Source organism: Maribacter arcticus, from assembly GCF_900167935.1.
GTDB lineage: Bacteria > Bacteroidota > Bacteroidia > Flavobacteriales > Flavobacteriaceae > Maribacter > Maribacter arcticus.
The window spans coordinates 288,356-346,026 of the sequence record NZ_FUYL01000002.1 but is presented as its reverse complement, the minus strand read 5'-3'; the positions used below and the strand labels follow the sequence as shown (position 1 = coordinate 346,026).

At 34.8% G+C, this 57,671-nt stretch carries 55 protein-coding genes (2 of these 55 running past the window's edge); 18 read left to right on the top strand and 37 right to left on the bottom strand.

The features are described 5' to 3' along the window. The 3 genes from B5X55_RS04365 to dinB form a co-directional block, all read right to left on the bottom strand. Nucleotides 1–909, bottom strand: partial view of an efflux RND transporter periplasmic adaptor subunit gene (locus tag B5X55_RS04365; protein WP_079511384.1) — the 5' portion only. 177 nt of this gene lie to the left of the window's left edge; the window shows 909 of its 1,086 coding nt (coding positions 1–909); it begins with the start codon at nt 907–909; its stop codon lies beyond the left edge, outside the window. A gap of 147 nt (nt 910–1,056) precedes the next feature. Further along, nucleotides 1,057–1,482, bottom strand: a complete 426-nt coding sequence (locus B5X55_RS04360; RefSeq protein WP_079511383.1) for a hypothetical protein — start codon at nt 1,480–1,482, stop codon at nt 1,057–1,059. A 109-nt stretch (nt 1,483–1,591) separates the two neighbouring features. Next, entirely contained in the window at nt 1,592–2,695 is a 1,104-nt protein-coding gene (gene dinB, locus B5X55_RS04355) for a DNA polymerase IV (protein ID WP_079511382.1), read from the bottom strand. A gap of 52 nt (nt 2,696–2,747) precedes the next feature. Here dinB and B5X55_RS04350 point away from each other — a divergent pair, with 52 nt between their 5' ends. Continuing rightward, nucleotides 2,748–3,215: a CYTH domain-containing protein gene (locus B5X55_RS04350; protein ID WP_079511381.1), complete on the top strand. Its 468-nt coding sequence runs from the start codon at nt 2,748–2,750 to the stop codon at nt 3,213–3,215. A 172-nt stretch (nt 3,216–3,387) separates the two neighbouring features. On the opposite strand, the gene B5X55_RS04345 is transcribed toward B5X55_RS04350, so the two are convergent. The 20 genes from B5X55_RS04345 to B5X55_RS04250 form a co-directional block, all read right to left on the bottom strand. After that, complete coding sequence (locus tag B5X55_RS04345) at nt 3,388–4,791, bottom strand: TolC family protein (RefSeq protein WP_143814399.1); 1,404 nt, start codon at nt 4,789–4,791, stop codon at nt 3,388–3,390. A 7-nt stretch (nt 4,792–4,798) separates the two neighbouring features. Further along, on the bottom strand, nt 4,799–7,945 hold the full coding sequence (locus B5X55_RS04340; RefSeq protein WP_079511380.1) for an efflux RND transporter permease subunit: 3,147 nt from the start codon (nt 7,943–7,945) through the stop codon (nt 4,799–4,801). Between the two features lie 35 nt (nt 7,946–7,980). Then, nucleotides 7,981–9,066, bottom strand: a complete 1,086-nt coding sequence (locus tag B5X55_RS04335) for an efflux RND transporter periplasmic adaptor subunit (RefSeq protein ID WP_079511379.1) — start codon at nt 9,064–9,066, stop codon at nt 7,981–7,983. Nucleotides 9,067–9,165: 99 nt separating this feature from the next. Continuing rightward, nucleotides 9,166–9,648 (bottom strand): GbsR/MarR family transcriptional regulator, encoded by a 483-nt coding sequence (locus tag B5X55_RS04330; protein ID WP_079511378.1) that lies wholly within the window; start codon nt 9,646–9,648, stop codon nt 9,166–9,168. A 242-nt stretch (nt 9,649–9,890) separates the two neighbouring features. Next, nucleotides 9,891–10,286, bottom strand: a complete 396-nt coding sequence (locus B5X55_RS04325) for a hypothetical protein (protein ID WP_079511377.1) — start codon at nt 10,284–10,286, stop codon at nt 9,891–9,893. A gap of 9 nt (nt 10,287–10,295) precedes the next feature. Next, nucleotides 10,296–11,315 carry a phenylalanine--tRNA ligase subunit alpha gene (pheS, locus tag B5X55_RS04320; protein ID WP_079511376.1) on the bottom strand — a complete coding sequence of 340 codons (1,020 nt, stop codon included), beginning with the start codon at nt 11,313–11,315 and terminating at the stop codon, nt 10,296–10,298. 71 nt (nt 11,316–11,386) lie between these two features. Beyond that, complete coding sequence (locus B5X55_RS04315; RefSeq protein WP_079511375.1) at nt 11,387–13,261, bottom strand: SulP family inorganic anion transporter; 1,875 nt, start codon at nt 13,259–13,261, stop codon at nt 11,387–11,389. Nucleotides 13,262–13,315: 54 nt separating this feature from the next. Next, nucleotides 13,316–13,942, bottom strand: a complete 627-nt coding sequence (locus tag B5X55_RS04310) for a carbonic anhydrase (RefSeq protein ID WP_079511374.1) — start codon at nt 13,940–13,942, stop codon at nt 13,316–13,318. 99 nt (nt 13,943–14,041) lie between these two features. Then, a complete protein-coding gene (locus tag B5X55_RS04305) occupies nt 14,042–14,668 on the bottom strand; it encodes a carbonic anhydrase family protein (protein WP_079511373.1) in 627 nt (208 codons plus the stop codon). A 24-nt stretch (nt 14,669–14,692) separates the two neighbouring features. Then, a complete protein-coding gene (locus B5X55_RS04300) occupies nt 14,693–15,511 on the bottom strand; it encodes a universal stress protein (RefSeq protein WP_079511372.1) in 819 nt (272 codons plus the stop codon). Nucleotides 15,512–15,541: 30 nt separating this feature from the next. Then, a complete protein-coding gene (locus B5X55_RS04295) occupies nt 15,542–17,134 on the bottom strand; it encodes a SulP family inorganic anion transporter (RefSeq protein WP_079511371.1) in 1,593 nt (530 codons plus the stop codon). A gap of 72 nt (nt 17,135–17,206) precedes the next feature. Continuing rightward, nucleotides 17,207–17,503: a hypothetical protein gene (locus B5X55_RS04290; RefSeq protein ID WP_079511370.1), complete on the bottom strand. Its 297-nt coding sequence runs from the start codon at nt 17,501–17,503 to the stop codon at nt 17,207–17,209. Nucleotides 17,504–17,560: 57 nt separating this feature from the next. Next, nucleotides 17,561–18,322: a tetratricopeptide repeat protein gene (locus B5X55_RS04285; protein WP_079511369.1), complete on the bottom strand. Its 762-nt coding sequence runs from the start codon at nt 18,320–18,322 to the stop codon at nt 17,561–17,563. Between the two features lie 2 nt (nt 18,323–18,324). Then, nucleotides 18,325–20,049, bottom strand: a complete 1,725-nt coding sequence (locus B5X55_RS04280) for a BatD family protein (protein WP_079511368.1) — start codon at nt 20,047–20,049, stop codon at nt 18,325–18,327. Between the two features lie 59 nt (nt 20,050–20,108). After that, nucleotides 20,109–20,963: a tetratricopeptide repeat protein gene (locus B5X55_RS04275; RefSeq protein ID WP_143814398.1), complete on the bottom strand. Its 855-nt coding sequence runs from the start codon at nt 20,961–20,963 to the stop codon at nt 20,109–20,111. Further along, nucleotides 20,944–21,990, bottom strand: coding sequence for a VWA domain-containing protein (locus tag B5X55_RS04270; protein ID WP_079511367.1), 1,047 nt, complete (start codon nt 21,988–21,990; stop codon nt 20,944–20,946). The genes B5X55_RS04275 and B5X55_RS04270 overlap by 20 nt, the downstream gene beginning before the upstream one ends. Before the next feature lies 1 nt (nt 21,991). After that, nucleotides 21,992–22,990, bottom strand: coding sequence for a vWA domain-containing protein (locus tag B5X55_RS04265; RefSeq protein ID WP_079511366.1), 999 nt, complete (start codon nt 22,988–22,990; stop codon nt 21,992–21,994). After that, nucleotides 22,991–24,649 (bottom strand): hypothetical protein, encoded by a 1,659-nt coding sequence (locus B5X55_RS04260; RefSeq protein WP_394332830.1) that lies wholly within the window; start codon nt 24,647–24,649, stop codon nt 22,991–22,993. Nucleotides 24,650–24,657: 8 nt separating this feature from the next. After that, the gene (locus B5X55_RS04255; RefSeq protein ID WP_079511364.1) at nt 24,658–25,524 is read right to left on the bottom strand and encodes a DUF58 domain-containing protein; all 867 of its coding nucleotides are present in this window, start codon (nt 25,522–25,524) and stop codon (nt 24,658–24,660) included. Nucleotides 25,525–25,624: 100 nt separating this feature from the next. Next, on the bottom strand, nt 25,625–26,626 hold the full coding sequence (locus tag B5X55_RS04250) for an AAA family ATPase (protein ID WP_079511363.1): 1,002 nt from the start codon (nt 26,624–26,626) through the stop codon (nt 25,625–25,627). Nucleotides 26,627–26,785: 159 nt separating this feature from the next. On the opposite strand from B5X55_RS04250, the gene B5X55_RS04245 reads away from it, so the two are divergent. Genes B5X55_RS04245 through B5X55_RS04235 form a run of 3 tightly spaced genes read left to right on the top strand, consistent with a single transcriptional unit; the run spans nt 26,786 to nt 29,606 of the window. Further along, a complete protein-coding gene (locus tag B5X55_RS04245) occupies nt 26,786–27,661 on the top strand; it encodes an aldo/keto reductase (RefSeq protein ID WP_079511362.1) in 876 nt (291 codons plus the stop codon). A 12-nt stretch (nt 27,662–27,673) separates the two neighbouring features. Beyond that, the gene (locus B5X55_RS04240) at nt 27,674–28,426 is read left to right on the top strand and encodes an SDR family NAD(P)-dependent oxidoreductase (protein WP_079511361.1); all 753 of its coding nucleotides are present in this window, start codon (nt 27,674–27,676) and stop codon (nt 28,424–28,426) included. A gap of 43 nt (nt 28,427–28,469) precedes the next feature. After that, on the top strand, nt 28,470–29,606 hold the full coding sequence (locus B5X55_RS04235; RefSeq protein WP_079511360.1) for an ATP-binding protein: 1,137 nt from the start codon (nt 28,470–28,472) through the stop codon (nt 29,604–29,606). Here the strand turns inward: B5X55_RS04235 and B5X55_RS04230 are convergent. Both B5X55_RS04230 and B5X55_RS04225 read right to left on the bottom strand, forming a co-directional pair. Further along, nucleotides 29,603–31,543 carry an alpha-amylase family protein gene (locus tag B5X55_RS04230; protein WP_079511359.1) on the bottom strand — a complete coding sequence of 647 codons (1,941 nt, stop codon included), beginning with the start codon at nt 31,541–31,543 and terminating at the stop codon, nt 29,603–29,605. The genes B5X55_RS04235 and B5X55_RS04230 overlap by 4 nt on opposite strands. Before the next feature lies 1 nt (nt 31,544). Further along, the gene (locus B5X55_RS04225; protein ID WP_079511358.1) at nt 31,545–32,489 is read right to left on the bottom strand and encodes a carbohydrate kinase family protein; all 945 of its coding nucleotides are present in this window, start codon (nt 32,487–32,489) and stop codon (nt 31,545–31,547) included. Nucleotides 32,490–32,673: 184 nt separating this feature from the next. Here B5X55_RS04225 and B5X55_RS04220 point away from each other — a divergent pair, with 184 nt between their 5' ends. From B5X55_RS04220 to B5X55_RS04205, 4 genes are all read left to right on the top strand, one after another. After that, nucleotides 32,674–33,807 carry an SPFH domain-containing protein gene (locus B5X55_RS04220; protein ID WP_079511357.1) on the top strand — a complete coding sequence of 378 codons (1,134 nt, stop codon included), beginning with the start codon at nt 32,674–32,676 and terminating at the stop codon, nt 33,805–33,807. 52 nt (nt 33,808–33,859) lie between these two features. Beyond that, complete coding sequence (locus B5X55_RS04215; RefSeq protein ID WP_079511356.1) at nt 33,860–34,942, top strand: TFIIB-type zinc ribbon-containing protein; 1,083 nt, start codon at nt 33,860–33,862, stop codon at nt 34,940–34,942. Then, on the top strand, nt 34,939–35,673 hold the full coding sequence (locus B5X55_RS04210; protein ID WP_079511355.1) for a metallophosphoesterase family protein: 735 nt from the start codon (nt 34,939–34,941) through the stop codon (nt 35,671–35,673). The genes B5X55_RS04215 and B5X55_RS04210 overlap by 4 nt, the downstream gene beginning before the upstream one ends. Before the next feature lie 64 nt (nt 35,674–35,737). Further along, nucleotides 35,738–36,736: an acyl-ACP desaturase gene (locus B5X55_RS04205; protein ID WP_079511354.1), complete on the top strand. Its 999-nt coding sequence runs from the start codon at nt 35,738–35,740 to the stop codon at nt 36,734–36,736. Nucleotides 36,737–36,788: 52 nt separating this feature from the next. Here the strand turns inward: B5X55_RS04205 and B5X55_RS04200 are convergent, their stop codons facing one another. From B5X55_RS04200 to B5X55_RS04165, 8 genes are all read right to left on the bottom strand, one after another. Further along, the gene (locus tag B5X55_RS04200; RefSeq protein WP_079511353.1) at nt 36,789–37,382 is read right to left on the bottom strand and encodes a hypothetical protein; all 594 of its coding nucleotides are present in this window, start codon (nt 37,380–37,382) and stop codon (nt 36,789–36,791) included. Nucleotides 37,383–37,413: 31 nt separating this feature from the next. Further along, the gene (locus B5X55_RS04195) at nt 37,414–37,716 is read right to left on the bottom strand and encodes an OmpA family protein (protein ID WP_079511352.1); all 303 of its coding nucleotides are present in this window, start codon (nt 37,714–37,716) and stop codon (nt 37,414–37,416) included. Nucleotides 37,717–38,297: 581 nt separating this feature from the next. After that, nucleotides 38,298–39,851, bottom strand: coding sequence for an L-piperidine-6-carboxylate dehydrogenase (gene amaB / locus B5X55_RS04190; RefSeq protein ID WP_079511351.1), 1,554 nt, complete (start codon nt 39,849–39,851; stop codon nt 38,298–38,300). 78 nt (nt 39,852–39,929) lie between these two features. Then, a complete protein-coding gene (locus B5X55_RS04185) occupies nt 39,930–40,304 on the bottom strand; it encodes a DUF1304 domain-containing protein (protein ID WP_079511350.1) in 375 nt (124 codons plus the stop codon). Then, complete coding sequence (locus B5X55_RS04180; protein WP_079511349.1) at nt 40,301–40,843, bottom strand: 3-hydroxyanthranilate 3,4-dioxygenase; 543 nt, start codon at nt 40,841–40,843, stop codon at nt 40,301–40,303. The genes B5X55_RS04185 and B5X55_RS04180 overlap by 4 nt, the downstream gene beginning before the upstream one ends. 108 nt (nt 40,844–40,951) lie before the next feature. Beyond that, on the bottom strand, nt 40,952–41,458 hold the full coding sequence (locus B5X55_RS04175) for a CAP domain-containing protein (protein WP_159447522.1): 507 nt from the start codon (nt 41,456–41,458) through the stop codon (nt 40,952–40,954). 284 nt (nt 41,459–41,742) lie between these two features. Further along, nucleotides 41,743–42,222, bottom strand: a complete 480-nt coding sequence (locus tag B5X55_RS04170; RefSeq protein ID WP_079511347.1) for a CAP domain-containing protein — start codon at nt 42,220–42,222, stop codon at nt 41,743–41,745. Between the two features lie 187 nt (nt 42,223–42,409). After that, on the bottom strand, nt 42,410–42,934 hold the full coding sequence (locus tag B5X55_RS04165) for a CvpA family protein (RefSeq protein WP_079511346.1): 525 nt from the start codon (nt 42,932–42,934) through the stop codon (nt 42,410–42,412). An 81-nt stretch (nt 42,935–43,015) separates the two neighbouring features. On the opposite strand from B5X55_RS04165, the gene B5X55_RS04160 reads away from it, so the two are divergent. The 3 genes from B5X55_RS04160 to B5X55_RS04150 all read left to right on the top strand — a co-directional run bounded on the left by B5X55_RS04160 (nt 43,016) and on the right by B5X55_RS04150 (nt 46,835). Then, nucleotides 43,016–43,372 (top strand): hypothetical protein, encoded by a 357-nt coding sequence (locus B5X55_RS04160; protein WP_079511594.1) that lies wholly within the window; start codon nt 43,016–43,018, stop codon nt 43,370–43,372. Between the two features lie 151 nt (nt 43,373–43,523). Beyond that, complete coding sequence (gene glpK / locus B5X55_RS04155; RefSeq protein ID WP_079511345.1) at nt 43,524–45,011, top strand: glycerol kinase GlpK; 1,488 nt, start codon at nt 43,524–43,526, stop codon at nt 45,009–45,011. A 156-nt stretch (nt 45,012–45,167) separates the two neighbouring features. After that, entirely contained in the window at nt 45,168–46,835 is a 1,668-nt protein-coding gene (locus tag B5X55_RS04150) for a glycerol-3-phosphate dehydrogenase/oxidase (RefSeq protein ID WP_079511344.1), read from the top strand. Here B5X55_RS04150 and B5X55_RS04145 read toward each other — a convergent pair. Then, nucleotides 46,832–47,833, bottom strand: a complete 1,002-nt coding sequence (locus B5X55_RS04145) for an NAD(P)H-dependent glycerol-3-phosphate dehydrogenase (RefSeq protein WP_079511343.1) — start codon at nt 47,831–47,833, stop codon at nt 46,832–46,834. The genes B5X55_RS04150 and B5X55_RS04145 overlap by 4 nt on opposite strands. A gap of 109 nt (nt 47,834–47,942) precedes the next feature. Between B5X55_RS04145 and B5X55_RS04140 the strand changes: the two genes are divergently transcribed. Continuing rightward, nucleotides 47,943–48,857: a nicotinic acid mononucleotide adenyltransferase gene (locus B5X55_RS04140; protein ID WP_079511342.1), complete on the top strand. Its 915-nt coding sequence runs from the start codon at nt 47,943–47,945 to the stop codon at nt 48,855–48,857. Nucleotides 48,858–48,916: 59 nt separating this feature from the next. Here B5X55_RS04140 and B5X55_RS04135 read toward each other — a convergent pair whose 3' ends face one another. Further along, the gene (locus B5X55_RS04135) at nt 48,917–49,606 is read right to left on the bottom strand and encodes a hypothetical protein (protein ID WP_079511341.1); all 690 of its coding nucleotides are present in this window, start codon (nt 49,604–49,606) and stop codon (nt 48,917–48,919) included. Nucleotides 49,607–49,700: 94 nt separating this feature from the next. Between B5X55_RS04135 and B5X55_RS04130 the strand changes: the two genes are divergently transcribed. Then, a complete protein-coding gene (locus B5X55_RS04130; protein ID WP_079511593.1) occupies nt 49,701–50,756 on the top strand; it encodes a hypothetical protein in 1,056 nt (351 codons plus the stop codon). A gap of 14 nt (nt 50,757–50,770) precedes the next feature. On the opposite strand, the gene B5X55_RS04125 is transcribed toward B5X55_RS04130, so the two are convergent. Next, on the bottom strand, nt 50,771–52,465 hold the full coding sequence (locus B5X55_RS04125) for an alkaline phosphatase family protein (protein ID WP_079511340.1): 1,695 nt from the start codon (nt 52,463–52,465) through the stop codon (nt 50,771–50,773). Nucleotides 52,466–52,529: 64 nt separating this feature from the next. Then, nucleotides 52,530–53,384 (bottom strand): helix-turn-helix domain-containing protein, encoded by an 855-nt coding sequence (locus tag B5X55_RS04120; RefSeq protein ID WP_079511339.1) that lies wholly within the window; start codon nt 53,382–53,384, stop codon nt 52,530–52,532. 146 nt (nt 53,385–53,530) lie between these two features. Here B5X55_RS04120 and B5X55_RS04115 point away from each other — a divergent pair, with 146 nt between their 5' ends. From B5X55_RS04115 to B5X55_RS04095, 5 genes are all read left to right on the top strand, one after another. Continuing rightward, nucleotides 53,531–54,505 (top strand): phytanoyl-CoA dioxygenase family protein, encoded by a 975-nt coding sequence (locus tag B5X55_RS04115; protein WP_079511338.1) that lies wholly within the window; start codon nt 53,531–53,533, stop codon nt 54,503–54,505. A 27-nt stretch (nt 54,506–54,532) separates the two neighbouring features. Continuing rightward, nucleotides 54,533–56,212, top strand: coding sequence for a sodium:solute symporter (locus B5X55_RS04110; RefSeq protein WP_079511337.1), 1,680 nt, complete (start codon nt 54,533–54,535; stop codon nt 56,210–56,212). A gap of 16 nt (nt 56,213–56,228) precedes the next feature. Continuing rightward, nucleotides 56,229–57,023: an SDR family NAD(P)-dependent oxidoreductase gene (locus B5X55_RS04105; RefSeq protein WP_079511336.1), complete on the top strand. Its 795-nt coding sequence runs from the start codon at nt 56,229–56,231 to the stop codon at nt 57,021–57,023. 145 nt (nt 57,024–57,168) lie between these two features. Next, nucleotides 57,169–57,492 carry a Dabb family protein gene (locus tag B5X55_RS04100; RefSeq protein WP_079511335.1) on the top strand — a complete coding sequence of 108 codons (324 nt, stop codon included), beginning with the start codon at nt 57,169–57,171 and terminating at the stop codon, nt 57,490–57,492. Nucleotides 57,493–57,595: 103 nt separating this feature from the next. Beyond that, nucleotides 57,596–57,671, top strand: partial view of a SulP family inorganic anion transporter gene (locus tag B5X55_RS04095; RefSeq protein WP_079511334.1) — the 5' end (the start) only. Its footprint extends 1,556 nt past the window's final position; only the first 76 of its 1,632 coding nucleotides appear in the window; it begins with the start codon at nt 57,596–57,598; its stop codon lies off the right edge, out of view.

The following is a 57,671-nucleotide window of genomic DNA, read 5'->3' as shown; positions in this document are numbered from 1 at the left end:
TTGTTTTACTACATTGTCTTTGTCAACAACAAACACGAATTTTTTATCTAAAATCTCGAAAGTTGCCTTTTGCGGAATAATCAATGCGTCTTTTAAAGGAACCGTCATAAGAATACTTCCAGTTTCACCGTGTCTTAGTATTTTATCAGGATTAGGAAAAGTTGCCCTAAAAGCGATGTTACCTGTTGCATTGTTGAATTCACCCTCAATGGTTTCAACAATACCCACTTGATCAAATAGCTTATTATTAGCCATTAACAGACCAACTTCTTTTTTGGTGTCTTTGTCAGTACTGATGATATAATCTAAGTACTCAGCTTCTGGCACATTGAAATAAACCCACATTTTAGAGTTATCGGATAAGGTGGTCAATAATTCGCCCTCATCTAATAGACTTCCTTCTCGTACATGTAAGTGATCCATAATACCATCAAATGGCGCACGAATATTTGTAAACCCTAAATGGGTTTGTGCTAAGGAAACCTCTGCATTAGCTTTGTCAAAACTTGCTTTGGCCATGGCCAACTCATTTTTTGATACAACATTACCATCTAATAATAACTGAGTATTTTGTAGCTCAATTTCTGCAACTTTCGCTTCTGCTCTTGCTTTTTGTAAATCTGCCTCGTAAATGTTAGGCATAATGTTGAACATCTGCTGGCCCTTTTTAACGAATTGGCCTTCATCAACATGAATTTGTTTTAAATAGCCCCTTTCAAGAGCTCTTACTTCAATATGCCGTATAGAGTGTATTTGGCTTACATAATCTTTTGTAATTGATGTATCCTTTTTAATAGGACTTGTAACTAGGAATTTGGCGTGTTCTTCCTTTTTCTCTTTTTTTGATTCGCAACTTGTATACAAAAACAAGGCACACACTGAGGCAAACAGGAGAGTTCTCTTGGTCATAAATTTTAAATTAAAATGATTGGTACTATGAATTTTTAGAAATGCGGAAACGCATTAATTTTTTTGATATTATCAGCGCTTATTAGATTACTGAAGTATATCGAAAGTGGAGTTGTAGGCATTATTAACTAATGGCCCAAAAATTAATTATAAACGAAATACTTGGTATAGGACAAAACGCCTATTGACCAAAGGGTAAATTGTAAACAGCATCAGTAGTTTGGTGCTGTTTTTTAAGTAACTAAATAAAAATAAAATTGATAAAAGGTAAAACGATGCAGAAGTATAGTATACTTTTTCGCCTTTTTTGAAAAATGTATTTTCACTTTCCTCTTCTTCAATCTCAGCGGCATCAATTTCCAATACCTTGTCAACTTTATCTGAAGTGCCACTTATGATAGCATTCTGATTGTGAACGTTTGAGGTAAGATCCGTATTTGTGGATAAGGTGTTTTGGTAAGCAATGGTGTGTAATGAAGTATTCTCTATATTGAAGTTAGCAAATAGAGGACTGCATATACTTGAAAGAAGTATGCAGATAGAAAGAAGAAATTTTAATAAACTCTTTTTCATTTAAGGGGTCAAAATTATTCTAGCCAAACGGGATGCACAAGTAAAGCACGTTAATATTTGTTAACATTTATAATTATTAGATAAAAGTGGTCAATTGAGGGTTGAATACTCAGAAATCGAACTTTAATTGCACTAATATTGATTTATTATCAATCTTTTTAATAGCCTTACTATCAGTATTTAAGTTAGAAAGCGAAATACCCAATAGTCGAACTGAGTTTTGTAACTCTTCTTGATACAATAATTCTTTCGCTGTTTCTAGAATAAGAGTTTTGTCCGCAATGAAGTATGGTATTGTTTTGCTTCTTGTGTTTAGGGTAAAATCACTATATTTTATTTTAAGAGTAATGGTTTTGCCAGCAATAGCAGCTTTTTTAAGTCTTCGTTCAAGCTCTTCCGCAATCCGCTCTAAACGCTCTAACATGAATATTTCACTGCTTAAGTTTTCATTGAACGTTCGTTCTGCACCTACAGATTTTGGAATACGATGAGGTTTAACCTCACTAGTATGAATTCCTCTAACCACATTATAATAGTAGCTGCCACCCTTACCGAATTTTTCTTCTAAGAATTCAATGGGTTTAGTCTTTAGGTCGTTACCTGTAAAAATGCCCAATTGATACATTTTTTCGGCAGTAACCTTACCCACACCATAAAATTTACGAATATCAAGAGCTTCTAAAAATGAAATTACTTCTTCAGGGTTTACTGTTTTTTGCCCGTTGGGCTTATTAATATCACTAGCTACTTTAGCAATGAATTTATTGATAGATATTCCTGCGGATGCATTCAAGCCTGTTTCTTCCAGAATTCGTTGCCGAATTTCAGTTGCTAATAAGGTTGCCGAAGGATTCCCTTTTTTATTTATCGTAACATCTAGGTACGCTTCATCAAGAGATAAAGGTTCGACTAAATCAGTATACTCGAAAAAGATGGACCTAATTTTTTTAGAGATCTCTTTATAACGTTCAAACCTTGGTTTTACAAAGGTAATATGCGGACAGTTTTTTTTAGCAATATAACCGCTCATGGCACTTCGCACACCAAATTTACGAGCTTCGTAGTTTGCAGCAGAAACAACACCTCTCTTTTCGCTGCCTCCAACAGCCAACGGCTTCCCTTTTAAATCAGGATTATCCAATTCTTCAACCGATGCATAAAATGCATCCATGTCGACGTGGATAATTTTCCGTAAAGGCATTTCATTGGGCATAAGCAAATTTAAGACTTATCTTAGTTTAAGGATAGTAGATGTATCGAATCATATGATAGAAATTGAGCGTAAATTTTTGGTAAAATCAGATTCTTATAAGTCTTTAGCAAAGTCTAAAACACGAATAGTTCAAGGGTTTTTAAATACCGATGCCAACAGAACGGTTAGAGTAAGAATAAAAGGGGATGTAGGATTCATTACCGTAAAAGGCAAATCTAACGAAGCGGGTACCTCTAGATTTGAATGGGAAAAGGAAATTTCTGTAGAAGACGCAGATAATTTGCTGGAGTTATGTGAAAAAGGAATTCTTGAGAAATGCAGATATGAAATTGTCTCAGAAAATCATGTGTATGAGGTTGATGAATTTTATGGTGATAATGAAGGATTAACTGTAGCTGAAATAGAATTAAATTCTGAAAATGAAAGGTTTCAAAAACCTGATTGGTTGGGAAAGGAAGTTACAGGTGAGGTTAAATATTACAATTCTCAATTAAGTAAAAAGCCTTTTAAGAAATGGTAGACTTTTATATTATAAGGGTTTAATTGTCGTGTTTGCAAAGTATACTTAAACTTAATTTATTGAACTCAGGTTACCAAATTACTAAAAAAAGGTAAGTCTTAAGTTTTTTGCTTCTTTTAGTATTACCCTTTGTAATTTAAGTCTATTCCCTGCATGAATCATTTACACATCTCTATTGCCATCCACCTCCAAGAGAACGGTATAGTTCTACAGTAGCAGACAATTGTGTAAACTTGTTATTAATCAGGTTAATTTCAGCGTTTAAGGAATTTTCTCTGGCAGTTAACAGGTCTAAATACGTTAGGTACCCGTTATTCAATAATTCTTCAGAATTACTTTCAGCTCTTTTTAAGGCTGCCACTTGTTTGGCTACAAACACTTCTTTTTCAACCGAATTGTTGTAATCATATAATGCTTCAGACACTTCTTTTCCAGCGATTAAAAGCGCTTTTTTAAAGTTTAATAAAGATTGCTCTTGTTGCGCTTTGGCAGCTTCATAGGCCGTTCTTATCTTTCTGCCATTTAAAATAGGTTGCGTAAGTCCGCCTACAAGATTGGCAAAAATAGAGCTCGAATCTAACCAGTTATCAAGTGCCAAACTTTGAAGTCCGCCTTGTGCCGAAAGCTTAATAGACGGGTAAAAATTACTTCTAGCAACATTGGTCAATTCAAAACTACTGACTAAACTGTATTCCGCTTGCATAATATCGGGTCTATTACGAAGTAAGAGGGCCGGCACACCAAGTTTCATTTCATTTGCCAATGACTGCTCGTTTAACGCACTACGTGTATACGACTGCGGTTGCTCACCTAATAAAATACTAAAGGTGTTTTCTGTTTTATACAATGAGTTTTTAAGGTCTAATAATTGACCTTGCGCGCTATAAAGTTGTGCGGCAGTTTGGTCTACACCAACCTGGTTGGCTTGCCCTGCTTCTTTAAGAGCTATAATAGTTTCCAAACTTTTAGAACGGTTTTTTATAGTTTCCTCTGTTACCGAAATCTGTTGGTCTAAAGCTAATATTTGGTAATAAGTAATGGAAATTTGTGCCACTAGACTAGTTTTTACAGCTTTGTGAGCCGCTACAGTTTTAAGGTAGCTTGCATCACTTGCTCGTTTAGAGCTTCTAATTTTGCCCCAAATATCAGCTTCCCAAGAAATAGTACCTGAAGTTTCATATTGGTTAAAAGGCTGTGTGAAGAAACTTCCGAATTGTCCATTTTCACTAGTTCTTGCCGTTCTTGTTGCGGTAACCGCACCATTTAAGGTAGGTAAATATCCTGCCTTACCCTGTTTAACATATGCCTCGGCAGCTGCAATACTTTGTAATGCGATACGAATATCTAGGTTGTTGTCAAGTCCCCTTTGTATATACGTTTTTAAATGTGAATCAGTAAAAAGGTCTTTGTAAGAAACTGATGCAAAAGACACACTGTCTTGTGGCAAATTATCGGTTCTATACAGATTTTCTATTTCTACTTCTGGGCGCTCGTATGTCTTTGCTGTAAAACAAGACGACAGCAAAAGCGGGAGTAAGGCTACCAGTATAAGTTTATTAGTTATGAATTTGTTCATGATTTCTCTAATTCTTTGATTCTTCAATAGTTTCTTGTGGAGCACCAGTAATACGCTCTTGTAGGGTTTGGAAAATGACATATAACGCCGGTATAATAAATACCCCGAAAATGGTACCTATCAACATACCACCAACTGCACTCATACCAATAGACCTATTGCCAATCGCACCAATACCTGTTGATAAAGCCAGTGGCATTAAACCAAAAATAAAGGCAAATGAAGTCATCAAAATAGGTCTAAGACGTGCCTTTGCACCGTCTAAAGCCGATTCTAGAATAGACATACCATGCTTTCTACGTTGAAGAGCAAATTCCACAATTAGAATAGCATTCTTAGATAGTAGACCAATCAGCATGATTAGAGCAATCTGAAAGTATATGTTGTTTTCAAGGCCTGCTAAGTTTATAAACCCGATTGCGCCTGCAATACCCACAGGTAATGAAAGGAGTATAGCAAACGGTAAGATGTACGATTCATACTGAGCACTTAATAAGAAGTATACAAATACCAAACTCAGAATAAATATGATGATAGTTTGACTACCTGCGCTGTTTTCTTCTTTGGTAAGGCCCGAATATTCGTAGGTGTAATTGGTAGGTAAAACCTGAGCGGTAACCTCTTCAATTGCTTTAATGGCATCACCAGTAGAATAACCAGGGTTCATGGCGCCATTAATTTTAACTGAGCTTAAAAGATTAAATCTACTTACGATTTCAGGCCCATAGATCTTCTTTAACGAAACGAACTGAGATACAGCAACCGATTCACCATTTCCGTTGGTCACAAAAATATGATTAAGTGATTGTTCATTAGCTCTGTCTTCAGGTTTTGATTGAATCATAACACGGTATTGCTTACCAAACTTATTAAAGTCAGTAGTATACAAACCTCCATAGTACCCTTGCATTGCGCTGAAAACATCTGTTACGGCTAAGCCAGCAGTTTTAGTTTTCTCGACATCTACTTGCACTTCATATTGTGGGAAGTTTGGGTTAAACTGAGTAATAGCATATTGCACCTCGGGTCTTGCATTTAATGCAGCCAAAAACTCGTTCGTAGTTTGACCCACAGTCTGCCAATCATCGGCATCTTTACTCTGTAAGTTCATCTCAAAACCTGTAGAGTTACCAAAACCTTGAACACTAGGAGGTGTAAAGAAAAAGGCTTTCGCATCCCTTAAACCAGCAGTTTTACCGAAAAGACTACCAACCACGGCATCTACAGATTGTGATGGGTCTGTTCTTTCACTCCAGTTCTTAAGTCTAAGTACAGAGAAGGCATAAGAACCACCATTTACCCTGTTTAACAAGCTAAAACCTGTAATATTCATTCTAGCTTCTATGATGTCCATTGAAGCATAAATAGAATCAAGTTTCTTTACCGTTAATTGTGTTTGTTCTAATGTTGTGCCTGGTGGTAAACTAATATCAGCGAAAACAAGGCCTCTATCTTCATTTGGAATAAAACCAGCAGGTGTTGTATTAAATAATAAAATGGTTATTGCTGTAAAGATTACCAGTGATCCGATGGTAATCCATTTTCTATTAGCAATGAATTTCACTGACCTAACGTACTTATCAGTCATAGCATTAAAACCAGTGTTAAAAGCAGAAAAGAATCGTTTGGTAATGCCTTTTTTATGTTCTTCGGATGGATTATGCGGTTTTAAAAAAAGTGCAGCCAATGCCGGACTCAACGTCAACGCGTTTACTGCTGAAATAAGAATAGCAATTGCTAAAGTGATACCGAATTGTTGGTAGAAAACCCCTGAAGAACCACTAATAAAAGAAACTGGAATAAATACGGCAGACATTACCAATGTAATTGATATGATGGCTCCAGAAATCTCTGACATAGCCGATTTGGTGGCAATTTTTGCGTTCGTAGCACCTTCTTCCATCTTAGCATGAACCGCTTCGACCACTACAATGGCATCATCGACCACAATACCAATAGCCAGTATCATAGCGAAAAGGGTTAACATGTTAATGGAGTAACCAAATAACGAGAGAAAGAAGAATGTACCTATTATCGCTACAGGTACTGCAATGGCTGGTATTAAAGTAGACCTAAAATCTTGAAGAAATAGGAATACTACAATGAACACCAATAAGAATGCTTCAATAAGGGTTTGCACGACATGCCCAATAGAAGCGTCTAAAAAATCTTTAGTGTTAAAAGGAATCACATAATCCATCCCTTTAGGAAAATCTTGCTTACTTTCTTTTAAAATGGTCTGAATGGAATTAATAATATCATTTGCATTTGAACCAGATGTTTGAAATATACCAAGAACGGTACCGGGTTTACCCATACCTTCGTTTTTAGTGCCATAATTGAAGGCACCCAATTCAACTTCCGCAACATCTTTAACACGCAAGAACTGTCCGTTTTCTTGAGCTCTAATAATGATATCTTCATATTCGGCTACTTCTGAAAGACGTCCTTTATATTTCAACACGTATTCAAAAACACCATCGGCATTTTCACCGATTTTACCAGTAGCCGCCTCAAGGTTTTGTTCTCTAAGTGCATTTTGAATATCGGATGGCATAAGGTTGTAAGCTGCCATTTTATGGGGGTTCAACCATATTCTCATGGAGTAATCTTTGGCACCAAAAACTGTAACGTTACCAACCCCTTTTATACGTTGTAATTTGGGTACTAAGTTGATTCTTGCGTAGTTTTCAACAAATGTGGCATCGTAATTTTCATTGTCTGAGAATAATGAAAAGAACATAAGTGCACTAGTTTGCGATTTTTGGGTGATTACACCAGTTTGTACTACAGCTTGTGGCAAAACACTATTGGCACGAGCTACTCTGTTCTGTACGTTTACTGCCGCAATATCTGGATCTGTACCTAGTTCAAAAAATACATTTATGGTAGCAGCACCATCGTTACTCGCAGTAGAAGTCATATATAACATGCCTTCTACACCATTAATTTGTTCCTCAAGTGGTGTAATAACACTATTAAGTACAGTCTCTGCGTTTGCCCCTGTGTATGAAGCTGTAACCTGCACTGTTGGAGGTGCGATTTCAGGATATTGTTCAATAGGTAGTGTAGTTAAACCTAAAATACCTAGAATAACTATGATAATCGATATCACCGTAGATAGGACGGGACGATCTATAAATTTTTGAAACATTTCTCTATTTATGTATTATAATGAATAGCGGACTCTTACTTAACCGGACTAATGGTCATTCCGTCTTTTATTTTAGTTACGCCTTCAAGAACAATAGTAGTTCCTTCTTCAATTCCTTTTTCAACGATAAACCCTTTTTGAGTATTCGCGACTATTTCAATAGGCATAGTGGTAACGGTATTATCATCTTTTAATATGTAAACTAGTTTCTTACCTTGAAGGTCAATTGTTGCTACCTGAGGAATTTCATATGCACTCTTGAATATTGTTGGAATTTTAATTTTTCCAGTATTACCACTACTTAATAAATTATTCTTATTATCAAAATCAGCTCTAGCAGTTACACTACCGGTAGTACTATTTATGATAGTATTTATCATAGCAATCTTACCAGGCTCAGCATATTCTTCGCCATTTATCATAACTAAGGTCACACTCGGAGCCTTTTCAATATCCAAAAAGTTTTTATCATTTTTCGGCATAGACTCTTTAAGTTTTAGAAGCTCTTTCTCATTCATAGAGAAATACGCACGAACCTCACTAACATCAGAAACTGTAGTTAATGGCTTGCCCATAGCAGCACTAACCAAAGCACCTATTTTAAAGGGAATTTCACCGATGTACCCATTAACCGGACTAGTAATTCTAGCGTAACCAATATTTGATGCAATACTCTGGTAGCCTGCTTTTGCTTGCTCAAGTTTTGCCTTTGCGGTCTCAAGTTGTACTTCGCTAATAATATCTTTTTCAACTAGCGGTTTTAGTTTGTTTACTTCAACTTCTGCAACACTAACCAATGCTTTTGCAGCATTAGCATCTTGATTTAAAGTTTGAGTTTCTAATTTAAAAAGTAGTTGACCTTTTTTAATTTTCTGACCTTCTTCTACATAAACTTCCTTTACAAAACCAGATACTTTTGGCCAAATTTCTACATTTTGTTTACCTTCTAGAGTAGTGGAAAATTCGCTAAACACGGTAAGGTCTTGCTTTTTTAATTCTCCTACTTTTAAACTTGGCGGAGGTGATACAGCAGCTCCTTGTGCTGATTTTTCAGATGCTCCAAAGCAGGAACTCAAAAGAAGGGTAGCACTTATTATTCCTATAATTGATAACTTTTTCATTTTGGAGGGATGTTTGTTGTATTAAATTATTGATTGAGCCTTATTAAGGTTTTGTAAATTCAGAATGTTCGGTAAAAAACGAACCTGACGAATAAAAAATTATGACTGTTGTTGTTTTAGTTCAGCAATGGTCGTTTTTAGAGTTGTGGTCATGTCGGCTATACATTTGGTATACGTAATTCTTTTATTTTTGTTTTCTTTATGTTTTTCTGGTCGATATTGTTCATTATATTCTCCAAGTTTATGAAGCATTTCGCTTTCCTTTTCTAATTTTTTCAATGAACGATCTAGCTTTTTAATGAAGAACGTATTCTTTTCAGCTATTTTAAAATAGCGCTTACGATCTCCTGACTTTGTAAAATAGTTTACAAAATCCATTTGTAGTAATAGATTGAGTGATGTTGATATTGAACTTTTACTAGCACCTCTTTTAAGTAGACAATCTTCAAAAGTTAGTCCGTCTTCATCTGTGACAACCAAGTTAGCGAAGATTCTAGCAGCTAATGGCGGTAGGTCATACTCAGATTCAAAATGAACCCCAAGCTCTTCAATTAACTTATTTTTTATTTCTTCTTTACTCATAATAATAAAATTACCACGGCAAAGGTACTGTTAGTTCGGAAAGAAACAAACCAAAAGAACCTAAAATTATTTAAGAAGCGTTAAAATTTTGTTAGAGTACTTATTAGCCTAAGATGGCTTATTGTTAATAAACGATTCGTCTGTTTTCTTATTTAGATAAAATTCCTTGTGATAAGCATGGTTTTACTATTGGAGGTCCTGAGAAAAACCAAGAATCTAAAAAAGTTTACATAAAGAGCAGTTTATTTCGCGTAGATTCCCTCCTTATCTAAAATGGGAATGGTAATAAGATTACTTTCTTTCACACTATTCTGTTCGAAAAGAAATCGTTTTTCAAATAATTTATTATCCGCATAATACGTGACGTAGAATTCATTGTTTAATGCAAGTACATCACCTTGAACTACTTCAATCTTCTTATACGATTTAGCAGCTACTTCACCAATAGAATGCCTCATAATAGAGGTTTTACGATTACCTTCATATCCTTTTGAAACAACCATTATCAATTCTATAGGTGTGACTCGGCTGTTAATGATATAGGCATTCCAGTCTTTGTCCAAAAATTCTTCGTTCCATTCACGAATAATGGCAACATAAACATCTTTGGCAACAGGTATTTTAATATCTTTTTTCACAAGTTGATATTAAAGAGCGCTTCTAAATTGCTCTAGAAAACGCAAATCATTTTCACTTAACAATCGTATGTCTGAAATTTGATGTAACAATAGTGCTATACGGTCAATACCCATACCAAAGGCAAAACCGGAATATACTTCTGGGTCGATACCACAGTTTTTAAGCACATTAGGGTCTACCATACCGCAACCCATAATTTCTAACCAACCAGTACCTTTAGTCATTTTATAATCGGTCTCTGTCTCTAAACCCCAATAAACATCAACTTCTGCACTAGGTTCCGTAAACGGAAAATAAGATGGTCTAAGTCTAATTTTAGATTTTCCGAATAGTTCGGTAGTGAAATATTGTAGTGTTTGTTTTAAATCGGCAAAAGAAACATCCTTATCAATATACAAACCTTCTACTTGATGAAAGAAACAATGTGATCTTGCTGAAATTGCTTCATTTCTATAAACTCTACCTGGAGATATAGTTCGTATAGGAGGTTTGTTGTTCTCCATATATCGTACTTGAACCGATGAGGTATGCGTACGTAACAGAATATCTGGGTCGGTCTGAACAAAGAAAGTATCTTGCATATCACGTGCCGGATGATATTCGGGCAAATTTAATGCGGTAAAATTATGCCAGTCATCTTCAATTTCTGGACCTTCTGATACATTGAAACCAATTCTTGAAAAAATATCAATTATCTGATTTTTCACAATAGAAATAGGGTGGCGTGAACCAAGCTCTATAGGGTTTCCTGGTCGAGATAAATCACCAAACACCTTTTCATCAGAGTTTCTGTTCTCTAGCGTTTCTTTTAAAGCTTCTACTTTTTCGGTAGCAGCCTGCTTTAATTCGTTTATCGTTTGACCGAATTCTTTTTTCTGTTCATTTGGAACATTCTTGAACTCGGCAAAAAAGTCATTTAAAATTCCTTTTTTACTTAAATATTTAATTCTAAACGTTTCTACATCTGCTAAATTATCAGTTGTAAAAGCATTCACTTCAGAAATCTGTTCCTTTATCTTATCAATCATACATGTTGATTAAAGCGGCAAATTTAAAACTTTTAAAACAGGTAGAATATGTTTTTATCGGTTTTGATGGTTTAGTTCGAAGGGTATTTATCTTTTACATTCGCTTTCACCCATGTAAGACATTCATCAAATGACTCAAAGATATGCTCATCGGGTATCAAATCAGGAATAAGTCCAACACGCTCCATCATATACCTAGGTTGTTTTAAAACTTCTACAAACAATACGTTAATGCCAGATTTTCTAAGGCTGATCAACACATCTTCTAGCGTATAAAGGCCAGATTGGTCCATGTATTGCATACGACCCATTCTAATGATTACGGTAGAGGCAGTTCTAGGAATTTGGTCTGCCATTTGTTGAAATTCACTTGTAGATCCGAAAAACAGAGGTCCTTTCAAATGTTTAATAAATACTTCTTCTTGCAAACTCTTAGGAAAAGCAGCCTCATCTGGCCAATTTACTTCCTTTTCTAGTGTTTTAACATCGGATCGTTCTGCAGTTAAATCACCCATTTTTTTCATGAACATCAATGAAGCTATCACAAGGCCTACACCAACGGCATATACTAAATTCCATATGGAAGAGAGCACAAGAACAACCAACATGATTACCACCTCTGAGCTAAATTTTATAGGACCTAAACTCAAATCTTTCGGCAAACTAGGTATTGCCTTTAGGCCTTTATAGTCCATAACACCGATACCAACTGTAACCAAAATACCAGCAAGTACAGCAGCAGGAATTTGAGATGCAACTGGGCCAAGTGCTAATAATACAATCAACAATAATAAACCGGCAACCATACCGGATAATTTAGTTTTACCCCCTGCATTAATATTTACTACAGTTCTAATTGTAGCTCCGGCTCCTGGGATACCTCCAAAAATCGCTGCAATACTATTACCTATTCCTTGTCCAACTAATTCTTTGTTAGGTCGATGTTTTGTTTTGGTCATGTTATCTGCTACTACCGAAGTTAGAAGAGAATCAATTGCACCTAAAAGTGCCAGTGTAAGAGCGGTAAAAATATAGGGGGTAACCGAACTCAGCTTAAATTGAGTAAAAATACCAAGATTAGGTAATGGAAATCCGCTAGGTATTTGTTCTATTGGTCTGTAGTCTAATCCAAAACCATAAGCCACACCTGAAACGGCTACCAGAGCCACCAATGCACTAGGTATAGTTGTGGTAATGCGTTTAAATCCATAGATAATAATAATCGTAGATAATGCAAGAATTAATTCAAGCCAGTTGATATTTTTTAAAGCCCTTGGAAATATTTTTATAGCTCCAATGACCCCAGAAGCTTCAGATTTTGCGAGTGTTTGTGCTTCTTTAAGCATGTCGGCTTCTGTAATCTGTTCTGCTCTTTTTATGGTCTCTTTAAAATCTTCTAATACCAAAATACCTTCACCAGCCTCCTCTTTTAAGATATTATCTAAAATTATCTCTTCAGCCATAGGCTTATATTTGTTTACATAATCAGCATCTTCTTTTGGGTAATAACCAATTGCAGGTAGAATTTGTGTCACTAAAATAATTACACCAATAGCTGTCATAAAACCAGATACAACCGGGTAAGGAATGTATCGAATGTATTTTCCAACACCAATTAGGCCAAGTCCAATTTGCATTAAACCGGCCAATAGGAATACAATTAAAATAGCGGGTAATGCTTTTTCGATACTTCCATCATTTATTGCTACTATACCTGCAATAACAACCATGCTTACAGCAGTCATTGGAGCTGTAGGTCCTGAAATCTGAGTATTTGTGCCGCCAAAAAGTGCCGCGAAAAAACTAATGAAAATTGCTCCATATAATCCGGCGCTTGGCCCCATTCCTGAGCTTACTCCAAAGGCAAGTGCTAACGGCAATGCAACAATACCTGCTGTTATGCCACCAAATAAATCTCCTTTGAAATTTGAGAAAAGTTTCTTCATAAAATAAAAATTAGTGCTATTCGATTAGTTCAGGGTACACCTGGGGAATTTTGGTTAATCTAAATGATAGATTTCCATTATGTTTTTAAGATAGCCTTCAAAGTCTATTTTAAGGTCTATTAATTTTCCAGTATGTACGTCAAATATCCATCCATGTACTTTTAATCCATGGTCGCGAAATGCTTTTTGTACTGTTGCAGTTTTAATAAGGTTTACGCATTGTTCTTTCACATTCAACTCTACGAGCCTATCATATTTTTTTGTTTCGTTTTCAATGGCGTTTAGTTCCTCTTTATGCAAACGATATACATCACGTATATTTCGCAACCAAGGATTTAACACCCCTAAATCTGCCGATTGCATAGCGGCTTTAACTCCACCACATGCATAATGACCACAAACAATAATATGTTTTACTTTCAAATAATCGACAGCATACTTTACTACAGATAAAACATTTAGGTCGATACTGATTACCATATTGGCAATATTTCTATGAACAAAAACTTCACCTGGTTTTGCACCCATAACTTCTTCTGCAGTTACCCTGCTATCTGAACAACCAATATATAAAAGTTCAGGATTTTGACCTTCGGCAAGTTCTTTAAAATAATCTGGACTTGTTCTTAATTTTTCAGAAATCCACTTTTCGTTGTTTTCAAAAACAGTATCTAAGTTCATGGTGTGAATTTTTTTACAAAGTAGGGCTAATTCTACACTAATACTGTAAAAAAGGACGACACCGTAACCGCCCTTTTTAAAATAAATTATAGCAAGCTATTAATAGAAAACTACTTCCCCAGTAGATATGTCATACATTGCACCAACTATCTTAATTTCGCCATTATCTTCCATTTCTGCTAAAACAGGGCTATGTTGCCGAATATTATTGATTGTTAAAAGCACATTTTTTTCAGCAACTTTATCAACGAACTCAAGATTTTGAGAATTTCTTTGACTTTCATCTTTAGGCTCGGTTACGGCATCGACTGCTGGTTCTATCTTATTGATTAAGGCAGTTAAATTACCCAATCTGGCATGGTCACAGGCTCCTTTTATTGCTCCACAGCTCGTATGACCTAGAACGACAACCAATTTTGTGCCGGCAAGTTTACAGCCAAATTCCATACTGCCTAAAATATCTTCGTTAGAAAAGTTACCTGCAATTCTAATACTGAAAATATCACCTAATCCTTGGTCAAAAACTAATTCAGCTGATACCCTTGAGTCGATACAACTTAAAATGGTAGCGAAAGGAAATTGCCCTTCGCTTGTATCATTAACTTGTTCTAAAAGATTTCGGTTAGCTTTTAAATTATTTTGAAAACGTTGATTACCTTCTTTTAAGAAGTCCAATGCTTTATTAGGAGTCATTGTGGCTTGTGTCTCTTTTGTATGTGCTTTCATAATTTTTTATTTAAAATAATTATTTTATAATGTATTATTAGATTGTCCCATTAAAATAAGCGGAACGTTTAGTGTGTCGATAACATCACTAATTTTTGAGGTAATCGAATCGTTTTTACTTCTTTTATTTGTTCTATTAAGGCAAAGTAAGCTTATGTGGTTTATCGATAAATAATTTGAAAGGTTTTGAATAGAATTATTATTTTCTTCAAACACAAATTCTATTTCACTTCTTTTTTTAGATTCTTGGTTTATTTTAGGAACATTCGGGGTTTTTGAAATTTTGAATGATGTTAATGGTTTTTGAGAGTGTAGAAGCAAGTCTTGAACAAAACCTGTAATTGAAGATTTCTCATCACCATTTAATACACCAAGGCTCAATTCATTATTCAATTCTAGAATATTGTTCTCATCAGTTAAGAATATAGGACCATCATATTGATCTAATACAAACTGAATAAGGTTGTCTCCTACCAAATTGAAAAGTTTGGTTTTTTTCTTGCCAAGCACAATTATATCAGGTTTTTCCTCATTTATATAATGGGCTATTTCATTTTTAAGATTACCTATAGTAAATGAATACGTTATAGGCATGCCAAAATCTTTAGAGAATTCATCCACAATAGATTTAATTCTATTTTCCATTTCAAGATATTCACTGTTGATAGATCTAATTGCAGAAAGTTGATTTTCCTTATTAACTACATCTGATGCTTTTTTTACATGGAAAAGCCCTATTTCACCATTAATCATTTTAGCAAGACTTAGAGTGCTTTTCAAAGTATTACTCAAAGATTCTTTCAAATCGGTGAAGACTACAATTTTATAATTATATTTTTTCATCTTTTAAATTTTAAATAAGCCATAATGGTTTTAGCTTAAGCTTAATTTCGATTTTGGTCTTTCTTCAAAGAAACCGATAAAGCTTGGTGGGTTTTCTACAACACCCCGTTTTGATACTAACTTGATGTCTATGTTTCGTTCTTTAGCTTTAAGGCTAAAGTCATCTAAAATTTCGATAATGTCATGATCTAAATATCTGGTTTTTAAAATATCTATTTCTAAATATGTATCTCTTGGTAGACTATCTAACTCTTTCAAAATTGCACCTTTATTGAAAAAAGTCACTTCTTCTGCTAAAGTCATTTTTATTTTGTGTTTGCCGTTACTTTTATCTTCAATATGAAGAAAGTGTGAGTTTTGATAGCTTTTTAAAAGAATAACCACGATCCCTACTGCCAAACCTAAACTTATACCAATCAATAAATCGGTGAAAACAATACCGAATACAGTAACAAAAAATGGGATAGATTGTTTCCAGCCAAGGCGATACATTTTCACGAAAAGCGCAGGTTTGGCTAATTTAAAACCTACAATGAAAAGTATTGCTGCTAAAACTGATAAAGGAATCATATTCAATAAGGTAGGAATAAGAATTACAGATATAAGTAATAAAAAACCGTGAATAATTGCAGAAAGTTTTGTTCTACCATTAGATTGAATATTTGCAGAACTTCTAACAATTACTTGGGTAATTGGCAAACCACCTATCATACCTGAAATAATGTTACCTGCACCTTGAGCTAAAAGCTCTCGATTAGTTGGCGTAACATTTTTATGTGGGTCTAACTTATCGGTAGCTTCGACACATAATAATGTTTCTAAACTTGCCACTAAAGCAATCGTAAATGCAGTAATCCAAATTTGTGGGTTTGTAATAGCACTGAAGTTCGGGAAGCTAAACTGACCTATGAATGAGTCTATATCTTCAGGTACAGGCACACTTACCAAATGATCCGAAGAAATGGCTAACACTTCACTATTTTGAGTTAGTATAAAGAAAAGAATACCGACAGCTACCGCTACCAATGGGCCTTGAACCAATTGAAAAATTTTTCCTTTTTTGGAGAGGACTTTATCCCATAATAAAAGTATAGATAAACCTATAATTGCTACCAAGGTAGCCCCTGGGCTTATGTTATTTACAGTATCTAGAATTTCAGTAAATGTATTTTTGCCATCTACTTGAAAAAATGCCCAATCACCTTCTGGGTCAGGGTCATAACCAAAAAAGTGTGGTATTTGCTTAAGAATTATTATAATTCCTATTCCTGTAAGCATTCCTTTAATTACAGAAGATGGAAAATAATAACCAATAACTCCTGCTTTTAAGAAACCGAAAATCATTTGAATTATGCCTCCTAAAACCACGGCTACCAAGAAATTTTCATAACCACCTAAGGTGCCAATAGCTGTTAATACAATTGCAGCTAAACCTGCTGCCGGTCCACTTACGCCTATTTTAGAGCCACTCATGGCACCTACGAATATACCTCCAATAATACCTGCAATTAAACCTGAAAATAATGGAGCCCCACTTGCTAGTGCAATACCTAAACAAAGGGGAAGTGCAACGAAAAATACTACGATACTCGCTGGAATATCGCTTTTGATATGTTTGAACATGTAAATTAAATGATTGTGTCCTATTTGTTTTAAATAGGACAGATTAGTCAATTGAATAAAAAACTGTAAAGACTAACTTAAATGTTCAGGAGGAGGAGATAACACTTCTAATGAAAGGTCAAAACAACCAATAATGTGGTGGTTTAGTCTTATTGTATTTTCATAAAGAGCAATCATTGAAAAATCTAGCGAATTTTCTTTGACAAATTTTTCCTCACCCATTGATTTTTTGCCTGACTCTTGTTGTTCCTCCTCATTGAGGTTAGTCACGACAATAGGGTTGTCAATATCGCATAACGTGATTATGCTTGGTGCAGTAACTGCAAAAAGCCATAATAGTAATAAAGTTATGCGTGCTATATATTTCATTGACTTCAATCAATGACGAAGATAATATTCTAACGTTTAAATACTGTTAACAAATTTCTAAAAATCCTTTAACAATTTCAATTCATTTTTTTGAATCCATCCTGTTTTACCATCTGCCAGCTTTATCTTATTCCATTCATCTAATTGGTCTAGAACGTTCACTTTAGTGCCGGCATGTATTACAAAAACCTGTTGACTGCTAGCATTTGGCTCAGATTTTATGGAGCTTTCTTCTGCAAAAATTATGGCAGGTTGTAAATCTTTAAAATCACTTCGCTGTATAAATGCAAATACTATTGCAATGATACATATGAATAAGGCAAGTATACTGCCAATGAATGACCATCGTTTTAGAGTAGATGAGTTAGCATAATAAAAAAGAATGTACAAAAGAACAAATATGATTATTAAGGCAACAGCTAAATAAGCCCATTGGTCGAAAGTTAATTTACCCGTTACACTTTTGTGTAATTTAGATAATCCAGTCTCAGGCATCGTGTCAATAGCATCTATAGTCATATTCTGAGCATAGCTAAGATTGGTTTTTACTTCTTCATCATTTGGCGATAGCAATAAGGCTTTCTCATAAAAATAAATACTCTCAGCTATATTGTTGAGCTTGTAATATGAGTTGCCTAAGTTGTAATAGACAGCAGCTGAGTGCTCACCATCATCTAGAATATCGGTGTAGAAGGCTATAGCTTTTTCATATTCACCAGAATTATATGCAGATGTTGCCTCGTCGAACAATTTATTGCTCTGAGCAGTGCATAATAGAACTGTAAAAAGGCTAAAAAATATAGCTAGCTTTTTGAACATGCTTATAATTGTTTATCCATTTGGGAAATTACCTCGCTTGCCGTTTCATAATCAGCTTGCATTTGCACATCAGAGAAAGGACTATATCTAGCCGCTTCGCAATTTTCTAATAATGCTATAAAACCTTGAATGGTATTTGTTTCTATTTCTTTTTTATTCAATAATTCGACAATTTTATCTTTACTGAAATCAGATGTCTCAATCTTCAATTTTGCCTTCAAATAGTTATGTAAAGCCCTTTCTAAGGCAACATAGAAAGAGTCCTTATTACCTAGTTGTTTTTTAGCTGCAGAAAGGTATTTTCTTGCTAATTTATTTGCTCTTCTTATTTTATTGCCAGCTAAATCGCCAGCAAGTGCATCTCTTTTCTTTCTAAATATAATGGCGAAAGGAATTAATAAAAGCGGACATAATAACCAAAGATAGAATGATGTGGAGCCGAAAAAATAAGAAACAGATTTGCTAGTTAGGTTCGGGGTCAGTTTTATGAAATTAAACTGATTTTTACTTGCTACAACAGATTGTTTTGCGCTATTTGTAGAAGTTGCCGAATTACTATCTGCACTCAGCGGACCCTCTAAAACGTTAATGACAATTTCATCTGAAGTTAATGTTGTATATTTTTCGGTTGTTGGATTGAAAAAGCTAAAACTTAATGGTGCTATTGGGTATTTACCTCTAAATGACGGTACGATAGTGTATTGATTGCTGACCTTACCTTGCATACCTGCCAGTGTAGTTCTAACCCCTTCAGTAAATTCTGGCTCATAGACTTCTAAAGCACTTGGCAATTCAAGTTCAGGAAGTTTAAAAAGTTTAAGGTTTCCTTTTCCGTTTACTTCAACGATTGCCTGTAAAGATTCGGTTGCATTTAAACTTTTCTTACTTGTAGTAACGGCAAAATCAAAATCACCTACAGCTCCATTAAAATCAGAAGGTTGGTTAGCCAATGGTAATGGCTTTACGTTAATAGTTCTATTACCAGCAGATACTGTTTTATTGGTTTGGGCATACATTCTTTGTCCAAAAAAGTCACGTCTTCCTGTCGGCACATCTACTGTAACATCTAGAGAAAGAGGTTCAATATCCAATTCTCCAGATTTTTGAGGGTAGAGAACAACACGTTTTAAAATTACATATCGATAAGGCTTGCCTTTATAAGTTCCGTTTTGGGCACTTAGAGCAGAAACTTTAATATCTTGACTCCAGAAATTATTGTAGGTAGGATTGTCTAAAGGTTGATAATTGGATACGCTAATATTTGGACTCACATATAATTTATAGATGACCGTAATAGCTTCGTTCAAAAACGGGTCGGTCTTAGAAATTTCTGCTACTAAATGTAGATTCTCATCAGCTACATCATCTGCGGTCATTTGATCACTCGGTTTATCTACTGCAGCAGTCACCTCTACTTCGCTTGCAAGCGATTTATAGGTTTCGCCACCAATAACAATTGTGGCCTGCTTAATGGTGAATTTACCTTTTGCGGTTGGTGAAAGTGTGTAAGAGTAAGATTTTGAATAACTTCTAACCCCATTAATCCATGATGAGCTGATTGACTGTGATGGCCCCATGATTACTTTAAACCCTGAAAAATCTGGCGGATTAAAATTATCACCATCACGGTTCATGACAAAGTCTACCCTAAGCCTTTCATTTAAACCAAGCTTAGGTTTGCTCAGTTTCATTTCAAAAGTTACAGCATCATTATCTTGCGCCATCATCAAAAATGATGATAGAAATACCGTTAGTACTAACGTAAGTTTAGTTATGGACTTTGAGTCTACCAATCTTTTTCATTTTTAATCTTAGCACCTTTTACTTTCTTGGCATCAATTTTGTCTTGAACCTTTTTTTCTGCATTTTGCATAGCTCTTAACAAGTTTTCAACCTGTTGTTTTGAAAGTTGATTGGGCCTAGGTTGCTGTTGTTCTTGTTGATTGTCACCTTGCTCAGGGTTTTTCTTTTGATCTTCTTTATTATCGCCTTCACCTTCTTTGTTCTCGTCTTTTTTCTCTTCATTTTGATCGCCTTCATCACCCTTCTCACCTTCGTCTCCTTTATCTTTCTTATCCTCGTTTTCTCCCTTGTCTTTTTTCTCCTGGTCTTTTTTCTCTTTGTCTTTATCCTTATCGTCTTGATTTTGTTTTTTCTCCTCTTCGTCTTTTTTCAAAAGTTCTTTTGCCAAGGCAAGGTTGTATCTTGTTTCTTCATCGGTTGGGCCATTTCTTAAAGCTTCTTTGTACGCTTCTACTGCTTTAGCGTAATCTTTACGCTTCATAAAAACGTTTCCCATATTATGATAGGCCTTATGTTTTTCCTCTTTTGATGTTGATGCCTCGCCAGCCTCTTTAAATCTGCCAAAAGCTTCATTATACGTTTCATTGGCATAATAGGCATTTCCTAAATTATAAGGAGCAACGCTATTATCAGGACTTTTTGCGATTGCCTTTCTATAATCTACTTCAGCGGCGATAAAGTTATCTTCAGACAATGCTTTATTGCCATCCCATGTCAGATTGGTCGAAGATTTTAATGCCTTTTCTTTTTCTTTCACGTCAGCTTCTTGTGCAAAAGTAGACAAGCACACAAAAGCGAATAAAAATACTATGCCTATTTTATTCATGTCTTTTCTCATTGAACAAATTAAGATTCTTTAACCACTTGGTCTTACGGTCCAAGATAAAAATATCTAAAAATAGAAGCAACAATGCTGCTCCAATAAACCATTGAAATTGGTCTTTATATTCTGCGAACTGTTTGGCCTCAAATTCCTTTTTATCCATTTGTAACAATTCATTTTTAATAATTTCTACAGCAGCATCTGTGTTTGAGCCATCAATATACTGACCATTACCTTCACTTGCAATATCAATAAGAACCTCCTTATTTAGTTTGGTAATCACGGTTTCACCTTGATTGTCTTTTTTTAGACTTTCTAATATTCCATTTCTTTTAATTGGAATAGGCGCTCCTTTTTCTTTTCCTACTCCAATAGTATAAATAGTGATGCCTTCATCAACAGCATCTTCTACCGCATCTAATGTAGAGCCTTCAGAATGGTCCTCGCCATCAGAAATAATGAACAATACCCGATTGGTTTGTTCGGCATCATCATAATAGGTCGTTGCAAGTTCAATGGCTTGGTCGATAGCTGTACCTTGTGATGTTAGCATATCGGTATTCATGCCCTGTAAGAACATCTTTGCAGCACTATAATCTGTAGTTATGGGTAATTGAGGATAGGCCTGACCTGCGTAAGCTATTATGCCAATACGGTCGCTTGCCAATTGATTTATAATTTCTGATACTAATCTTTTTGCCTTTTCAATTCTATTTGGAGCAATGTCCTCTGCCAGCATACTTTTAGAAACATCCACTGCAAAAACAATATCTACCCCTTCTCTTTTTACGGTTTCTAATTTTGTACCAATCTTAGGGTTTACCAAGCCAACAATCAATAGGGCCAATCCAAGAATGAATACAATAAGCTTTATGACACCCTTGTTGGAAGAACGATTAGGCGTCAACCTTTTTAATAGCTCGGTGTTTGCAAATTTCTTTCGTGTACTTTTTTTCCATATTAAAACCAATAGAAACAGGATCACTATCACCGGAATGATAATAAGCAAGTAGAAATATATTTTTTCGTCTAACTGTACCATATTATACAAAACTTCTAAAAAGCGTGTTTCTTAAAATCCATTCTACTAATAGGAGCGCACCTGCCAATAAAACCCATGGTCTAAATTTCTCTTCATATCGGTAATATTTGAATTCTTCTATCTCCGTTTTTTCCAATTTATTGATTTCGTCATAGATTTCTTCTAACGACTCATTATCCGTAGCTCTAAAATATCTACCGCCGGTAGCCAGTGCTATATCTTTTAATAATTCTTCATCTATTTCAACTTGGCGCATACCATACCTAAAGGAACCATCTGCATTATAGGAGATAGGTGATAGTGCATTACCATTTGTGCCTAAACCAATAGTGTAGGTTTTTATGCCATATTCAATAGCTAAGTCAGAAGCTGTTTGAGGTTCTATAAAACCAGAATTGTTAACACCATCGGTCAACAAAATGATAATTTTACTTTTTGCGGTACTTTCTTTAAGTCTGTTTACTGAGGTAGCTAACCCCATACCAATGGCAGTACCATCTTCCAATTGACCATAAGTAATCTCAGAAAGGGCGTTTAGTACAATTGATTTGTCAGTGGTAACCGGTGTTTTGGTATAACTTTCAGCTGCATAAACAACAAGTCCAATCCGGTCATTTGGTCTTTTCTTGATAAAATCTGCCGCAACATCTTTAAGGGCAGATAGCCTGTTTGGCTTAAGGTCTCGTGCTAGCATACTAGAAGACACATCAATAGCTATAACGATATCAATACCTTTAGTTGTTTTGGTTCTAGTAGAAATATCTTCTGTTTGCGGTCTTGCCATAGCAATAATAATAGCGCCAAGAGCTAATAGTCTTAGTATAAAAAGACCAGGTTTTAATTTTGGCAAAATGCTTTTATAGCTAAAACCTTTTGCACTAGAAATACGAAGCGAAGCAGTCTCTTCCTTTTGTTTAAAGATATACCACACAATAGCTAATGGCAGTATTAATAACAGCCAAAAGAAATCAGGATTTGCAAATGATATATTCTCGAACATTTATGATTCTGTTTTAACTTCTACCGATGCCAAAATTCGGTCAACTATTTCTTGGGCATATGTGTCATCTTCTAACCAGGTAAGAATAACATATTGTTGAAAACCTTTGCCACCAAAAAGTAATACGGTGTACTTCCCATCAATCAATTCTTTAGAATTAGGTATTAGAAACTCACCGCTGCCATAAACCTTAACCCCTTTTACACCACTAATTGTGGAGAACTCTTCTTGTTTAGTGATAATATTTTTTGCTCCTTGACCTTCAAAATTGGACAATATCTGTTCAATCGTTTTTTCGAAATCAGGTTCAGCATCTTGTTGGTTTAGAGTAATCGAAGTAGTACCTAAGCTAAAAAGACCTATAGGACTGGTATACCCAAATGCTTGTATGTCTGCAATTGCTGCTTTTGCTTCTGGTGGCAGCTTAACTTCTTGTCGCACTAAAACCTGTGGTGTCTCTAATTGAACTGGTGGAAAACCGTAATTACTACGCACCCATTCTCCTTCTAATAATTCTTTAGTTGGATGTCCGAAAACAGAATCTTTTAAATAGCCAAAGCCATATTTTACACCAGCTATAGTGGTGCCTATAAGAATAATGGCTACAACAGAAACAATGGCAACCATTATCTTCTTCTTTTTCGCTTTACGCTCAAGTTCCTCTTGGTATTCAGCTTGCTCTAACAATTCATCTTCGGTAGGTTCTGGGAGGGCGTCATGGGTTTTAACCACAATTTGTTCTACGAGTTTTCTGTCTTGCTCGGCCACTAAAGTCGAAGGCTTATTTTTAGCAAATTTCACTAAATCGGCCGTTTGTAATATTTGTTGAAATTGTTTAATGGTATCATCGTCCAATTTCAACTCACCTGCATCTTTTAAAAGCTCTAATTTTTCAATTAACTGACCTGTAGTACTTTCTAAAGCTGAAACATGTGCGTCTTCCTCTAAATAAGAACGAACAATAGAAGTAAGCTCAGAGTAATATTGTTTATACTCGTCTTGAATTAAATATTTAGAATTTTCTAAACGTTTTAGTTCTAATAACGCTCTATCATAAGGTGGCAGAAGAGCTACTTTCTCCTCTTCTGTTAATGGTTTTTTGCGCAATACTAACCAGTAGAAAAGCGCTCCAAATACAAGTAGAACCAAAATGCCAATGAGTATATATTTCCAAAATTCGATATTGCTTTTCTCAACATTAATCAGCGGTTTAATGTCGTACATTTTTTGATTCAAAGTATCTACAGGAATAGTAGCTACATTAATCAACATAGAATCGGTCATGAAACCCATTCCGTTTATTTCAATTCGTTGAGAGGGTAATTTATATGCCCCAGAATCGAATTGAGTAAGTGCGTATATTTTTTGTAATGTTAAGCGGTCCTTTTTCCTAGTGGTATCGGTCGCAAACGCTTCTACAGTTTCTAACGGAGAAAAAGTTTGTCCTTCAGGAAAAATAACTGTAGATGTGGTGTCAATATCAACGGTCACTGTCCAATGTACTTGTTCACCAATTTTAATATATGTGGTGTCTATTTCAGTACTTACAGTGGGTCTCTCTTGAGCAAAACCTTGAATGATGAAAAGAAGAAATACGAACATAGGCATGCTTCGCCGTAAGTTCGAAATGCCTTTTTTAATTATACACGTATTATACATCATTCGTATCAACCTCTTCTTTTAAAATAACCCAATAATTTTTTCACATAACTTTCGTCAACCCTACAATCTAATGTTCCACAGCCAGATTTAGTAAACGATTCTTTAAAATACGTAACTCGTTCTCTATGAAATTCTGCATAGGCATTTCGTACTTTTTTAGATTGGGTATTTACCAATTGTAATTTTCCGGTTTCAGCATCTTCAACTTGTATCATACCTAGATTAGGTATTGACTCTTCACGTTCATCGAAAACTCGTATTCCTGTTAGGTCATGTTTACTGCCTGTAATTTTCAGTGTTTTTTCATAACCATCATCAATAAAATCAGAAAGCACAAAAACAATAGCTTTCTTTTTCATTACGCTGCTCAAGAATTTCAATGCCTGTGCAATATCTGTTTTATTGCTTTTAGGTTTAAATTCTAACAACTCACGTATTATGCGTAAAGCGTGTGTTTTACCTTTTTTTGGTGGTATAAAAAGTTCAATCTGATCAGAGAATAATATGATGCCGACTTTATCATTATTCTTTAAAGCACTAAATGCTAAAGTTGCCGATATTTCGGTAACAATTTCGTTTTTAAATTGATTGGTAGTTCCAAAAAGTTCTGAACCACTTATATCGACCATGAGCATCATGGTGAGTTCTCGTTCTTCTTCAAAAACCTTTATGAAAGGTTCATTGTAACGAGCGGTAACGTTCCAGTCAATGTTTCTAACATCGTCACCAAATTGATACTGTCGTACTTCACTAAATGTCATACCCCTACCTTTAAAGGTAGAGTGATATTCCCCACCAAATATATGGTCAGATAGACGTCGCGTCTTAATCTCTATTTTCCGTACTTTTTTGAGTAGCTCTTTGGTATCCATTTTGTTTTTAAAACAGGAGTTGATTTTTAAGAAATCAGCATTGAAAATTATGCAATTGAAATAGAATTGTCAATTGCTAACTGATTACTGAAAATTAACTTTATGGTACTTCTATCTCGTTTACGATTTTATTTATAATATCTACAGAGGTGATATTTTCGGCTTCTGCCTCGTAAGTAATTCCAATTCTATGCCTAAGAACATCGTGTACAATAGCACGAACATCTTCTGGTACTACATAACCCCTTCTTTTTATAAAGGCATAACATTTAGCAGCGATACCTAAATTGATACTTCCCCTTGGTGAAGCACCAAAACTAATTAGAGGCTTTAAGCTTTCTAAATTGTATTTTTCAGGATATCTAGTAGCGAAAACAAGATCAAGAATGTATTTTTCAATTTTCTCGTCCATATAAACTTCGCGAACAGCTTTTTGAGCACTTAGTATTTGTTCTATGGATACTACGGCATTTACCGTTTCATAGTTGCCTAATAAATTCTGACGCATAATCAATTGTTCCTCGTTGATTTTCGGATAATCGATAACTGTCTTCAGCATAAAACGGTCGACCTGTGCTTCAGGAAGTGGATATGTTCCTTCTTGTTCAACAGGGTTTTGAGTGGCCATTACTAAAAAGGGCTTGTCTAGAATAAAAGTTTCATCACCAATAGTCACTTGTTTTTCTTGCATCGCCTCTAAAAGAGCAGACTGTACTTTTGCAGGAGCACGGTTTATCTCATCAGCTAAAACAAAATTGGCGAAAATAGGACCTTTCTTTATAGAAAAGTCATTCAACTTCATGTTATAAATCATTGTTCCTACAACATCAGCAGGTAATAAATCTGGAGTGAACTGAATTCTGCTAAAACTTCCTTTAACTGCTTTTGAAAGAGTGTTGATCGCTAGTGTTTTTGCTAAACCCGGAACACCTTCCAATAAAATATGTCCTTGTCCTAAGAGACCAATTAATAATCTTTCGACCATATATTTCTGGCCTACAATTACCTTATTCATTTCAAGCATCAATAAATCGATAAAAGCACTTTCTTGAGCTATTTTCTCATTTACGGCACTAATGTCAATTGAGGTATTTTCTTCCATTTAAAACTATATATTATTGATTGTTAACGCTTCTAATTTTAACAGTCATGCAAATTGAAAATTTATTCAGTCAGTAGCTGTTAATGATAGGTTAAAAAATGCGAAAACCCCTTATTTTTATGAAGCTTTTAAGGGAATTCTTTTTAAATTCATTAACCTATGAACAATACATTGAAATATTCGAGAATTATCGCTGGTACTATGACCTGGGGTAAATGGGGAAAAAAACATTCCACCAAAGAAATGATTGAACTGATGAATCATTGCTTAGAAAATAATATCACGACATTCGATCATGCAGATATTTATGGCGATTATACCACGGAAGAACAATTCGGTAAAGCATTTACGGAAAGCTCTATCAAAAGAAAAAATATTCAAATAATAAGTAAATGTGGCATTCAGTTCGATGCAGAAGAAAGATCAAATAAAGTAAAGCATTACGATTACAATAAAGATTATATCATTTGGTCAGTAGAAAGATCTTTGAAAATGCTACGGACTGAGTATTTAGATATGCTCTTATTGCATAGACCTAGTCCTTTAATGAATCCGTCAGAAATAGCAGCGGCTATAAGTAAATTGAAGAAAGAGGGAAAAATCAAACAATTTGGAGTGTCAAATTTCACGCCTTCACAAATTAAGTTAATAGAAAAGGAAACTAAGGTCGATGCCAATCAAGTAGAATATTCATTATCATCTAATGAGGTAATGAACGATGGTACCTTAGACGATTGTATTATTAATGAACGTTTGGCAATGAGCTGGAGTCCGCTTGGTAATTATTTTAGGGAAGAATCTCAAGCAAACAAGAGGATAAAGAATGTTCTGAGCGATTTAACCAAGAAATATAATGCAACCGAAGACCAATTATTACTAGCTTGGATATTAAAACATCCATCTAAGATTCATCCTGTGGTTGGCACAGCAACGCCGAAAAGATTAAAGTTGGCAATGGATGCCGTTAATATTGAAATGGAATTACAAGATTGGTTTGCGCTTTTAGAGGCAAATGAAGGAAACGAGGTTGCTTAAATTAAAAAGAAAATGAAAAAAACAGCATTTATAACAGGAGCTACAAGCGGTATAGGTAAAGCCACTGCAATTAATTTTGCCTTAAACGGTATAAATTTGGTTTTGTGTGGCAGACGTCAAGAGAGACTAGATGTCCTAAAAGAAGAACTAAGTAAGGAGGTGAATGTTCACACCTTAAATTTTGATATTCGAGATAAAGATTCGGTGCAAAAAGCGATTTCCTCATTACCAAAAGACTTTGCTAAAATTGATATTTTAATAAATAATGCAGGTAACGCGCACGGTTTAGATACCATTCAAGAGGGTAGTATTGATGACTGGGATGCCATGCTAGATATTAATGTGAAAGGTTTGTTATATGTATCGAAAGCTTTAATACCACAAATGGTTGAACGGAAATCGGGCCATATCATAAATATTGGATCTACTGCAGGTAAAGAGGTTTACCCAAAAGGTAATGTGTATTGTGCCAGTAAACATGCCGTAGATGCTATAAACCAAGGAATGCGAATAGACTTAAACCCGTTCGGTATACGCGTGGGTGCCGTAAACCCTGGCCTGGTGGAAACAGAGTTTAGTAATGTTCGATTTAAAGGTGATGAAAACAGGGCAGAAAATGTGTACAAAGGTTTTGAGCCACTAAAACCAGAAGATATAGCAGAAATAATTCACTTTGTAGTTACTAGGCCCTATCATGTAAATATTGCTGATTTAGTAGTTATGCCTACCGCTCAGGCATCTTCAACTATTGTAAACAAATCCTAATCCTTTTGAATTCAGCAAACGATAATAGTCAAACACTTATAAAATGATTAATAAACGCTTATTGGTAAAAAACTTACTCGCACATAACGACGAGAATAGTTTTTACGATAAAAAGCGCTTCATTAATATTGGTGAAAAGGAGGGGAAGGCGAAATTTTTAAAACATGTTTGTGCATTGGCCAATAGTAACCCTTCAAACAATTCATTTATTGTTGTTGGTGTTGAAGATGAGGATAATATAATAGTAGGGGTTGATTTTTTTGATGATAGCAAGATTCAAAATTTAGTCAATGCTTATTTAAATAATCCTCCTCGTATATCTTATGAGAATATTCCATTTCCAAATTTACCAGATGGTAAGGTCGTTGGTCTAGTAACCATAAAGTCTATTGGAAAATTATGTTCATTAAGAAAGAACATTTGGAAATATTATGGTGGTTCAGTTTTCTTTAGAGAAGGCAGCATTAGTTTGCCAAAAGCCTACGATATTGAATTGAAGAGTATTAATGTCGATGCTGTGGCCACTATAGAACAACATGCTAAGAATAATATAGAGCTCACTTTAGATGGTGTTATTGACTTTTTAAACTATCGGCACAAAGATTTAGAAAGTGATTATAAAGTGTTTAAAGAACAATTTGTGGTCTGTTGGGCTGGCAATAGAAAAGTAGTCAATGGTGAAACATATTATTATAGGGTAGATATTGAATTGATCAATGAACAAGTGAAATTGTTTTATTCAAACTTAGACGAAATTAAGATTAGTATTAATGATGATTCTTTCACTATAATAGAGTTTGTAGAACTAGGTTTGGGGGCTAAGCAAAAGTATTATCCTTTAGAAAAAGTGGTTATCAATTTTAGTGAAAACGGCACGTATCAAATTAATAGTGATTTACTATTTAATCCGCCAAAATATAATAGAAAAAAACTAGAAAAAATATACGCAAACAATAATGCTTTGGTAGTAAAAACGGGTAGTAGTACAGCTTTAATACCAGCTGAGGTTAGAAGCTTAAAATATTTGGCAGATTCTTATCTCATTTGTTACTTAAACGGATTTGAGGATGCTAAAGAGGAAATGGAAAGAGCAAGACAAATCTTAAAATCTAAATATCCAGGCATTAATGCTTCGTTGAAAGAGGCGCTTCGAGTTCTTAGAAAGGTGAAGTATAGTTAATTGTTAGTTATCCAAAGCTGTTGAAAAGGTTTCAAAGGCAGTTCATTATGAATAAGTTCAAAGGAATTTCCTGTTAGTAAATCAACCGAATTTTTACCAGTAAAAATTCCGATTGAAAGTAGCCAACCAATATCTATTTTTTCCGTAACCTCATTAAAGTTAGATAATACCCAAATGTTTTCGGTTCCATTGGTTCTTTGAAAAACAAAAATATGTTGATTAGGGCAACCATGTATTTTTACATCGTTTAAATCTTGAAAAATGTCATGCTCTTTTCGTAAGCGAATCATATTTTTTAGACCCTGATAAATAATCGCAGAAGGGCTATCATCTATTTTTTTTAATTCAGAAACAACATTCCAATTGTGCATAGGTCTATTGACCCAGCGATTGTCATTTACATGGTCATCGTTTTGCTCGTAGGTATAGTCATTCAGTGTACCAATTTCATCACCGGCATATATCATAGGTATTCCTCCATAGGTCAAGATGATACCGTGCATCATTAGAATTTTTGCAATGGCATAATCAATAATATTTTTATTCTTCAGTTCCAATGCAGTTTCCAGCCCTAATAATGAGGCTGCACTACCCGTAATTCTACCATCTCCGTTTTTGGGATTGTACATAAACATTAATCCTTTGGCCGGTGACCATTCTAATTTACCAGTATAATAACTTAGTATAAATTGTTTATGGGCAGTAGGGTCTGAACCCATAGCCCGTACAAAATCATCATCATAACCAAGGCCTATATCATCATGGCAACGTATATAATTAATCCAAGTAGCATCGTCAGGCTTATTAGGGATTTCATTCAAGCTCATTAGCATTAAAGAGGCTTTTTTGGTTGCAATTGAATTCCATAACAAAGCCATTAAAGAGGCATTGTAGGCAACTTCACATTCATTACCCTCTATCATATCTTCTCCAAAATATTTAATAATATTTCTAGGAGCTACAATTGCCTCAGCCAATAAAATAACCCCTGGCGCAATAACTTGTAGGCACATTCTGAAGAGAGAAATAAGAGTATGGGCTTCCGGTAGGTTTTGTGAAAGCGTCCCTAATTTTTTCCATAAAAATGCTAGGGCGTCAAAACGGATAACATCTACCCCTAAATTAGCCAAGGCCATTAAATTGCTTAACATTTCAATAAACACTTCAGGATTTCTATAGTTTAAATCCCACTGGTAATTATTGAAACAGGTCATTACCCATTTTTCCATTTCCTCATTATAGGTAAAATTACCTGGTGCCGTCTGAGGGAATATTTCTGGTAATGTTTTCTCGAACTCATCTGGTATAAGGCGGTCAGAATAAGTGTAATAATAATTTTGATGATGCAGGCTTCCACTTTTTGCTTTCTGGGCCCATTCAAATTCATCGGAAGTATGGTTAACGACAAAATCTAGCATTAAAAATATTTTTTTCTCCCTAGCTTTTTTGGTCAAAGTAAGAAAGTCATCCTTAGTGCCATATTGACTATCAATTTCATGATAGCTATTTACCGCATAGCCACCATCATTTTCCCCTAAAGGTCTTGTGGTAATTGGCATTAAGTGCAGAAAATTGATTCCAAGATTTTCAAAGTATGGCAATTTTTCTTTTAGACCATTAATGTCTTTATTAAACCGGTCTACATATAGCTGCATACCCACCATTTTCTCACTTTGATACCAGTTTCCAGAATTTAAACGCTCTATGTCCTGCTTTTTTAATTCTGTAGGGCGTTCTTTAAAAAGATAGTCTAATTGGTCTAAAAGCTTAAAAAAATATGCTTTATGTTCAGTGTCTTTGTATAAAGAAAAAAACTGCGTCTTAATAAGTGAAAGATTGGTAGACAATCTTTGGTCGTATAAAGATTTTAACGGTAACGCGCCTTTTTTCTTTTGACTTTTTGAGGCCAATAAGCGGTGTAGTTCAGCTTGGTTCATTTTAAGAATCTAATTGTTGTAATGTAGGTAACGATTCAATGGCGCCAAAATTAGTTGTGGTTATAGCACCAGCTTTGTTCGCCCTAGCTACCATATTGGTAAGAATGCTTTCATCTGCCAATAATGCATCAATACTAGAATGTTTGGCAATTTGTTGCAATAGACACCCTATAAATGCATCGCCTGCGCCAGTAGTGTCTATAGGAGTGACTTTAATACTTGGTATTGTTTTTTGAAATTTTTTAGTACTTAACCATGTTCCTTCACTACCAAGAGTAATAACGATTATTTCAGTACCTATTTCATGAAGTACTTCACATGCTTCTTTTACATCTTTTTTGCCTGACAGAAGCTGAGCTTCTTCTAAACTAAATTTACACAAATGTGATTTTTCAATGAAAGATTCACATTTACGTTTAAAACTATCAACTTTATTTTTCCACAGGTCTACTCTATAATTTGGGTCAAAACTGATAAAAGCATGTTTGGTCAGTCCATCAAATAAATATCTACTATAGGCTTCCTCTAAAGGGCCCCCTAAAAGAGCGGTAGCAGCACCAAAATGCAGGATATTATTTTCAAAATAAGATTTATAAGAAGAATCATAGGTAAGTTCTCTATCTGCCCCACGGCTAAATACAAAATCGCGTTCACCGTCTTCATCTAAAGAAACAAAGGCTAATGTGGTAAATGTATCAGATTTTTGTGCTAACGAAATATCTACTTTTTCAGTTTCTAAAATCCGTAATAAAAAAGTACCGAAAGGATCGTTGCCTACACAGCCAATAAAGACACTGTCACCGCCTAACTTACTAATGGCACACGATACGTTTGCTGGCGCACCGCCTGCTTTTTTTGAAAATTCCTTTGCTTTTGTTAAATCTTTGCCTTGGTTTTCAGCAACAAAATCAATTAACAATTCGCCAATGCAAAATATTTTTTTCATAAATCTAAATGAAAATTAGAAATTCTAAGTTAATTAGAATTTGTTGCTACTTCCTAAATAATCTTAAGGAATTATTAAATTTTGGTAGTTGAGAGGCTATTTTTTAGAATTAAAACGCTTCTTTTTTTGGGTCTGAGCATGAATTCCATATCTTGAATTGCATATTTAAAAAAACATTCTGACTATGAGCATATTTGACGAAATTAAAAAGAAACTAAGTCATGAGTTTATTGATATAATCGAATGGCTCGATACCAATAACGAAACCATCGTACATCGTTTTGAGCGCTACCAAAACGAGATTAAAAATAACGCACAGTTAATAGTTCGTGAAGGGCAAACTGCAGTTTTTATTAATGAAGGGCAATTGGCAGATGTTTTTAAACCTGGCACCTATACCTTAAACACTAAAAACCTTCCTATTCTAACTACCTTAAAAGGGTGGAAATACGGATTCGACAGTCCGTTTAAGGCTGAGGTTTATTTTGTAAATACCCGCTTGTTTACCGATGAGAAATGGGGGACAAAAAACCCATTTATGTTAAGCGACGATAGGTTTGGGTTGGTTGAAATACGAGCTTTTGGAACCTATAGCTTTAGAATTAGTGATCCAGGTAAATTTATTATAGATGTAGTAGGTACTGACGGTAATTTTACTAATTATGAAATTAACGAACACTTAAAAAGTTTAATTGTTACTCGCTTTACCGATACGGTAGGCGAAGCCAATTTGCCAATTGAGTTGTATGCGGCAAACACTAGTGAGCTTTCAGAAACATGCCAAGTGGTTATGCAACCTGAGTTTAATAGAGTTGGTATTGAATTAGAAAAATTCTACATCGAAAATGTATCGATGCCAGAAGAATTGAAGAAGGAAATTTTTGAATATAGTCGATTAGATAAGTTAGACATGGCAAAGCTAGCACAATTTAAAGCTGCTAAAGCAATGGAGTTAGCTGCTAAAAATGAAGGTGGCACAGCTGGTGCAGGTATGGGTATGGGTATGGGCTTTGTATTGGCACAACAAATGGGAGGTATGATGGGTCAGCCTGGTACACAGCCATTCGGTGCTAAAGCAACACAGTCACAGGCTCCACCACCAATGCCTATTCAAGTAAGCTATTTTTATGCGGTTAATGGTCAACAAACGGGGCCAGTTTCATTTGAGAAATTGAAAGAATTGTTCGCTAGTAGAACAATTAATAGAGACTCATTAATTTGGAAACAAGGTATGGCCAGTTGGACGGAATTAAAGGAAATAGAAGAATTAAAATCCTTCTTAGGAGGAAATACTCCGCCACCATTACCAACGGCATAACCTTAAGCTAAAAGCAGATAAACATGCCCTTTTATTGTAAGGGATACGCGTTATGGACGATATTCAAAAATCGGAATATAAAAAAGCATGTGCCAATTGTGGTGCCGAGTTAAGATTTAAACCGGGCTCACATCAACTTACATGTGAGTATTGCGGATATGAAGAATTCATTGAACAATCTAAAAGTAGTTTTGAGGAACTAGAGCTAGAACATTACTTAAAAATTGTTGGTGAGAATGCCTATACGGAAACTATTGAGCTGTTACATTGTAAAAATTGTGGTGCCAATCAACATGTAGAAGAAAATTACAAATCGCTTAATTGTGTCTATTGTAGCGAACCATTAATTCGAGAAGATATTGAAAAAGAAGGATGGATTTTGCCTGGAGCATTAGTGCCTTTTCAACTCGACTCAAGAAAAGCTCAGTCCATTTTCAAAGATTGGGTTAACAAAATATGGTTTGCACCTGACAATCTTAAAAAAGCTGCCCTTGACGCAGAGGGGCTGCATGGACTTTATTTGCCTTACTGGACCTTTGACTCTAACCTTAGAGCGTCTTATCAAGGGCAACGCGGCGATTATTATTACGAAACACAAACTTATAATAGCGATAAGGGTAAACGCACAAGACAAGTTAGAAAAACAAAATGGACCTATACTTCTGGTAATATTGAAGGTTTTGTAGATGATATTCTTATAAATGCTTCAGAAAGGAAACGAAAAGAAATTCCGACTAAAGTAGCATTCTGGAATCTTAAAGATTTGGTTGTTTTTAATTCAAAATACCTTTCTGGTTTTGTAACCGAAAAATATTCCGTTTCATTAAAAGAAGGGCATCATAAATCTTTTCAAGAGGCTAAAAATATTGCCTATAATTGGATTCGGAGAGATATTGGCGGCGATACCCAAAGAATAGCGAATGCTGATATTAAATTATCAGATGAAAAATTCAAACATATCTTGCTTCCAATCTATCTTAGTTCATATAGATATGATGGTAAAGAATTCAACTTCTATATTAATGGTCAAACAGGTGTTTTAAGTGGAAATAGACCATATTCTTTTTGGAAAATCTTCTTTTTAGTGCTTTTTATTCTTGTGGTCATAGCAGTATTTGCGATTTTTGCTAAATGAGTTTAAAAAGAACGCTGGTCGTAGGTGATATACATTCTGGATTAAAAGCTTTAAAGCAAGTAATTCAAAAAGCGACGATTACTGATAAAGACACTTTAGTTTTTTTAGGAGATTATATTGATGGATGGAGTGAGGCTGTTGAAACTATAAACTATCTACTACAACTTAAGGAAAAATATAATTGTGTATTTCTAAGAGGAAACCACGATGAACTCTGTTATGAATGGTTAACGGGTGCAGCTGACAACCCAACTTGGTTTATGCATGGTGGTGAAGCAACAGTGAATTCTTATGCTAACATCACTGAAGAAGCCAAAAATATGCATCTCAAGTTTTATGAAAACTTAGAGAATTATCATCTAGATTCAGAAAATAGACTGTTTTTACACGCTGGTTTTACTAATTTAAAAGGAATAGAATTCGAATATTTTAAAAAGACCTTTTATTGGGATCGTACTCTTTGGGAGTTGGCTCTTTCATTAAATAAAGAATTAGACAAAGAGCATATACATTACCCTAGAAGGCTTAAAAATTATTCAGAGATTTATATTGGGCATACGCCAGTAACCCGAATAGGAAAGACTACTCCGCAAAATGCGGCAAATGTTTGGAATATTGATACTGGGGCAGCCTTTAAAGGTCCATTAACGGTATTTGATATAAACACTAAAAAATATTGGCAAAGCGAGCCAGTTTATACGTTTTATCCCAATGAAAAGGGCAGAAATTAAGAAAACCATTAACTTTACATAAAAAGGAGTTGTTTTATTAACGAACTTTGATAAAAATCATATTATGCCGATTAAGAATATAAGATTAGAAGTAATGCAGGCATTAGAGCCACAGGTGGAGGGATTTATGGAATCTTTCCTTATAAAGCCTGAAGATATCTGGCAGCCAACAGACTTTTTGCCTAATTCTGAAAAAGATACTTTTTTGCAGGAAGTAAAAGAACTACGAGAAGAATCTAAAGATTTAGGATATGATTTCTGGGTTACCATGGTCGCAGATACAATTACTGAGGAGGCCTTACCAACCTATGAATCTTGGTTGATGGATGTTGTTGGTATTGACCAACATGGGGATCATAAAACTAATGGTTGGGCTAAATGGGTACGTGCTTGGACTGCAGAAGAGAATAGACATGGAGATGTGTTGAACAAATATCTGTATTTATCCGGAAGGGTAAATATGAGAGAAGTAGAATTAACTACACAACATTTAATTTCTGATGGGTTTGATATCGGTACGGATCGTGACCCATATAAGAACTTTATTTATACATCATTTCAAGAATTAGCTACAAACATTTCGCATAAGCGTGTAGGTCAAATGGCTAAGAAAAAAGGAAATGTCCTTTTAGGTAAAATGTGTACTATAATTGCAGGTGATGAAATGAGACATCATTTGGCGTATAGAGAATTTGTGAAGACCATTTTTAGCGAAGATCCATCAGGTATGATGATTGCTTTTGCAGAAATGATGAAGAAAAAAATTGTAATGCCTGCTCACTTTTTGCGAGAATCTGGTGGTACGATAGGTTCAGCATTTGAAAACTTCTCTAATTGTGCACAACGTTTAGGGGTGTATACAGCACAAGATTATGTTGAAATTTTGAGTAAACTAAATGTTTTTTGGGAATTAGAAGGGATGCGTTCATTGAATGAAGAGGCTGAGAAAGCCCGTGACTATTTAATTAAGCTACCGGCAAGACTCGAAAGAATTGCAGAACGCATGAAATTTCCACAAGATCAATACCATTTTAAATGGGTTGAAGCAAACGGAGCATTATAAAACAAAAAATCCCGATCAGTTATGGTCGGGATTTCTTTGATTGAATTCTAAATTATAATTTACCGTGTTTGTGTTCTTCTTGCCACTTGGCTAATTCTTCCCATTTGCCTTCATAACACATTTTAGATTGCATTGGCCAAGAAGCTGGATCGTGAATTTTATATCTAGTTCCGCCAGTATCCAATATTTTTTGGCATTCGGCTAGACTTGTTTCAGAAAGCGCTTTCCATGTTTTTATGCCATGATCTTTAAACATGCCTTCAATTTTTGGTCCGATACCTTCCACTAATTTCAAATCATCTTGTTTAATGTTCTTGCCAAATACAGCTTTTGCAGCAGATGCATCGAATGCTATAGTCTTACTTGTCGCAGCACCAGCAGCAAAAGAGGCGGCAGAAGCGCCAAGATTTTTGCTTGGAGTACTTGGGGCAGGTTTTACAATTTTGCTAGCGGCAATAACTTTTTGGTTACAAGCATCTAAATCAGCTTTTAACTTACTGTTGTTTGTTTTAAGATTTGATATTTCGGTAGAATTATCTTCCACTTTCGTAGATCCTTTGCCAATAAGATAGCCTAATATACCGCAGATGATTCCAACTAAAGCCGGAATTAACCAGCACCAAATATTCATATTTTCAAAATTCATGATTTACTTATTTTTAAGATTAGTGTATGTTTTAATTTAATGTGATTACGGTTCGGCTATTTTTATCTTTTCCTTCTTCTGTTGTATCGTTTGCAATTGGTTCTGTTTGACCTTTAGATGTTGCCACTATTTTATCTGAAGCTATTCCGTTATTTTTTAAATAGTCTTTCGGAAAGTGGTATGCAGTCGCTTCGGGTTCCTTGACGATTACTTGTTCTGTAGTTGGCTCTGTTGGAGCTGTTGCACCGCATTCGCTACAACAGGTTATGTAAAAAAATGTGCCAGCTACAATGGTAATCAACATCAATAATAAATTGGTTGTTGTTTTTGTCATTGTAAATAATATTCAGTGTTTAACATACAATGTATTAAAAAAATCTTAAAAATGTTAAAACATTGCGACCTAATTACCTTAGAGTCAATGATTATGTGAATTTCCAAATATACTTAAATGTTTGCCAACTATACGATCATATAGTTTGACGGTGAAAATTGTAGGGTACTGAACAACTTTTATTTGCAATTTTGCGTAAATAATTAAAGGTATATTTCTCCCCACAACGCTTGGGCATTGAGTATACATTTTAAAGTTTTGAGTTAGTTGGTTAAAAAATCCTGTCTTCGTAAAAGTCGACAGGATTTTTTTATGCCTAAAATTGGTATACTAGTATTCCAATTACACAATATTTACGTGAAACTGTACAAATGTTGAAAGAATAAATAAGATATTTTGGTAGTTTAATACGGAGGATAATTCACTATACCCATGAAGAAAAAAACAAAAGGTATAATAAATTTCCTTTGCATGTTCGTAGTATTGGGCATTCAAGCCCTATTACACGGCAGCTGGTCTCACGAATCATCGAATAGAAAAACAGCTTAATGAGTGAACATGCAAAGGAAATAATACTTATGTTATAAATCGAACTTTATACCTTGGGCTAATGGTAGTTCTGTGGTATAGTTAATGGTATTGGTCTGTCTTCTCATGTATACTTTCCAAGCATCAGAGCCGCTTTCTCGACCACCCCCAGTTTCTTTTTCACCACCAAAGGCGCCACCAATTTCTGCACCTGAAGTACCTATATTAACATTAGCTATTCCACAATCACTTCCCCAAGCAGAAAGAAAACGTTCCGCTTCACGAAGATTATTGGTCATTATTGCTGATGATAGACCTTGAACAACACCATTTTGTATTGCTATTGCATTTTCAACATCTCCAGAGTATTTTAAAAGATATAAAACTGGGGCAAAAGTTTCGTGCTGTACAATTTCAAAATTGTTCTTAGCTTCGGCAATAGCAGGTTGTACATAACAACCACTTTCATAACCTTTACCTTCTAATACACCACCTTCTACAACTAGTTTGCCACCTTCGGCAACTACTTTTTCTAATGCCTTCTTGTACTGTTCAACTGCATCTGTATCAATTAATGGACCTACATGATTATTTTCATCTAATGGATTTCCAATCCTTAATTGTTGATAGGCTGCTACTACAGCATCTTTAACTTTGTCATACATTGAGTCATGAATAATCAATCTTCTAGTTGAGGTACAGCGTTGACCAGCAGTACCTACTGCCCCAAATACAGCTCCAATTACTGTCATTTTTAAATCGGCATCTGGTGTTACAATAATGGCATTGTTACCACCAAGTTCTAATAATGATTTACCAAGACGCGCTGCTACAGTTTGAGCAACAATTTTACCCATACGAATAGAACCGGTAGCAGATACTAACGGAATTCTGTTGTCTTGTGTCATTAGCTCGCCAACTTTATAGTCGCCATTAATAAGACAAGAAATACCTTCTTGTAAATTATTGGCTTTAAGAACTGATGAAGCTATATTTTGACATGCGATACCACATAAAGGTGTTTTCTCTGATGGTTTCCAAACACAAACATCGCCACAAATCCAAGCTAATGCTGTATTCCAGGCCCAAACGGCCACGGGAAAATTAAATGCAGAAATTATTCCCACCACACCTAAAGAATGATATTGTTCATACATTCTATGACCAGGTCTTTCAGAGTGCATTGTTAGTCCGTGTAATTGACGAGATAGACCAACTGCGAAATCACAGATATCTATCATTTCTTGAACTTCACCTAAACCTTCTTGGTAACTCTTACCCATTTCATAAGAAACTAGTTTACCTAAAGGTTCTTTTAGTTCTCTTAGTTTGTCACCAAATTGTCTCACAATTTCACCACGTAGTGGTGCCGGTTTTGTTCTCCATTCTTTAAAAGCAACGGTAGCTGTACTCATTACTTTTTCAAAATCAGCTTTAGTGGTTGTTTTCACTTTAGCGATTAACGAACCGTCTACTGGAGAGTATGATGAAATGATATCTCCTGATGAAAAATTGTTGGAACCTGTTGAGGTACCTTCATTAACATCTTTGATTCCCAATTTTTTTAGGGCATCATGTATTCCAAAATCTGCTGCTATTTTTGACATTTTATAACTTTTTATGCGTTTTCTGTTAGATATACTACAAAAATACGAAGAATATTATGCTTTAGGCGAAACAAAAGCCTACAATGAAAATTTTATGATACTCCATAGTACGATTCCTATAAATGCGGGAACACTTTGAATATAGAAAATCTTCTTAGTGACCGAAATGGCACCATATAATCCTGCTACGAAAACACAGCCCAAAAAGAAGAGGGCAACGTTACCTGACCAAACTGAATCATTAATCAATATAGACCAAATTAAGCCTGAAGCTAAAAACCCGTTGTATAGCCCCTGGTTTGCGGCCATTTGTTTTGTAGGTTCAAACAAATCTTGAGGAAAATTTTTAAAAACCTTTCTTCCTTTTGTAGTCCATGCAAACATTTCCATCCAAAGAATATAAATGTGCGTCAGTGCAACAAATGCGGTAATTATCTTTGCGGCTAACATCATTCTTCTTTAGCAATAAAGCGTTCGTCTACAGGCATTACAGTGCCGCAATTATCGCAGGTTCTTAATGCTTTTGAGCTATAAAAGTGCTTAAAATGAGATAGAAAATCCTTTTCAATGTTATGAAGTGTAAAATACGCTTCATATAATTTGTGATTACAATTATCACAAAACCATAAAAGTCCGTCATCAACATTCATATCGGCTCTTTTTCGCTCAATGACCAAACCGATAGAACCTTCTTTTCGAACAGGTGAATGGGGCACTTTCGCAGGATGCAGATACATATCGCCTGGCCCTAACTGCATTGTTTGTTTTTTACCATCTTCCTGAATATGAATTTCAATATTGCCTTCTAACTGGTAAAAAAGTTCTTCTGTTTCGTTATAATGATAATCTTTTCTAGCATTTGGCCCTGCTACTATCATTACTATATAATCGCCTGAATCTTTGTAAAGATTTTTATTGCCTACAGGGGGCTTAAGCAGCGCTCTGTTATCTTCAATCCATTTGTTTAGATTGAATGGTGATTTAATACTCATTAAATTAATTTTATCTGAAAGTTAAATAAACCGTTGCCTCTTACCTAAAAGTTAAGCATAAAAAATGCCTTTGAATAACAAAGGCATTTAATAATAAGTTATAACTAACTATCTAAAGAATACCTGAGTAAAGTAAAGGTCGCCATTACTATTTGGTCTTATGCTTATAGCTGTATAATTATAATCACCTTCAAGATTTTGTCGATGTCCTGGGCTATCCAACCATGCCTCGAAAGCAGCTTCTAAAGTATCATAGTTTCTAGCTACATTTTCTGCTACAAAAATGGCTCCTGTTCTTTTTGAGATATTTTCTGCACGTTCAGAAAATTTGTCGTGGCTGGTAATGCCATTTTCAATCATGTAGCTGGTATGAATACCTGCATAATAATAGGTAGTGCTTTCAAATTCCATTTCATTTAATCCGATACTAACTCTATAGTTATTGATCATTTCGAAAAGTTCTGCTTCAATGGTATTATGAGCATCAGATGAAACCAACGTCACTTTAGCTGATAAGTCATCGTTATTTACTTCGTAACCTGCAAAATTTTGGTATTTGGAACAAGAGGATAATAAGATTAAAATTAATGCTAATGTAGGTAATGATAATTTCATGTTGGGGAACATTTTTATTTTAATAATGTCACAAAAGTAGTGTCAAGGCTCAGTTCTAATAGCATAATATCCATGTCGGTACTTAAAAACTCGATAAGCTGCTAAATAAGGTCCTATGGGGTCTAATCGTTTAAATCCACATTGAATTTCGTCGAAGAATTGCGCATTTCATATGATTTTTCTCACTTTATCCTTGAAAGAATTCACTTAAACCTAGATAAGCTAAAATATACCCTTCAATACGGAGATTTAAAGGTTTAAATATGCTTCTAACCATATTTGCTTTATTGCTTGTAAAAAAGTTGCGTAAAATAAAAATTTCCTGAATTATCCTTTTTAACGCTTATACCTGTGTGAGTGAAGTCACCTTCCATAGTTTTTCTATGACTACTACTAGTGTACCAACCTTGAAAAGCCTCTATTGCCGATTGATAATCTTTGGCTACATTTTCCGCTACCATTTCAACTTCAACTTCAGAATTGATGTTGGTAGCTCTTGAGCTGAAATTATCGTGGCTAATACTCCCTTTTGCAATCATATAATCAGTATGAATGTTGGCGTATTTATAGGCTATATTGCTAAATTCGAGAGCATTGGTATTTAAAGTTAACCTGTGCTGATTCACAATATTCAATAGGTCCTGCTCTATAGTTATAACATTTTCTGCTTCTAATACAGGCGTCTCTTCAGGAGAATCGCTTGTACAAGAATTAAGAAAAAGCAATAAAAAGACAGGGACCGCATAAAGCAATCTCATTTTCATATAGTGTCTTTTTGTTATAGCCTTTCGGCTTAGCGCAGTAGGTAAGTAAGTTGAGAATGTTCTAAGTTCTCTATCGATAGGGGATACCGATAAAGTAATATTATATAAAAAATGGATTCAGTAGATAATCTATATGTTATATTCGATGAAGTGGTTAAAATCTAGGAATAAACGCTTTATGTACTAGTTATATAGAAATAGAATCTTTTGACGATTGTTTTATTAACATATTGTTTTTAAGTACTTTATCAAAAATAAGCGCACCAATGTCCTTTATCGGTTGATATAGCATAGACTCTTTTTTAGTATTCTCATCCATTATATTTAATGTGCTATCCATACGGTCAAAAAATATTAAAGCGGCACCTAATAAGATGGCTATTTTTAAGGTGCCAAATATAGCGCCGGCAATTTTATTTAAAAGACCTAACATGGCAAAATTTGCAACTTTCGTTAAAATCTTACCCGCTAAGTGAACTATAATTATGATAAGAACGAAGGTGACTACAAAAGCGATAATACTCATATTATGTTCATCCCATTCTAGATGTTCTGATAAATAATCGCCAGTTATATATGAAAAATGAATTGCTCCATAGATGCCAGCAATTAAAGCAACAATAGATGCTATTTCCATAAAAAGGCCATTTTTAAGACCTTTCCATAAGCCCCAAACCAAAGGAATTCCAAGAAGTATATCTAAAAGCCCCATTCGTGAAGTGTTTTAACAAATATAGAACTTTGATTTGTACCTTTGAAATGTCTAAACATAAGTGCAGCTAGACATAAATATATGGCAAGGGATATACAATTAAAAGAACGATGGGATTATTTAGTAGAAAAACTATCAATAAAATTTTCCGATGGTGATCCATTAGAATTGGATGCGATAATATATTTGGTAGGTGTTCAAGAATTAGGACAATACCATAGAAAATATAAGAAGGATGATAAGTTAGATTTGATGCATATTTCTATATGTAGACTTTTGGAACCTTATGGTTTTTATGAGTTTAGTTTTTTTGATGAGGACGGATGGCCTCATTATACTATAAATGAAGAATTACCCCCTTTAAAGGCAGGTGAACAAACAGTGTTGATGAAGGAGGCTATTGTTAATTATTTTTTAGAAAAAGAATTCATTAAATAAAATTTAGCAGGCGTTATTTTAGCTATAATTTTCACTTCAAAAAGTGCTTTGATGGCATAAAATGTTTTTCAGGAAGTCTTCATTAACTTAATTATTTCCTTTTTTGAATTAGCAGTCAAAACCGCTATATTTAAAGAAATAACACACACAGATGTCAAGGCAATTTATAATATCATTAGATCAAGGTACTACAAGCTCTAGAGCTTTATTGGTGGACCATGATGGTGCTATCCAAGGGATGGTTCAGAAGGAGTTCAAACAAATTTTTCCTAAATCTGGCTGGGTTGAACACGACCCCAAAGAAATATTATCCTCGCAGATGGAAGTTTTGCAAGAACTCTTGAAGAAAGAGAAGGTCAAACCATCAGAAATACTGGGTATTGGTATTACTAATCAAAGGGAAACTACGGTCGTTTGGGATAAAAACACCGGTGAACCAGTTTACAACGCTATTGTTTGGCAAGATAAGAGAACAGCCGATATTTGTGAGCACTTGAAGAAAATTGGACTTACTGAGCATGTTAAAAAAACTACAGGTCTGGTTATTGATTCTTATTTTTCTGGCACCAAGGTTAAATGGATTTTGGATAATGTAGAAGGTGCCAAGAAGAAAGCTGAAGCTGGCGACTTATTATTGGGGACCATAGATACTTGGTTGGTCTGGAACATGACGAAAGAGCATAACCACTATACAGATTATACGAATGCATCTCGTACTATGATATATGATATCGTAAACTTAAAATGGGACGATAAGATGTTGAAAGCTTTAAGCATTCCTAAAAGTATGCTACCAGAGGTAAAACCATCTGCGGCTGATTATGGTGATTTTGAATATGAGGGTGTTAAAATACCTATTGCTGGCATAGCGGGTGATCAACAAGCAGCACTTTTTGGTCAAGGATGTTTTAAGAAGGGTTCAGCAAAAAACACCTACGGTACTGGTTGTTTTATGTTGATGAACACAGGAGAAGAACCGCAGTTTTCAAATAACGGCCTATTGACAACGATTGCCTACGGATTAGATGGTAAGGTGAATTATGCATTGGAAGGGAGTGTTTTCATAGCAGGTGCAGCTATACAATGGTTAAGAGATGGTTTAGAACTAATAGAAGATGCTAAAGAAACTGAAGATTTAGCTAATTCAATAGAAGGTGAAAACCCTGTTTATGTAGTTCCTGCTTTTGCGGGTTTAGGTGCTCCGTATTGGGACATGTATGCAAGAGGAGCCATATTTGGACTTACAAGAGATACAGGCAAAGCGCATATTGCTAAGGCTACGTTAGAATCACTTGCTTATCAAACTAAGGATATTCTAAAAGCAATGGAAGATGATTCAGGCATTCAGTTAAAAAACCTGAGAGTTGATGGTGGTGCGTGCGCCAATAATCATTTGATGCAATTTCAGGCTGATATTTTAGATTCTGAAGTTCACAGACCAGAGATTATAGAATCAACGGCTATGGGGGCAGCGTTTTTGGCAGGTATACAAGTTGGTTTTTGGAAACAATCTGATATTGATGAAAACCGACCGATGAACCGAATTTTTAAACCCACTTTTGATAGGGTTAAAAGAAAACGCTTATATAAAAAATGGCAAAAAGCGGTTGAGCGTTGTAAAGGTTGGGAAGAAGATTGATTCTTAGACATCTAAATTTTACAATTAAATAATTTTATCAAGCAAAAATTAGTGAAATGCTACCCCTATCTTTGATGTTGAATATGGGTATGGTACTATCTAATAGGCTATTTATTTAGGTACTACGTGCCTTAATAATTAAATAAACATCTACTGATGAAAAACATAAAATTTACCAATTTAGAGCGTCAAAAAACGATTGATGCCTTAGAAGGAGAAGAATTTGACCTTGTGGTTATTGGTGGAGGAATAACCGGTGGTGGTATAGCTTTAGATGCTGCGTCACGTGGTTTGAAAGTTGCCTTGCTTGAAAAAGGCGATTTCGCCTCGGGTACAAGTAGTAAATCAACTAAATTAATACATGGCGGTCTTCGTTATTTAAAACAATTTGATTTTTGGTTGGTTAAAGAAGTTGGTTCTGAACGCGCTATTGTTCACAAACTAGCTCCACATTTGGTGCTGCCTGAAAAAATGTTACTTCCTTTAATCGAAAATGGTTCTTACGGTAAATGGCTTACTTCAATAGGTCTTAAAGTTTACGATATTCTAGCACAAGTTTCAGGAGATGACAAACGAAAAATGTTGGAAAAGAAAGAGGCAATGAAATTGGAGCCTTTGTTACCAAAGAAAATTCTGAACGGTGCAGGTTATTATGCAGAATATAGAACAGATGATGCCCGTTTAACCATTGAGAATATTAAAACAAGTTTACTATTTGGAGCACAAGCGTTGAATTATGCTAAAGTGAACGAGTTTATATATGAAAAGGAAAAAGTTGCAGGTGTAAAGGCAACTGATGAAACCACAGGTAAAGAATTTACCATTAAATCTAAATTTGTAATCAGTGCAGCTGGTCCTTGGGTAGACGAATTAAGGAGTTTAAATAATTCTAAAAAAGGAAAGCAATTACATCTTACCAAAGGTGTGCACTTGGTTTTTCCTTATGAGAAATTGCCGGTAAAACAATCTTGTTATTTCGATATACCAGATGGTCGAATGATGTTTGCTATTCCAAGAGGTAAAATTACTTATGTAGGTACAACAGACACTAATTATAATGACAGTAAAGATAATGTTCGTACAGATTTAGCAGACGCTATTTATTTGATATCTGCCGTAAATAATATGTTTCCAGACATCAATTTAGAACTTGAAGATATTGTTTCATCATGGGCAGGTCTGCGTCCATTAATACATGAGGAAGGTAAATCTGCCTCTGAATTGTCGAGAAAAGATGAAATTTTTGTTTCTGATACTGGTTTAATAAGTATAGCTGGCGGTAAATTAACCGGCTATAGAAAAATGGCTGAACGTGTAGTTGATCGCATTGCTAAAAAAATGGAAGAGGAATATGATACCAAGCTAAAAGAGTGCTTTACTGAGAAAATATTCTTGTGTGGTAATGATGATTTTAAAAAGTTTAAACACGTAAAAAAATACATTGCAGAAATATACGATAGAATCAAAGGAGATAAATTTACGGAACATGACGCTTGGTTTTTAGTGACCAATTATGGAAAGCAAACAGAGATAATTCTGGTTAATTACGCAAAAATTGTTGAGAAAGATAAATATGTTCGCCTTGCAAAAGCAGAACTTGCTTTTGGTATTGATTATGAAATGATTCAGAACCCTATGGATTTCTTTATACGAAGAACAGGAAGGTTATATTTTGATATTGATAGCATTAGAACCCTTATGAAACCTATCTTAAAAGAATTTCAGAATAGATTTGGGGTTGAAGATTCAGTTGTAGAAGAGTGGAAAACCATTTTAAAAGCCGAGATAAAAGAGCATTCAGATTTTTCATTGGAGAGGCGCTAATCTAATTTGTCCGTCAAATCGAGAAAAACTTTTTTAGGATTTTTGTTTTCGTAAAGTACTTGATAAACGGCATCAATAATTGGGGTTTTAACCTTTTTCTTGAAACCTTCTTTTATAGTGAAAGCACTTTTTGCAGCATAATACCCCTCTGCAATCATACTCATTTCCATTTGAGCACTTTTTACGGTATACCCTTTACCAATCATATTGCCGAACATTCTGTTTCTGCTAAAGATGGAATATCCGGTTACTAAAAGGTCTCCTAAATAGGCAGACTTGTTAATGTTTCGGTCAATATTGTGAATACGTTTGGTATAGCGTTTCATTTCTCGAATGGCATTGCTCATCAATACGCTTTGAAAATTATCACCATAACCCAATCCGTGAGCGATACCAGCTGCGATAGCATAAATGTTTTTTAACATGGCAGCGTACTCTGTGCCAATAATATCTTTACTGATATTGGTTTTAATATAGTTGCTAGATAGGTTTTTAGCAATTAATTCAGCCTTGTCTTTGTCAGCACATGCAATGGTCAAATATGAAAGCCTTTCCATAGCAACTTCTTCAGCGTGGCAAGGTCCTGTTATAACCCCAATATGTTCAAAAGGAATTTTATAGATTTCATGAAAATGTTCGCCAACAATTAAACCAGATTCTGGCACGATACCCTTAATGGCAGAGAATATAATTTTATCTTTTAAAGGAGATTTAAGTTTTTTTAATTCGCTGACTAAAAATGCAGATGGAACTGCAAATATTAAAACATCTGCAAAATTTACAGCTTCGTTAATATCATCGGTCAAGAATAATTGTTCAGTTTTAAATTCAACTGATGTAAGATAATTTGGATTATGTTTTTGAGTTTTTATATGTTCAATAGCGTCTGAATTACGCATGTACCATCCTACCATTTCTTGGTTGTTGGTCAACATTTTTACAATGGCAGTTGCCCAGCTACCACCACCTAATACTGCAAATTTCGCATTCTTTTCCATGCTACAAATTTACCAATATTTTGCGTGCTCATCATCAGCTTAGCATCAGTGTTTTATAAATTTTGGCATGGTGATTGTTTCTATGTTAGTAATCTTAAAATAAAATCATATGAAAACAATAAAACTACTTACAGGTTATTTTCTTTTGGCCACTTTAATGGTTTCTTGTTATGCAGATGTAATCATAGAAGATGATTTTATTGAAGAATCTGCTTTTAATACAGATCAAGTTTTACAGAGTTTTGATTTATGGTATATAGACATAAATGCAACTCAAGGTAATGGTGAGGTTCCTTTTTTGCAAAGAGCTTTTACCGTTTCATTTGATAGAGGTGTGCTTTACGCCAACAATAATATTGTTGGAATAGGTAAAACGGGAGGCGGTTACGGAATAGATGTTGGAACATATGGCACGCTAAGGGGTATTGTAGATATAGACCATGATATTGATGGTCGTTGGGCTTTAGAAGTGTTTGCTATAAATAGAAATACAATAGAACTATATGATGCCAGAGGTGACACCTCTTATTTTCTAAAAGGATATCAAACAAATACGTTCGACTATGATATGGTTTTCTATGATAACATCAATTACTTCATTCAAGAATATGATGCATGGGAGAAAATATACACTAGTGAAATTGGAGCATTGAATGATTTTGATGATGAGAATTATGTACAGTTTTTACCTAATTTTTTTAGATCGTCTTTAGATTCGCCAAATACAAGTATGGCCAATTTACAATGGGATTTTGAAGGGGAATACGAAGTATATGATATACAAGGTGATAATTCTTTAAAAGCCTTGACGTTGGACTATGATTTCTTTGGTGATGACTATTTTGAACTTTATGTGATTAATGATAGTACAATAGAATTATATCATCCAGATAGTGCAACTACCTATGAGTTTAGAGGTAGAGGTTATCAAGAGTATTTAAAATCTGGAAAGGGTGATGGCAGTAAGAAAAGAATTAAATCTTCTAATCCTATAATGAATGTGAAAAGGAAGAAGGTAAAATAGTTTTAAGTTAGTTGATTTGAAAATTGCCCTTTTTTTAAAAAAGGGCAATTTTTTTAATCTTATCGTAAGACTTTGAAATGATTTAACTTAATATCATCTAATCCTTTTTCATCAAAAGGATATTCTAAATCATCTTGAATATTATAAAGGGAAATAAGAATAAACTCAGTAAGCATTACCACAAAATAAACAGCTATATGATTATAATTTTTTCCAATTTCAGATATAATGGTAGGTGCATAAATTAGCGGGAAAATGTATATAAAAACTTCACAGTAAGCCTTTAAGCTTACTGGGGTTCTATGTACATGAATACCATTCAAATTGTCAATGGCCTCGTGTAAGTCACACAAATATTTAAACAGTTTATCCTTTAAACCTTTAGGGATAGTCTCCCTTCTAGAATGAATAAATTCATAGACCTTGTCAACTTCCTCATCTAAATCTTTTATGCTGCTTTGTTGACTTTTAAGATGCAACAAAGTTTTATCCTCTATGTTTTCCAAAAGATGTTTTAAAATTACCTCCTCCTCCTCTAATAAAGTACTGGTCGTAATAAAATAATACAGGGTTTTCATTGCACTACGGTACTGGCTTAAATGTTCCAATGCCTTTTCCCGTCTTCTAAAAGAACCTCTAATGGTAAATACTAAGGGAAAAATAATGGCGATACTTAGCAGGGTTAAATCAACTTTGAAGAAAATCTCAAAATGATAACAAAGAAAAACAGAGGCAAAGGAAATGACCATTACCAATAGCGTCTTGTAATTTAAGGAAGAGAGATAGCGTTTAATAACTTTATTTTTAATACTTTAAATGTAAAGTTAATTGATTATGGGAAAGATGCAAACTAATCTAGGACTACTTACTATTTGCGTTTTTTTATCTATGTCATGTTTTGGTCAAAAAGATGACAATAGCAAAAAGCTAGGTAAAGTCTCAAAACTATTTAGTACTGAAGATGTACTTGAAGTTCAAATGGCCTATAGTAATAGGGATCTTAAAAAACTCACCAATGATAGCACGTACATTAATTTAAATCTTACTTATAGAGATGATTTAGATACCCTAAGGGGGCTACCAGTGAGGGTTAGGGCAAGAGGAAATTTTAGACGTAAAAACTGTTATTTTTCACCTGTTAAGTTAAAGATTAAAAAGGAAGACGCTAAAAGAACGGTATTTAAAGGTAATAAGGAATTGAAATTGGTATTTCCTTGTTTAAAGGAAAGTAATAACAATGATAATGTAATCAAGGAATTATTGGCCTATAAACTTTATGAGGTAATATCCCCTTACCATTTTAAGACAAGACTTCTCGATTTTACACTAACCGAACCTAAAGGCAAAAAATTACAGGAACACAAAATAAAGGCATTTTTCATTGAAGATATGGATGAATTGGAAGATCGTTTTGGTGCTAAGGAGATGAAAAGGAATGTACATCCGTTACAACAAGATTCTTTGTACTCCATCCGTAATTCAATGTTCCAATATATGATTGGTAACACCGATTTCTCAACCGGCTACCAACATAATCAAAAACTATTGTTCTTAAATGGGTACTCCATTCCCATTCCTTATGATTTTGACATGTCTGGATTATGTGACGTAAGTTATGCCGTTGTTTCACAAATAGAAGGTGTAGAATTACCACTAGAGTCGGTTACAGATCGTCTGTATAGGGGTTTTAGGCGAACAGATGCCACCATGTACTCCATAAGAAATGAGTTCTTGGAAAGTCAATCAAGAATGATGGAAATAGTTGAAAACCATAAGGACTATTTTGAAAATGCAAATGAGTTCGAAAAATGCAAAAAATACCTTTTGGAGTTTTTCAATGTAATGGCGAATTCTGATAAATTTAAATCTCAAATTCTAGATAAAGCAAGAACAAAATAGGAGTTTTACGTTTATTAGTTTTCAAATAACTCTATAAGTGGTTTTCCTTGGGAGGCACTTGGTAGGGGTATGTTCAAGAACATAGACAAGCTAGGGGCAATGTCTATTGGATTCACCGCCCTAACAGATTCACCGCTCTTAATACCTTTGCCCATCCAAATAAGGGGTACATGTGTATCATACGAATAACCAGACCCATGTACGGTGCCATTGACCATTTCAACATCAATATTGGGATTTGGATGGATTATGGTGCCAGAGGAATAGCTTATTATTACATCACCAGATCTTTTTACATGATAACCATTTTGAATGGTTTTTCGAATTCCTTCCTCATAAACGTAGGTTTGAAGGTCATCTGCGGTAAGTGCAAAAGAAACTTCTGGTAAGGTCATTAAGTAATCTGCAGCCTCTTTTTGAATTATTGGTAAGGTTAACTTTTGTTCGTCAACAGTAACTTTATTTAAATACAAGTTATTTCCATTCACAGCAGTTATCCATGAGGCTTTCCCATACTTCGTATCTAAAAATGCTTCTAAGTTTCTTGCATCGCTAGTAGTTCGTGCAATCGCAGCATCTAACTTGTGATTATTTAAAAACGACACGTTTTCTATAGCTCCATGGTCTGAAGTAAGGAATAAGGTGTAGTTTTCCTTTCCTATTTTAGTGTCCAATGCCTTTAAAAGTGTTGCGATTTCATTATCTAATCTTAAATAGATATCCTCCATCTCCACAGATTGTGGTCCGAAGGTATGCCCAATAACATCTGGCACAGAATAGCTAATGTTCAAAAAATCGGTGTACTTATCTTTTCCTAACTTTTCTTCCTGTATTGCAGTAATGGCAAATTCTGTAAGTAAGGTGTTTCCTTTTGGAGAAATCCATAATAATTGAAATTCACTTCCATTATCTCTATACTTTTCCCTCATAGTCTTAAAATTGTAAGGAAATGTTGGGCTGATCTTTCCGCCTAGTGAAGGTTCATATGTATTATCGTCTGGCGAACTTGATATATATGTTTCAATAGGGTAAAGGGTATTCCAGGTTTCATCTAAATAGGCATCTGATTTCTCTTGTTTATTAAACTTATCGACCCAATTGGGTAGGGTTTCCATATAAAAACTACTACTTACAAAATAGCCAGGGCTTGATTCCCAATCATGCCAATAAACACCATCTGCAGATTTTCCGCCTGGTAAAATAGCTCCCCTATCTTTGATGGATACACTTATTATTTTTGATTTAAAATTGCTTATCTTTTTTAATTCATCAGTTATGGTTGATGACATTAACTTATTGGGGGATACTCCATATGGGTTATCATTTACAGATCCAACTATTTTTTCTAGTGAATCAGACACATTTTCTTCTACTGTATTGGTTTCTCTGTCAAACCAAGAATTACCGATTATACCATGATAAGAAGGGGTGGTTCCGGTATAAATTGAAGCATGGCCTGGTGCAGTTTCCGCAGGAATATAATTAACATTTGCGTTTTTATAATTGAATCCATTGCGTATTAATCTTTTGAATCCATCTTCGCCATACCTATCCTGATATTTATAAAGATAATCTGCTCTCATTTGATCAATAATAACTCCTACCACCAATTTAGGGTTTGAATCATCTTGTGCTTTGGTTTGAAAAAAAGACAAAGAAACCAATAGAATTGTGGATATCGATAAAAGTTTAAATGAATTGTTTTGCATAAGATTTATTGTTTCTAGTTAATTTGTCCCCAATCTCTTCAAAAACTTTCTATATCTAATTTATTTAGATAATATTAGAGCGTAATCGTTTTTTAAATGCCGAAGGATTCTCACCTGTAACTTTCTTAAACGTTCTGTTGAAATAAGACAAACTTTCAAATCCGCATTCAAAGCATGTTTCACTAACATTTTTGCCAGTAAGTAACATACGTTTAGATTGGCTGATACGATATTGATTTAAAAACTCTATAAAAGTACTGCCTGTGGCTTTTTTAAAATAGCGGCAAAAAGCTGGTTTTGTCAAATTACAAAATTTTGCAACTTCATCTACAGAAATTTTACCTTGATATCGTTCATCGATTAAGGCGTAAATGTCACGAATACGGCTTTGTTCTTTTTTGCTATACCTATTTTTATAAGGCTTTTTATGTAAGAGCTCAAACTCATTGCTTTGAGACAATCTTTTAAGAATACTCATGATGGCCATGAAATATTCAAAAGGTTTTAGAGTGTGAAGTTCTTTTAATAATTCGCCAACAACTCTTTTCGTTTCTCCATGAAATGCAAGTCCATATCTTGATAGGTCTAGTAACCGGTTCAGGCTTTGCAATTCTGGTATTGGCTCAACAAATGTATTTTTAAATGAAGGTTTAATATGTAAGACTTCTTCTCTGTAAACAGTCTTCACTCCGTAGTCAAAATTTAAGTGAGGAATGTTTGAACCTATAAGAACAAGGTCGGTTTCCTCATATTCAGAAATATGGTCGCCAACATGTCGTGTTCCACTTGCACCTTCTATATAGACCAATTCATATTCTGGATGAAAATGCCAGTAAAAAAGATGACTCAATTTAGGGTCATGTAAAAGCCTAAACGGACTTTTACTTAATGGGTCAATGGTTTCAAGTTCAATTTTCATGGCTAAATGTAACAAAATTACGTATAAATCAACATAATCGACCTAATTAAATCAATATAGTTCAAATTATGGTCAATATTGCGGTAGTTTGAATTTTAAATGCTAAGTAGTTTTATAAAATGCTTTAAACTTAAATTTCAGACAAAATGCAACAAACAAATAACAAAGTAGAGCAAGGAAATAAAGCCCATGAAGAAATTCCGGGTAACCCATCTACTGCAACCAGCAGTAGTCAAAGCCTGAACGATCGTTCTAATGGAAAACCCTTGCGTGTATTAAGTGAAGACGATTGGCGGTTTTGGATGCAAAATGGTTATATAGTAATTAAGAATGCAGTATCAAAAGAACAAGCAAGACGTACAGCCGATTTTCTTTGGGAATTTGACGAAAAGAGTCCTACCGATTCTTCTACTTGGTATGCGCCACCACGTGCTGAAATGAAAATGAAAGAATTAACGGGTACAGGTATGGTTGAGGTATATAACCATCAACATTTATGGAATAACAGGCAAACGCAAAGAGTATATGATGCTTTTGTAGATGTTTGGGGAACAGAAGAATTATGGGTTACCATTGATCGAGCCAACCTCAATTTTCCCTTGCCAGTTGGTGTAGAAAAGAAGGGGTTTATTCATTGGGATTATGATCCAGAAACCAAGCCGCAAAATGTGCAAGGTGTGTTGGCACTTGCGGATCAAGACGATGAGAATATGGGTGGTTTTCAATGTATACCTTGGTTGTACCGTAACTATGACACTTGGAAACTTACGCAGCCAGAAGATAGGGATCGTTTTCAACCTAGTCTAGAAGGTCTAGAAGATAAAATCGTAAAGGTGAAGATGGAAGCGGGTGATTTGCTAATTTTCAACAGTACAGAACCACATGGTATTCGGCCGAATAAATCTAAAGATAAAGTGCGTATAGCGCAATATATTTCTATGATGCCAGCAGAACCTGAAAACGAAGTACTTAAGAATTGGAGAATTAATTCTTGGAAGAATAGAATCGCACCTGAAGGATATGCCTTTCCTGGAGATCCTAGAAACTGGGAGAAAACGAAATATGATACAGCGGAGTTAACGGATTTAGGAAAAAAATTACTAGGGTTAAACGACTGGTAGATTCTCATTAAAACAAAACATTTAACTATGCTATCAAGCTTAAGTTACTTAGATATTGCGATTATACTTATCTATTTTGGAATTATCTTATGGATTGCCCGTTGGGCATCAAAAACCAAATCGGAATCCGGAAGTGCGGTTGATTATTTTTTAGCTGGTAAGAGCTCTGGATGGTTGGTTATTGGAGCCTCTCTATTTGCTTCAAATATAGGTTCAGAGATTATCTTAGGCGTTTCAGGAGCCGGTGCACGGGGTAATATGCCCATGGCGAATTTTGAAATTATTGCCTCGCTTGTATTAATACTACTAGGTTGGGTATTTGTGCCTTTTTATCTTCGAACTGGAGTATATACAATGCCCGAGTTTCTTGAAAAAAGATATTCTAAGGCCTGTCGTAGTTACCTTTCGGTTATTTCGATTTTAGCCTATGTGATTACAAAAATTTCGTTAATCATATTTGCAGGGGCCTTGGTTTTTGAAACTATCGGAATCCCTTTTTGGTCTGGTGCTATAATTACTGTTGTTGCAACGGGTTTCTACACGGTATTAGGCGGACTTAAAGCTGTGATTTATACCGATATGGTACAAGCCTTTATTTTATTAATAGGCACCATTGCGGTAACGGCATTTGGATTATATGCTTTAGGCGGATGGGATCATATGATTGATGTTCTCACTATTGCATCTGCCCAAGAAGGCAATCCACCTACTGAACAGTTTTTTAATCTATGGAGACCAATGGCTGATACGGAATACCCGTGGACAGGTATGCTCTTCGGTGCTCCTATCTTAGGGGTTTGGTACTGGTGTACGGATCAATATATAGTACAAAGAACACTCTCTGCAAAAGATATCAACAACGCAAGAAAGGGAGCCTTATTTGCGGGGTATTTGAAATTACTTCCTGTATTTATATTTTTTATTCCAGGTGTAATCGCCTATGCTTTATTGCAAGAAGGAGCTATTGATTTTTCAATGGAAAATGCAGATCAAGCCCTTCCTGCCATGATAAATGGATTTTTACCCTCAGGCTTGAAAGGCTTAGCCATAGCGGGACTATTGGCTGCATTAATGAGTTCGCTTTCATCTGCGTTTAATTCGAGTTCCACGTTATTGACAATCGATTTTTATCAAAAGTATAAGCCTATGGCTACTCAAAAAGACCTTGTAAGTTTTGGGCGTATTGCTACTGTTGTTTTGGTTATTGTAAGCCTTGGTTGGATTCCTTTTATGAAATCATTAATGGGTGGCGGTATTTTCCACTATCTACAAAGTGTACAAGCCTATATCTCACCACCGATTGCTGCGGTCTTTCTCTTTGGATTATTTTACAAATGGATAAACGCTAAAGGCGCTATTGTCTCTTTATGGGTAGGATTTGCAGTTGGAGTTTTTAGACTAGTAGCCGAGTTTTTAAGTAATGAAGGAACTATTCAAGTAAATGAAGGGTCTTTTTTAGGAGTCTTTTTAGGTATTAATTTCTTGCACTTTGCGTTATTCTTGTTCCTTTTGTGCGCTGTGATATTAATGGTAGTAAGTAAAATGGGTCAGCCACAACCTGCCGAAATGTTAGAACTAGTAACATTTAAGAGGCGTTCAGAACGGCCAAAAGTTAAATGGTCTTCTGATGCAACTTTAACTGTAATTTTAATAGGTCTTGTGCTTGCTTTATGGTGGTTGTTTAGTACATGGGGAATAGCAAATTAGAATAGATAAGGAGACAATGGATTTAAAAATACAAGGAAAAACAGCTTTCATAACAGGGTCTACTGCTGGTATAGGTTATGCAACGGCAAGGGCTTTGGCTAGTGAAGGGGTAGATGTTATTCTTAACGGTAGAACAGAAACCAAACTGCAAGAAGCAGTGCAAAAATTACAAAGAGAATTTCCCAATAATACTATTTCAGGACTATGTATTGATTTCAGCAATACAAAGCAGATAGAAGAGCAATTGGGCAGACTTCCTGAGATTGATATTCTTGTGAATAATGTGGGTATCTACTCATCAGTGTCATTCTTTGAAACGAAAGATTCAGATTGGCAGCAACAGTTTGAAGTTAATGTGATGAGTGGAGTGCGCTTATCAAAAAGAATACTACCCAATATGTTGACTAATAATTGGGGTCGTATCTTATTTATTTCGAGTGAATGTGCCACTTTGGTGCCTGTCGATTTGATTTCCTATAGTATGACTAAAACTGCAATTTTAGCGGTTTCAAGAGGTTTAGCGCAACTAACTAAGGGTACTGGAGTAACGGTGAATACCATAATTCCAGGGTCTACTTTGTCTGAAGGAGCTGAGCAATTCTTAGAAAATGCCGCTCAAAAAGAAGGAAAAACAAAAGCTCAAATTGAAACCTCTTTTTTTACCGAAGTGAGAAGCTCTTCACTATTGCAAAGATTTGCTAAGGTTGATGAAATTGCAAATACGATTACCTATATGGCAAGTTCTCTTTCTTCTGCAACAAATGGGTCTGCTATAAAGGTTGATGGAGGTAGTATGGGAGGGATTCTATAATTACCACAATTTGAAAAATAATTCTGATTTAATATAGATATTTTAAAAAACTGATTGTCCATCATTTTAATCAGCGTTTTTCTATAGGTATTCTATCAAAACGATATGAGTAAAGAAATTAAACCCGAAAAAAGAATTGGTAAAAATGAAAAAACAGAATAAAAACCTATTAAGGCATATAGTAATTTTTAAATTCAATGATGACGCTAGTGAAACAGATGTACAAAAGTTAAATAACAATTTCAATGAACTACCAGAGCATATTTCAGTAATTAAAGATTTTGAATGGGGTTTAAATGATAGTCCAGAAAATTTCCATCAAGATTTTACTCATTGTTATATGATTACATTTAATTCAAAAAAAGATAGAGATAGTATTTATACTCCACATCCAAAACATCAAGAGTTTGTAGCTAGTCTACAGCCTCATTTAGAAAAAGTATTTGTAGTTGACTATTGGGCAAAGTAATTTTATGAATAATTGAGGTTTCGATTTAATTGGGTTTTTCAAGTAATTGATTCTTTTGCAGAACAATAAGCCTTAAATTTGCGCCCTTTAAAAGTAAAGGTACATGGCGAAGATTTTTAATTTATTCAATTTTAAACAAAAAGTAGATTATAAGACAGAAATCCTATCTGGACTCACGG

Coding starts and splice junctions, on each gene's coding strand:
- B5X55_RS04295 (WP_079511371.1), bottom strand. CDS start 17,134: ATGTTCAAACATATCAAAAGCGATATTCCAGCGAGTATCGTAGTATTT.
- B5X55_RS04175 (WP_159447522.1), bottom strand. CDS start 41,458: ATGAAATTATCATTACCTACATTAGCATTAATTTTAATCTTATTATCC.
- B5X55_RS04330 (WP_079511378.1), bottom strand. CDS start 9,648: ATGAGTAAAGAAGAAATAAAAAATAAGTTAATTGAAGAGCTTGGGGTT.
- B5X55_RS04145 (WP_079511343.1), bottom strand. CDS start 47,833: ATGGAAAAGAATGCGAAATTTGCAGTATTAGGTGGTGGTAGCTGGGCA.
- B5X55_RS04340 (WP_079511380.1), bottom strand. CDS start 7,945: ATGTTTCAAAAATTTATAGATCGTCCCGTCCTATCTACGGTGATATCG.
- glpK (WP_079511345.1), top strand. CDS start 43,524: ATGTCAAGGCAATTTATAATATCATTAGATCAAGGTACTACAAGCTCT.
- B5X55_RS04245 (WP_079511362.1), top strand. CDS start 26,786: ATGAACAATACATTGAAATATTCGAGAATTATCGCTGGTACTATGACC.
- B5X55_RS04300 (WP_079511372.1), bottom strand. CDS start 15,511: ATGAAAAAATATAATTATAAAATTGTAGTCTTCACCGATTTGAAAGAA.
- B5X55_RS04275 (WP_143814398.1), bottom strand. CDS start 20,963: ATGAGAAAAGACATGAATAAAATAGGCATAGTATTTTTATTCGCTTTT.
- B5X55_RS04280 (WP_079511368.1), bottom strand. CDS start 20,049: ATGATGGCGCAAGATAATGATGCTGTAACTTTTGAAATGAAACTGAGC.
- B5X55_RS04130 (WP_079511593.1), top strand. CDS start 49,701: ATGCAAACTAATCTAGGACTACTTACTATTTGCGTTTTTTTATCTATG.
- B5X55_RS04240 (WP_079511361.1), top strand. CDS start 27,674: ATGAAAAAAACAGCATTTATAACAGGAGCTACAAGCGGTATAGGTAAA.
- B5X55_RS04120 (WP_079511339.1), bottom strand. CDS start 53,384: ATGAAAATTGAACTTGAAACCATTGACCCATTAAGTAAAAGTCCGTTT.
- B5X55_RS04260 (WP_394332830.1), bottom strand. CDS start 24,649: ATGTATAATACGTGTATAATTAAAAAAGGCATTTCGAACTTACGGCGA.
- B5X55_RS04335 (WP_079511379.1), bottom strand. CDS start 9,066: ATGAAAAAGTTATCAATTATAGGAATAATAAGTGCTACCCTTCTTTTG.
- B5X55_RS04125 (WP_079511340.1), bottom strand. CDS start 52,465: ATGCAAAACAATTCATTTAAACTTTTATCGATATCCACAATTCTATTG.
- B5X55_RS04310 (WP_079511374.1), bottom strand. CDS start 13,942: ATGAACTTAGATACTGTTTTTGAAAACAACGAAAAGTGGATTTCTGAA.
- B5X55_RS04170 (WP_079511347.1), bottom strand. CDS start 42,222: ATGAAAATGAGATTGCTTTATGCGGTCCCTGTCTTTTTATTGCTTTTT.
- B5X55_RS04230 (WP_079511359.1), bottom strand. CDS start 31,543: ATGAACCAAGCTGAACTACACCGCTTATTGGCCTCAAAAAGTCAAAAG.
- B5X55_RS04315 (WP_079511375.1), bottom strand. CDS start 13,261: ATGAAGAAACTTTTCTCAAATTTCAAAGGAGATTTATTTGGTGGCATA.
- B5X55_RS04305 (WP_079511373.1), bottom strand. CDS start 14,668: ATGAAAGCACATACAAAAGAGACACAAGCCACAATGACTCCTAATAAA.
- B5X55_RS04140 (WP_079511342.1), top strand. CDS start 47,943: ATGAAAACAATAAAACTACTTACAGGTTATTTTCTTTTGGCCACTTTA.
- B5X55_RS04350 (WP_079511381.1), top strand. CDS start 2,748: ATGATAGAAATTGAGCGTAAATTTTTGGTAAAATCAGATTCTTATAAG.
- B5X55_RS04105 (WP_079511336.1), top strand. CDS start 56,229: ATGGATTTAAAAATACAAGGAAAAACAGCTTTCATAACAGGGTCTACT.
- B5X55_RS04100 (WP_079511335.1), top strand. CDS start 57,169: ATGAAAAAACAGAATAAAAACCTATTAAGGCATATAGTAATTTTTAAA.
- B5X55_RS04220 (WP_079511357.1), top strand. CDS start 32,674: ATGAGCATATTTGACGAAATTAAAAAGAAACTAAGTCATGAGTTTATT.
- B5X55_RS04165 (WP_079511346.1), bottom strand. CDS start 42,934: ATGGGGCTTTTAGATATACTTCTTGGAATTCCTTTGGTTTGGGGCTTA.
- B5X55_RS04185 (WP_079511350.1), bottom strand. CDS start 40,304: ATGATGTTAGCCGCAAAGATAATTACCGCATTTGTTGCACTGACGCAC.
- B5X55_RS04255 (WP_079511364.1), bottom strand. CDS start 25,524: ATGGATACCAAAGAGCTACTCAAAAAAGTACGGAAAATAGAGATTAAG.
- B5X55_RS04205 (WP_079511354.1), top strand. CDS start 35,738: ATGCCGATTAAGAATATAAGATTAGAAGTAATGCAGGCATTAGAGCCA.
- B5X55_RS04345 (WP_143814399.1), bottom strand. CDS start 4,791: ATGAACAAATTCATAACTAATAAACTTATACTGGTAGCCTTACTCCCG.
- B5X55_RS04110 (WP_079511337.1), top strand. CDS start 54,533: ATGCTATCAAGCTTAAGTTACTTAGATATTGCGATTATACTTATCTAT.
- B5X55_RS04290 (WP_079511370.1), bottom strand. CDS start 17,503: ATGAAATATATAGCACGCATAACTTTATTACTATTATGGCTTTTTGCA.
- B5X55_RS04210 (WP_079511355.1), top strand. CDS start 34,939: ATGAGTTTAAAAAGAACGCTGGTCGTAGGTGATATACATTCTGGATTA.
- B5X55_RS04360 (WP_079511383.1), bottom strand. CDS start 1,482: ATGAAAAAGAGTTTATTAAAATTTCTTCTTTCTATCTGCATACTTCTT.
- B5X55_RS04195 (WP_079511352.1), bottom strand. CDS start 37,716: ATGACAAAAACAACAACCAATTTATTATTGATGTTGATTACCATTGTA.
- B5X55_RS04180 (WP_079511349.1), bottom strand. CDS start 40,843: ATGAGTATTAAATCACCATTCAATCTAAACAAATGGATTGAAGATAAC.
- pheS (WP_079511376.1), bottom strand. CDS start 11,315: ATGATTGATAAGATAAAGGAACAGATTTCTGAAGTGAATGCTTTTACA.
- B5X55_RS04225 (WP_079511358.1), bottom strand. CDS start 32,489: ATGAAAAAAATATTTTGCATTGGCGAATTGTTAATTGATTTTGTTGCT.
- amaB (WP_079511351.1), bottom strand. CDS start 39,851: ATGTCAAAAATAGCAGCAGATTTTGGAATACATGATGCCCTAAAAAAA.
- B5X55_RS04215 (WP_079511356.1), top strand. CDS start 33,860: ATGGACGATATTCAAAAATCGGAATATAAAAAAGCATGTGCCAATTGT.
- dinB (WP_079511382.1), bottom strand. CDS start 2,695: ATGCCCAATGAAATGCCTTTACGGAAAATTATCCACGTCGACATGGAT.
- B5X55_RS04115 (WP_079511338.1), top strand. CDS start 53,531: ATGCAACAAACAAATAACAAAGTAGAGCAAGGAAATAAAGCCCATGAA.
- B5X55_RS04150 (WP_079511344.1), top strand. CDS start 45,168: ATGAAAAACATAAAATTTACCAATTTAGAGCGTCAAAAAACGATTGAT.
- B5X55_RS04270 (WP_079511367.1), bottom strand. CDS start 21,990: ATGGTACAGTTAGACGAAAAAATATATTTCTACTTGCTTATTATCATT.
- B5X55_RS04285 (WP_079511369.1), bottom strand. CDS start 18,322: ATGTTCAAAAAGCTAGCTATATTTTTTAGCCTTTTTACAGTTCTATTA.
- B5X55_RS04235 (WP_079511360.1), top strand. CDS start 28,470: ATGATTAATAAACGCTTATTGGTAAAAAACTTACTCGCACATAACGAC.
- B5X55_RS04200 (WP_079511353.1), bottom strand. CDS start 37,382: ATGAATTTTGAAAATATGAATATTTGGTGCTGGTTAATTCCGGCTTTA.
- B5X55_RS04135 (WP_079511341.1), bottom strand. CDS start 49,606: ATGGTCATTTCCTTTGCCTCTGTTTTTCTTTGTTATCATTTTGAGATT.
- B5X55_RS04250 (WP_079511363.1), bottom strand. CDS start 26,626: ATGGAAGAAAATACCTCAATTGACATTAGTGCCGTAAATGAGAAAATA.
- B5X55_RS04265 (WP_079511366.1), bottom strand. CDS start 22,990: ATGTTCGAGAATATATCATTTGCAAATCCTGATTTCTTTTGGCTGTTA.
- B5X55_RS04160 (WP_079511594.1), top strand. CDS start 43,016: ATGGCAAGGGATATACAATTAAAAGAACGATGGGATTATTTAGTAGAA.